The sequence below is a fragment of the Flavobacterium sp. genome (assembly GCF_024642105.1).
Taxonomy (GTDB): domain Bacteria; phylum Bacteroidota; class Bacteroidia; order Flavobacteriales; family Flavobacteriaceae; genus Flavobacterium.
Genome location: NZ_JAHEBT010000058.1, coordinates 1 through 51841 on the forward strand (window position 1 = coordinate 1; position 51841 = coordinate 51841).

Sequence of the window (51841 nt, forward strand, 5' to 3'; positions counted from 1 at the left end):
TCCAAAATAGAAGCCGCAATCATCGAACGGTAACCGCCTGCGCAGTGCAAGAAAAAATGTTCTTTTGGATTGATGTCTTTTACCCATTCGTTGATGTACGCCAAAGGTTTGCTATACGCCTCTTCCACATGCTCGGCTTCGTATTCACTTTCTTTGCGAATGTCGATGATTTTGCTTTCGCCAATAGTCACTTGATTGGCAAATTCCTCGGCTGAAATGCGGTTGATGGTATCTATTTCGTGACTTGCTTTTTTCCAAGCCTCGAAACCGCCTTCTAAATGTCCGATCAGGTTGTCAAAACCCACACGGCTCAAACGGGTTACCGTTTCCTCTTCGCGACCGTTGGGAGTCACTAAAATAATCGGTTGGTTCACATCGGCAATTAAAGCGCCTACCCAAGGTGCAAAATCGCCATCGATGCCAATATTAATTGCCTGCGGAATGAATCCTTGTGCGAACTCCCCATTGTTGCGAGTGTCTAGAATGAGTGCTTTGGTTTCCTCCACCATCATTTCAAATTGGTTGACAGGAATAGCGCGCATTCCGTTGTTCAAAACGGTTTCAAAACTTTCGTACCCTTTTTTGTTCATCGCTACATTCATCCCAAAATAAGCAGGTGGAGGCAATAAACCTTCGGTAACTTCTTTAATAAATTCTGCTTCGGTCATATTCGCTCTCAACGCATAATTGGTTGCTTTTTGGTTACCAATAGTAGATACCGTTTCTTTACTCATATTTTTTCCGCAAGCACTTCCGGCACCATGAGCAGGATAGACAATTACATCATCGGCTAGCGTCATGATTTTGTTGCGAAGCGAATGGTACAAAGTAGCAGCTAATTCTTCTTGTGTCATCGAAGCGGCTTTTTGAGCCAAGTCAGGACGACCCACATCGCCAATAAATAAGGTGTCTCCAGAGAAAATCGCGTGGTCTTTTCCGTTTTCGTCCATCAATAAGAAAGTGGTACTTTCCATGGTGTGACCTGGCGTGTGCAGTACTTTTATTTTGATGTTACCCACTTCAAACAGTTGATTGTCCTCGGCAACAATGGCTTCAAACTCTGGTTTAGCGGTTGGCCCATATACAATTTTGGCTTTGGTTGCTTTGCTCAAATCCACGTGACCCGAAACAAAATCAGCATGGAAATGGGTTTCAAAAATGTATTTTAATTTGACGTTATCGCGTTCCAAACGTTCTAAATACGGTTGTACTTCGCGCAATGGGTCAATAATGGCGGCTTCTCCGTTAGAAGTGATATAATACGCACCTTGTGCTAAACATCCGGTGTAAATTTGTTCTATTTGCATGATTGTAAATGTCTTTTTTTTGAACTACAAATGTAATTCTGAATTTTGATTTGTATGGTGACTTTAGTTACTTAACTAGTTATTTTAAGAAAATTTCTTTGGTGATAATATAGAGGCCCATAATGAGGATGAACCAACCAAAAATAGGTTTGAGTTTGCTGCCGTCAATTCGTTTTGAAATTTGGGTACCAACGAGCATTCCAATAAAGGCAATACTCGAAATAGTCAATAAAAAGGGATAATCAATGGGTGTATTAATGTATAAATCACCTGCGAAACCAATACTGGAATTGATAAAAATGATTAGTAATGACGTTCCTACGGCTTGTTTCATGGGAAGTTTAGCAAAAAACAACAAAGCAGGAATGATTAAAAATCCACCACCCGCACCTAGAAAACCCGTGATGATTCCGATGAAAAAACCAATAATGGCGAGTTGAGTATAATTAGTTGTAATACCTTGTATTTGGATGGTTTTAGTACGAATCATCGAGATGGATGCTAAAATCATGAGTATCGAAAAAACAATCATGATTAGGAAATTTTTCGACACTTTGTAGGAAGCTATCGAAAATAGCGTTTCGGCAATTTGCGGAAAAATAACTTCTCGAATAATTAAAATGGCGAATATAGACGGTACCGCAAAATAGAGCGCCGATTTAATTTTGAGGTTTCCCATTCTGTAATGGCTAATGCAACCTAAACCCGCCGTGATTCCCACAATAAACAAGGAATAGCTAGTAGCTAGTTCAGGGTCGATTTTGAATAAATACACCAATATAGGTATGGTCAAAATAGAACCACCACCGCCCACTAAGCCTAGTGAAAGTCCGATAATTATAGCAGCAAAGTAGCCTATGTATTCCATCTGTAATTTTTATTGCAAATGTTGGACTTTAGAATTAGTATTAGTGTAACATTTGTCACAATGGTACTATTTTTTCAACAATTCGATGTGGTTGCGGTGTAATTTCAATAAGTTGCGCTGTTCCATTTTTTTGAGTAATCGCGAAATTACTTCTCGGGATGTATTGAGTTCTGTAGCAATTTCTTGATGCGACAATTTTAAGTCTTGGCAACCACAAGCATCGGCGTGGCGTTTTAAATAGAATTCCAAACGCTCGTCCATCGCTCTAAAAGCGATGCTGTCAATGACTTCTAATACTTCTTCAAAACGACTACGGTAGGTGCCAATAACAAATTCGTACCAAGAACGGTGTTTCATCATCCATTGATCCATAAGGGATAGTGGCACCAAAATCAACTCTGCGTCTTCGACCACTTTAGCCATGATTTGGCTTTTTTCCGATTTGGTGGCACACACCATCGAGATAGCGCAAGCCTGACCAGGTTGGAGGTAATACATGAAAAACTCGCCGCCTTCTTCGCCTTCCCGATAGACTTTGATTTTGCCTTTGGTTACTAGAACGGTGTTCTTGATGTACTGACCTGTTCGCATAATGACGGTTCCGGTTTTGAAACTTTGCACCGAATCATTGGCCTCAATATCAGCGATTAAGTCGTTGGAGAAACTAGGAAATGTCTTTTTGATTACAGCGTCCATTTTTTGGATTGATTGTTTTTATTGAAAACGTAAAAATACAGCATTTTTTTGATTAAAAGTAATTGGATTGGTTGTTTAACCAATATTTTGTCCCTAAGGGACTAACTGAATAGAGGAGTTGTTTTTGTTACCGATATTTTGTCCCTACGGGACGGAGTGTATTGTTTTATTGGGTATCAAAATCTTGTTCGTATAGTCCAAAGTTGTACGATGCCCTCAAGTTTTGTTACCGTTATCTTGTCCCTACGGGACAGCGTTTATTCTATCATTGGTTACTAAAATCCTGTCACTATGAGACAAAGAGAGTGTCGCTATTAAGTTTTGTTATCGATATTTTGTTCTTACTTGTGTGTATTCCTTTATCGGTTATCAATATAAATTGTGACATGATAACTTAAAATTGAAACGTGCTCCGTTAGGAGCTACATCTTGGTAATCTCAAATGACTTTCCGATGAAAGTCCCGTAGGGACGGTATATTGGGATAATAATTTGTTTTGAAAAGGGATTGACTTTCTTTACTTTTATTTTCAGAGACTGAATGCTTGCAAATTATAAGGATTATTTGTAGATGTATTCATTTGAATGAATTTTCATTATATTTGGTTTGAGTTGGCTCAAAGTCAGGAGACTTTGCGCAGCGGGGGTGACTTGAAATAATTAATAGGCACGAGCAAGATGCTCGCGCCAGCAGGGGGAACTATTTTTTGGAAAATATCAAAAAAACAATAAAATGATAAAAAAAATAATAATTACAGTACTATTCATTTTTATTATCTCATGTAAAAATAACAATCTTATTTTTGTTCAAAATAAAGAGATGGTAAATGACACAATAAAGCCAAAATTTTTAAATAAAAATTCATCATGTTATTCTAAATCATTGAAATTTAGTAAAAAATATGGATTTGTGATTTCTGATTTTTATGATGTTTCTGAGGAACAAACTTATGACATAGACAGAGATTTAAAAAAAGATACAATTGCCATTTTATCTCCATTAACTCTTACTCCAGCAACGGATTGTGAATTAAACAACGACCAATTAATAGATAATAGAATTTTAATTATTTCTATGTCAAATGGAAAGAAATTTTTGTTTGATAATGTTATAACTAATGAGTTGGGAATAGGGGCACTTGGAGCTGAATTTATTAAGAAAAGTAAAAATGGATTTATATTAGAAAAGGAGATAGGGCAATCTTGCTTTTTTAGATATGAAATTCAAATTAAATATTCAGATAATAAATTTATAATTCAAAATATTTTTTTACATACTGGCGGATGTCCAGATAGTAAGACTAATAACATAAAATTCGACTTTTCTAATAAAAGATATTTATTAGAAAAATATAATAGACAAACAATAGATTCTTTAAAAAATAATGAGAAAATTTAAGGTAGTGTTTACTCTGTAAAAAACAAATTTAAATTAGATTTTTTTATAAATAAAAGTTAACCAATAAGGCATAGGTTTGTCATTATAGAGTAATTTTTATATTACTCTAGGCAATACAGCGTATATGTTTTTTTATTTGTTTATCTGTTTTTTAGGTTAATCTAGGGTCTTTAGTTATCAAGGCAACATCAAAGGCTTTTTTAGAGTTGATTACTGCGTAAACCATTCTTAATAGTTTATTTGCAACATTGTTCATGACCAGATAAAAATGTTTTCCTTCCATCATTTTTCTTTCTCTATAGAGTCGAAATTCTTTATTGTAAACACAAATTGTTTTAGCACAAATATGTAGTAATGACTTAAGCTTTTTGTTTGCCCTAAAATGTATTCTTGCTTTTTTTGCGATATTACCACTTTGATTCGGATAGGGGCATACACCGGCATAAGCAGCAGCTTTCCTAGCAGAATCTATTTTTTTAAAATTTCCTGTAGAAATGATTAATTCTAAAGCGGTAACTTTTCCGATACCAGTAATACTAGTGATAAGATTAAAGTTTTCAATAATTTCATTCGATTGTTCAATGATTTGAAAAATTTGATTTTCAGTATTCTTAATTTGATTTTGAAAGTACTTAAGAGTCTCTTCTCTCATTTCATGTTCGGCAATTGAATGATAAGGATTTTGTTTTAACATAGTTCCAGAGGTCGAAAAAGTTTTTAAAGCTTTCGCTAATTGATTTCGAAGATTGAAGAGGTTTTTGATTTCGGTCATTACCTCATCATCGGGTAAGTTAAATATTAATTTGTCTTGAAAACGAAACGCATACTCCCAAATTCTTTCGGCATCCAACTGATCTGATTTTCCTTTCCTATTACCAAGGCTATGTTTAATATCAAAACCTGAAGCTAGCGCTATCTTAATTTTGTATAGATAGGTTAAATGGAGGATTAAATTAGTGTAAACCCCTGTATATTCAGCACAAATTAGATCCTCTGATTTCATTTGTTCAAGAAATTTACAGATACTATTAAAACTGTTTTTAATTCTTTTTTGAAAAGAATTTCCATCATCTGATTTGGAGAAAATATCCAAATAATCTTTTGAAACATCAATTGCGTAAATTTGCATGGCTATAAATTTTAAAATAATGAAGTTCCCGTGTTTTGAGTTGCTAAAACCGTATGCTAATGGGTTTCTAACCCAGATTACTCTCAAGAATGCTCAAAATAAACATACTGTTCCTAAAACATTACTTAAGTTATGCTTGTATCAAAGTTTAGGTTAACGCAGTATGTGGGAATTTCATTTAAGATTAATAATATAAAATTATGTATATATTGTTAATATATTTTACAATACAAAGCTAACGGTATCAAAATTAGTGATGGTGCTGAAAAAGCTAGTTAATAAACTGAAAATCACACACGCTGGCGCGAGCATCTTGCTCGTGTCTACAAACAAATAAATAAAACCAATTTTTAAAAGATTAACTACGGTTGCTTTTTTTGTACTGAAAAATATACGGGTATTCTAGCCCCGATAGCAGTGGCATCCCCCGCTAGGGGATATAGCGAATAGCGGGACTGCACGAGTTACAAAGGCAAAAAAGAGTGCTTCCAAATAAAAGTATATCCGCTTGTGTGCTGCTCTTTTTTTGTAATCAATGTGTCAAAATTACGCGTGTTAATTGAAGGTTAATTCATTTTTAATTCTACTTTAAATCGAGTGTTTTTCTCGGTTTTTTTCGATAAAATCAGAATTTGAGCTATAGAATGATTATTCGCAAACGTTTTCTTGAAAATACTATTTAATTCACAAACCTTTGATTTATTGTTTCATAAAAACCTCGTATTTTTACCCAAAAATAATTTGCTATGAATTTAACACAAGAAGATTGGATTGCTCAATTTGAGTCAGACGAAAATGGTGTGATACTCGACGTGAGAACAGAAATGGAATTTGAAGAAGGATATATTGCGGGAGCAATTAATTATGATTTTCATCAAGGTGCCGCTTTTGTGACTGATTTAGAAACATTGGATAAATCCAAAAATTACTATGTATACTGTCGTTCAGGAGCTAGAAGCGCTAATGCGTGTGCGATTATGAACGAGCTTGGTTTTGAAAATACCTACAATTTATTAGGGGGTATTATCGAGTGGGACGGTGATATTGTTGAGCCTTAATTTAGACCAAAACCAACCCCAATTTAATAACAACACAACACCATATTATGAGTACAATTCCTCAAGAATTTCAAATTACTTCGACCTTAGCTCAAGATACCTATCTAGTTAATGGCGAATTAAAAAAATGGACTGGAGTAACCACACCGGTTTATTCGACTATATCTTCTACGGCAAATTATGCGCCTACTTTGTTAGGAACGATTCCGGCTATGGGAGAAAAAGAAGCGTTGGAAGCCGTTGAATCGGCTGATTTAGCGTTCAACAATGGTCAAGGTTTGTGGCCTACTATGAAAGTGGTCGATCGCATTAAGTGCATGGAAGATTTTGTGACCAAAATGAAAGAAACTCGTGCCGAAGTAGTCAAACTATTGATGTGGGAGATTGGAAAAGCCCTTGGCGATTCTGAAAAAGAATTTGACAGAACGGTGGAGTACATTTATGACACGATTGATAGTTTGAAAGAGCTAAACAGTAGAAGTGCTCATTTTAGTAAAGTACAAGGTATTCACGCGATGGTGCGTAGAGGGCCGTTAGGAGTAGTATTGTGTCTTGGACCGTACAACTATCCTTTGAATGAAACGTTTTCTTTGTTGATTCCGGCTTTGATTATGGGGAATCCGGTAGTTTTTAAACCTGCTAAACATGGCGTATTATTGTTATCTCCGCTATTGGAAGCGTTTAGAAGTAGTTTCCCAAAAGGGGCTATCAATATTATTTACGGTAGAGGTAGAGAGGTGGCTTCGCCAATTATGAAATCAGGTAAGGTAGGTGTTTTGGCTTTGATTGGAAACAGTAAGTCGGCCATTGCTTTGCAAGACCAACACCCAAATAAAAACAGATTGCGTTTGATTTTAGGATTAGAAGCAAAAAATCCAGCGATTATTTTGCCAGACGCTGATTTGGATTTGGCTATCCAAGAATGTATTACTGGTTCGTTGTCTTTCAACGGTCAGCGTTGTACAGCATTGAAGGTATTGTATGTTCACGAATCGATTGCGCAAGAGTTCAATACTCGTTTTGCGGCTAAAGTAGATGCTTTGGCTTTTGGTAATCCGTGGGAAAAAGGAGTGATGTTAACGCCACTTCCAGAGAAAGAAAAACCAGCGTATATTCAAGAATTAATTGACGATGCGAAAGCTAACGGCGCTCAAATTTTGAATGCCAAAGGAGGAGAACATAGCGATAACTTTATATTTCCAGCGGTTTTATATCCTGTAAACAAAAATATGCGTGTGTACCACGAGGAGCAGTTTGGTCCAGTAGTGCCAGTAATTTCGTTCAAAGATATTCAAGAGCCATTGAACGATATGGCTGAATCCAATTACGGACAACAAGTGAGTTTGTTTGGAAAAGACATCAAAACGATTGCACCACTAATTGATACTTTGGTGAATTTGGTGTGTCGAGTTAACTTGAACAGTTCGTGTCAAAGAGGACCAGACGTATTCCCATTTACAGGTCGTAAAGACTCTGCGGTAGGTACTTTGAGTATTCACGATGCGTTGCGTTCGTTTTCGATTAGAACCTTTGTTGCTTCCAAAGACAATGCATATAACAATGAAATCTTGCAAGAATTATTGAATAGCAAGGAGTCTAACTTCATCAATACAGACTATATTTTGTAGTCTGATTTTTTCATATTTAAAGCGTCTTATTTGTAAGAATAAGACGCTTTTTTTATTCAAAGTTATTAACAAAAAATTGTTAAAAACTTTAATTTATACGTACTATTTTTTTAATCAATGGTAAAAATAAGCATAGTGTCGTAGGTTGTAAGTAATTTAGTTTAATTATAGTGTTTGGAGTCTAGAGTTGAAGTGGTATTTAGTTCTGAAATCAGGGCTTGTGTTATTTTATATTTAGGTATTAAACATATAATTATAGAAGAAAAAATTAAGAATATTACTTTCTTCTTTAAAATTAAATTATGAAAAATAGTATGAAAAATTCCCACTTGTTTCAATCTGTTATAATTGCGCTATGTCTGTTAGTAGGTGTTTCTTCTTTTTCAAAGGAGTTAGATGTAAAAACAGATACTACCATAGGTGCTGCTATAGTTACTCCAACGGTTTCTTCTTTTTCTCCTTCAGAAGGGTATGCAGGAACTATAGTGACTGTTACAGGAACTGATTTTACATCTACTTCTATTGTTAAAATTGGTACGACAACTATTCCGAGTACTAACATAACATTTGTTTCGAATACAGAATTGCAAGTAGTTGTTCCTTGTAATATTAGTTCGGGAGTAATAGATGTTGATGGTGGGGTATCTACTTCTTTTTTTACTTATAAGACGGCTTCAATAACAACTTCTTTCCCTGATTTATCATATTGTGTAGGAACATCAGTTCCTGTAGTTAATGTATCGGGAAGTCCATCGGGGGGTGTTTTTTCTTGGACAAATACAAATTCAAATATAGGATTGGCTACAAGTGGGACAGGAGCTATTTCTACTTTTACAGCAACTAATACCACCTCAGAACCTATCTCAGGAACTATTGAAATAACTCCTTCTATCAATGGGTGTGTTGGAATTTCAAAAATATATACTATAACGATTAATCCTAAACCAGTTGCCAACTCCATTACTGATTTAGTGGTATGTGAAGGAACTAATGTAAGTGGTATTGTTTTGACTGCAGCTTCTCCTTTGAATGGCTCTGGGACTTCATTTACTTGGACTTCTTCTAATTCGAGTGCAATAGGATTAAGTCAATCTAGTGGAAATACGTCTCCAATACCTACTTTCACCGCAAATAATTTAACTAATAGTGTGGTTTCTTCTGTATTTACAGTGACGCCAACATATCAAGGTTGCGTGGGTAATTCAGTACAATTTACAGTAAGTGTTCAACCAGAGAGTGTTGCAGGAACAATTTCAGGGCCGAGCACGACTTGTTTTGGAACTGCCCCAGGAGTACTTACTTTAAATAACAGCGTTGGTTCAGTTGTTAAATGGCAATCGTCATCCAATAATTCAACCTGGACTGATATTAGTGTATCATCAAATACGTATACTCCAGGAATTTTGACCGCTAATACTTATTTTAGAGCGGTGGTAAAAAGCGGTAATTGTTCAGAAGTGTATACACCATCGGTGTTAATTACTGTCAATGCGTTGCCTGTAGTTAATGCAGGTTTGGATCAAACAATTTGCTCTGGTAGTTCCGTTACATTAGTAGGAAGTGGAGCTACTACTTACACTTGGAATAATGGAGTTGTAAACAATGTTACTTTTGTTCCTTCGTCTACGACTACGTATACACTAACAGGTGTGGGAACTAATGGTTGTTCAGCAACTGATCAAGTAGTAGTAACTGTAAATCCAATCCCGGCAGCACCTACAGCAAGTTCTCAAACTTTTTTAACTTCTCAAAATAAAACAGTTGTGGACTTGGTAATTACAAGTGCAGGAGCACCAGTTTGGTACAATTCAGCCTCAGGAGGGGCGCTTTATGCAAGTTCGGCATTATTGACTACAGGGACCTACTATGCTGCTCAAAAAGTCAATGGTTGTGAAAGTACAGCTAGAACTGCCGTTACTGTTTCAGTTTTTTCAGATTCAGTGGGTGGTAGTGTTTCGGGGTCAACTACAGTTTGTAGTGGTGCCAATTCTACTGTTTTAACAATTTCGGGCTACACAGGAAGTATAAAAAGATGGCAATCATCTACAGTAAGTGATTTTTCGGCTAATGTTACAGATATTACTGTTGTGAGTGCTAATTATACGGTAACAAATTTAACTAGCCCATTGTATTTTAGAGCCGTTGTACAAAGCGGGACTACAACAGAAGCTTTTTCTTCGCCTGCTTTTATAGACGTAACAGCACCATCAAATGGAGGAGTATTAACAGCAACTAACTCAAGTGTGTGTAAGGGAATTTCAGGAGGTTTGTTAACGCTTGGTAGCGAAGTAGGAAATGTTGTTAATTGGCAGCAATCCATTAATAACGGAGCTACTTGGGTTGATATTCCTAATACTTCAACCAATTATAATGCACCTGCACTTACTGATACTACTCAATATAGAGTAGAAGTTAAAAACGGAATTTGTTCTTCTTCGTTTTCTAATGTTGTTACTATTGTAGTAAAAGATACTCCAACGGTGACCGACATACCTAATCAATCTATTTGTTTAGGGAGTACCAAAACTTTTGGAGACGTATTTGTTGCAGGTAATACTTATTCTTTAACTTCTGATTTGGGTTTTTCTAGTGCTACGAATCAATCAACTATTTTATTTAATACACTAGGAACTCAAGTTTTTACCTACATCGTAACAAACACCGCCTCTGGTTGTACTACTCAAGATCAATTTGAGGTAACTACAAATCCGCTTCCTACTGCAACAGTTATTGCTAATACAACAATTTGTCAAGGTACTTCTATTGCAATTGGTGGTACTTCAGTACTTGGATCAACCTATTCTTGGAGTAGCAATCCGATAGGGTTTAGTTCAACAAATTCAAATCCAACAGTTTCTCCAACTGTAACCACTACTTATACTCTTGAAGAGACTATATCAGCTACATCATGTAGGAAAGTGAATGCTGTAGTGGTTACGGTTCAAACTCCACCAGTAGTAACTATTGTTGGAGCTCCACAATACCATGTGTGTGAAACGACTAATCAAATTCAGTTACAATCCTCAGTATCTAATTATACTACTTCATCAATAGTATGGTCAAAAGTGATAGGAACAGGAAGTTTTGATTTTACTAATATTTTAAATCCAAAATATACACCAAGTATTTCTGATATAGCAGCTGGTTCAGTAAAATTACGAATAACAGTAACAGGTTTAGGAGCTTGTACTCAAACGTACTCAGAAGATTTAGTGATTATTATTGATAAAAAGCCAATTGCAAATGCAGGTCTGGATGTAGCTACATGTGGAACAAGCCCAATTCAGTTAGATGGTTCAGTATCACAAAATGCATTCAATTATATTTGGACTTTGCCTACCAATGTAACAGGAACTTTAAATACTTCTGATCCAGCAAAACCTATTTATACCCCAAGCACAGCAGATGTTTCATATTCTGGGCCTATTACTATTACTTTAGAAGCCACCTCTAATTCAACTTGCGCAAGCACATTTGATACTGTAGATGTTTTAATCACTCCAGCACCTGTGGTCAATGCGGGACCGCCAACAACGAGTATTTGTGAAGGATCGAACTATATTGTTCCATCAGGTTCTGCTTCTGTTCAAAATGTAGATGCCAATACTATCATTTGGACCAAAGGAACAGGAGATGGTACTTTGGTTAGTGCAACTTCGTTAACGCCAACCTATATTCCGGGGCCTAATGATATTGCAACAGGTTCAGTAACGCTAAAGTTAAGTGCATCAGGAAATAATGCCTGTTCAACACCTGTATCAGATAATCTTATTTTGAATATTATCAAAGAGCCTGTTGTAAATGCAGGTGCTGATATTACGGTTTGTGAAGGTTCTATAAATGTAGCGGCTTCGATACAAAATCCAGGAACAATTCAATGGACCACTTCTGGAGGAGGATATTTTATTGATCCAACAGCAAGTAGCCCAATTTATATACCGAGTAATTCAGATTTAAATTCTACAGTTACTTTGACTGTAACAGTGACCCCATTAAGTCCTTGTGGGACAACTAAATCAGATAGTGTTTTGTATCGAATTAATGCTAAGCCTACTGTTGTAGCAGGTGGTGATGTAACAATTTGTCAAACAACTCCCACTTATCAATTACAATCTACAGTTACCAACTCTTCTTCTATAACTTGGACATCAACGGGTTCAGGTACTTTTGATAATATTCATAATGAAGACCCAGTTTATACTTTAAGTCCCAATGATATAGTGAATGGTTCGGTTACTTTTACCGTTACTACAACTCAAGCAGGATGTACCAATGCCCAAGATACAATGGTATTGACGATTCAAAAAAATCCAGTGGCTAATGCTGGCTTAGCTCAGGTGATTTGTCAAGGGGACTCAGTAGTATTACCAGGTTCTGCGACTAATGCAAGTTCAGTTAACTGGGTTAGAAGTGGAGGGACGGGTTCTTTTATCAATGATAATACGACTAACCCTACTTATACTTCTACAGGAAGTGAGTCAGGAGTTATTTATTTGACCCTTGAAGCTAATGCAATTGCGCCTTGTACTATTTCATCAAGTTCGGAAACTACTATTACCATAGTTCCTAAACCAACTGCCGATGCAGGAAGTAATGCACAAATTTGTGAAGGAGAAACGTATACAATTAATAATGCAAATGCAACTAATTATGTAGGTTTGCAATGGTCAACCAATGGAGATGGAACTTTTACAGGAGGGAATACATTGACGCCAACTTATACCCCTGGTGTAAGCGATAAAAGCAATGGTTCAGTGGTATTAACTTTAGTAGCTACTAAAAACTTCCCTTGCAATGCCAATGCTGTAGATCAAATGACTTTAGTAATCAATAAAATACCATCGATTACAGTTATTAATCCAGATGTGAATCTATGTGTGAATAGTGGACCATATACTATTACAGGAGTAGTTCCCGTTGATTATGATACATTATCATGGACTACAACTGGTACGGGGACATTTTCGTCAACTACTACAGCGACACCAATATATTCACCTTCAGCAGCAGATTATACTTTAGGAACAGTAAAATTAAAGTTAACAGCTTCTAGAAATCCGTTGAATTGTAATTCTTCGACATTCAAAGAAATTACACTCCATTTTATATCAAAACCTACTGTAGATGCGGGGCCTCTTACTGCTGAAATTTGTCAAGGATTTTCATATGTAACTAATAGTGCTACGGCTAGTAATTATTCTAATGTTACTTGGTCAACATCAGGAACAGGAACGTTCATTAATGCAACTACTTTATTAGCTAGTTATACTCCTTCAGCTTCTGATTATAATGCTGGATTTGTTATTTTGACTTTATCAGCAAATCCAATAGCACCTTGTTCAGGACCAATCACTGATACTATTCGATTAAATTTACAAAAAACACCGGTAATTACTGTTCCAGCCGACACATCAATTTGTGTGAATCAAAACACGTTTAGCATAGGAGGGGTTTCAATTTCTCCTGCAGATGCTTACGATACGAATTCAATTGTATGGACTACAACAGGTACTGGAACTTTCTCACCTTCGGGAGATGCTTTGAATCCAATTTATAATCCTTCTACGGATGATATAGCTGCTGGTTTTGTAAATTTAAAAATTACAGTAAATCCAATTGCTCCTTGCGTAACTTCGGTATCCAACACATTCAAATTGTCGTTCCAAAAACTACCAGTAGCAACTGCAGGAGCTAATTTAACAAGATGTGCCTTGCCTTTTCAAATTACTTCAGCTACAGCTGATTTGACTACCGTTAATAATTTAGTTTGGACAACAAATGGTACAGGAACTTTTGATTATTCTAATATTATCGATCCTATTTATACACCTAGTGCTGCCGATATTTTAAGTGGTTCGGTGATTTTAACATTAACAGCGAATCCAATTGCTCCTTGTGCAATACCATCGGTGAGCAATTTTACACTAACCTTAATCAAATCTCCAATTGTAAATGTAGTAACACCACAAGCTACTATTTGTGAAGATGCTAATAATATTTTGGTATCTGGAACAACAGTTGCTAATGTTGCTTCTTATAATTGGACTTCTACCACAGGAACCATAATATCCAATTCGACTTCGTTAACACCTTTAGTAACACCAAGTGCAATTGACATTAGTAACGGTTATATCGATGTAACTATTACTGCAATTCCGAATGCGCCTTGTAGTTCATCGGTTTCAAAAACAGTACGTATTCCTATTCAGAAGAAACCGATTTTGAGTGCAGGAGCTTCTCAAACTATTTGCGAGGGTAGCGTAATTACAACTTCGGATGCTGTGACTACTCAAGTAACCAATTTAAAATGGACTAAAAATGGGGGGGATGGAAGTTTTTCTACTTCGGATACAAGTCGTGTTGTAGAATATATTCCTGGACCAAATGAAATTGCAACAGGCAAAGTGGTATTGACTTTGACAGGAGATGCTATAGCTCCTTGTTCAGGAACTATTTCGAATACTGTTGAGCATTTGATAACTAAAAACCCTGTAATTACGGTAAACCCAACCGAGGTTACTATTTGCGAAACAGACACGTATCAAGTACCATTGAGTCAGATTAATGTGATTAATCCAACTTCAGTAGCTTCTGTTCAATGGACAACTACGAATCCAAGTTCTTTAACAGGAAGTACTACATTTACACCAACATACAGACCTACTCCTGCAGACGTTGTTGCGGGTTATGCCAATTTAGTATTGACAGTAACTCCTATTGCTCCTTGTGCTACACCTATTGTTAAGACTATTAAAGTGAATATCACTAAAAAAGCTACGATTGATGCTACTCAAGCCAATTATACTTTTTGTGAAAATACACCAAAACAGTTAACAGCTGATTTTGCTAATCACGATGCCGCTACAATTCAGTGGCGAATAGTTTCAGGATCGGGAACTTTATCGGGAACCAATACGGCTACTCCAATCTATACTCCTGATGCTTTAAGTACAACTGTTATAATTGAAGCCAGTGTAGCTAGTAATTCGCCATGCAGTGTGATTACCACTTCTCAATTTACTTTGAATGTGATTAAGAAGCCAATAGTAACTTTTGCAAAAACAACCGATACTATTTGTAACACTCAAACTTCGTATGCGCTAAATGGGAATTCTGTTGCTAATGTAACAACCAGTACCACTTATTTATGGACAACAACAGGAACGGGTACATTTGCTAACAATACAGCATTGGTAACCACTTATAATTTTTCGGCAGCTGATTTATTATCTAATTCAGTAACATTAAGATTATTAGCAAAATCAGATGTTTTATGTGCATTGACGGATTATAAAGAGATTGTTATAACTATTAAACCCGCTCCAACGGTAAGTACAGTTCCTACTGAAACCATTTGTGAGGGAGTAGTGTTTACAGCTACAGCTATTGCTACGAATGAAAGTTCTGTGCTGTGGACAACTGTTGGAACTTCCAATGGGACATTTACTAATGCAAATTCTGAAACAGCTTTATACACACCAGGCACTAATGATACCACTAGCTTTACATTACGATTCACAGCTATTGGCGACCCTGTTTGTGCTTCGGCTACCACTACAAAAACAGTTACTATTCAAAAACAACCAATAGTTGATGCAGGTATAGAAAATAGAAATAATTGTTCCAACGAACCGTTTCAAATAACAGGAGTGACTGGACAAAATACAGGAACTATAACTTGGAGTTCAAACTCAAGTAGTGGTGTTAATAAAGGTACTTTTAGTAATCCGTCTGTATTAAATCCAATATATACTCCTAGTGCTGCCGAAATTGCCGCAGGAACACCTATTACATTAACAGTTACAGTAGATGCTATTTCTCCTTGTACTAATTCTGTTTCTGATTTTATTATTCTAAATTTAAATCCAAAACAGGTAGTCAATGCAGGATTAGACCAAACTATTTGCGAAGGCGCTACTATAAGTTTGGTAGGAGCTGTAACACATACTTCGAGTGTAAATTGGACAAGTAGCTCGTCAGGAGCTTCTGGATTTGTTAATCCAAATTCGGCTACTACAACGTACCAACCCAATGCTACAGATATTTTGAATGGAACAGTAACTTTGACGCTTCATGGGCTAAGTGATTCAAATTGTCCAGAAGTTGTGGATACAATGGTAGTAACAATTGTTAAAAAACCAATTGCTAATGCTGGCGCCAATGTTACCATTTGCGAAGGAACATCTTATACGTTAGTTAATGGGGAAGCCTCAGCACAAAATTATACAACGATTACTTGGACAGCAACAGGACCGGGAACTTTAGATTCGAGTACCATACATGGTTTAACGCCTACCTATAATCCTGCTCCAGGTCAGGTGGGTACAGTCACTTTAACAATGACAGCCTCAGGTTACAGTCAGTGTGGAACAAATGCTGTTACTACCAAAACTGTAACTATTATAGCAAAACCTTCTGTATCAGTTCCGAGTACAAGAACGATTTGTCAAGGTCAGGCATTGACATTGACAACAGCAGAAGTAACAGCTTCTGATTATACCGCCTTAAACTGGACATCTTCAAACGGATTAGGAACGTTTGCTCCTAGTACTAGTTTGGCTACAGTCTATACACCTACAGCAACACAATCCGGGACCGTTAATTTAAGATTAACAGCGACTGCTTTGAATGCTGTTTGTGCCAATGCTTTTGCAGAAGTAGCTGTTACAGTTATTCCTAGTCCAATAGTTAACGCAGGAGTAGATGCTACTATTTGTCAAACAGCAACCCATACAATTTCAGGGGCTAGTGTACCACCGGGATCAGTATTTAATTGGACTATTAGTGGTCCAGCTAGTATTAGTCCAGGAACAGAAACTACCCTTAATCCTGTTTTGGTCCCTAATGCAGGAGCATCAGGAACAGTAACATTGACTTTGACAGTTCAAGGTGGTACACAGTGTCCAACTCCTGTTTCAGACACCGTAACGTTAACAATTTTCCCTTCTCCATCAGTAGATGCAGGAACAAATCAAACAGTTTGTGAAGGAGTAGCTTTTGTTACTTTGAATGGAACAGCAACGAATGGAATTAATTATACTTGGACAACTGATGGAGCAGGAACTATTCAAACAGGAACTAATCCATTACAAGCTAAATATATTCCAGATCCTATTGATTATGCTAATTCTTCGGGAGTTAATGTAATTACGATGTATTTGACTGCAGGAGGAACCAATGGTTGTTCTCAAGTTGTAGATTCTATGACAATTACTTTATACTCTAAACCCAAAGTTTTTGCTGGAATTGATCAAACAGTTTGTCAAGGAACTACCGTTTCTTTAGGAACAGCTACCGCAAGTAATTTTAGTACCGTAACTTGGACTACATCGGGGAATGGTACTTTTGACTATTCAGGTTCTAATGGAGGAATAAAACCATCTTATATTTTAGGCTCAAATGATCTATCAACAGTTACATTGACGATGTCTGCGATGCCAAATGCCAATTGCTCACAAGTTGCAGTTACAGATCAAGTTGTAATTACAGTTCATAAAAATCCTAGTATTGTAGCTTCTTCAACAGAAATTACAATGTGTGCCGAGACATTTACCTTACCAGATGTAATAACGGTAAATAATGCAAATTCTATTTTGTGGACAAATACCACAGGAATGAGTACTGTTGGTACTATTATAAACGGAACTTCGGAAACTCCAATAGTAACGCCTACAACTGCTGAAATAGCAAATGGGTTTGTATTATTAACTGTAACAGCTCAGCCATTAAGTGGTTGTTCCACATCTGATTCAAAAGTAATTAAGGTAAACTTAGTACCTAAAGCTACAGCTAATGCAGGAACAGATGCAGTCTTTTGTCAAGGAACTCCAATAGTAGTTAATAGTAATGCTAGTGTAGCAAATACTACGAATTTTTATTGGACTGAAAATGGATCTGGTACAATTAAAGCTTCAACATTAAATACATTATTCCCAGAATATCTACCAGGATCTAATGAAACGGGAATGATTACGCTTACATTACACGCTTTAAATACGAATCCATGTATTAGTGAAGTTACAGATACTATGGTTGTGACTATCAATCCGCAGCCAACAGTTACTGCAGGACCAGATGCTACAATTTGTGAAACATCAACCTATAATTTAGTAAATGCCACGGCAGCAAATTATGATAATTTGGCTACTAATTTGGAATGGGTAGCCTATCAGGATAGTAACGGAACTACCTTGGCAACTGGAACATTCTCAAATGTACATTCTGTGAATCCTACCTATGTGCCAAGTACTTCAGATATAGCTTCAGGGAAGGTATATTTGACTCTTAAAGTAGCTAGTACAAGTTGCGGAACATTAGTTGCAGATACAATGGAATTGACAATTGCTCAAGGAACAGGTGTAAATGCGGGTGTAAATGCTTCAATTTGCGAGGGCAGTACGTTTACATTGTCACAAGCAACAGCAGATAATGTTTCTGCCGTATCATGGACAAGTTCTCAAAATAGCAACGGAACTTCAAGCTCAACGTACCAATCGGGAGTATTCAGTGATTCGTCAATTTTAAAACCAGTATATACTCCAAGTACAGATGATAGTAATTTAGGGTATGTTTATTTGAATTTAACAGGATCGAGTAATTCAACTTGCCCTGCTAATTCGAGTGTAATTCGTTTGGATATCGTTAAAAAACCTACAATATCTGCAAGTGATGTACAAATGTGCGTTAACAGTCCGCAGATTACTTTGAATGGGACAGCTTCTAACTATCAATCGGTAAATTGGAGTGTTCAAAGCGGTCCAGGAAGTATTATTGCTAATTCTACAAATCCTTTGAATCCTACATATAGTTCGGGATTATCAGTAAATGAGCCTACGAGCAAAACGGCAGTTGTTCGACTTTATGTAACACCAAAAGCAGGATGTCCTTCCTCTGCTGCAGTTTATGAAGATGTCACAGTAAATATTCAAGCTTTGCCTACAGTTGAAGCAGGAGTAAGTGGATCAACTTGTTATATTGCAGGACAACCTATTGCAGCCTTCTCAATCACAGGAACGGATGTTACCAACGGAGGTACTCAAAATTGGACAACTTCTGGAGCAGGAACATTTACTATAGGAAATCCTGTATTGTATAACTCATTTAGTAATAGTTGTACCTCTGAAGTATTGACCTTAACAGTGAATGGAGTAGGAGCTTGTAGTACTAGCACAAAATCAGATTCAGTAACTTTGACAATCAATTGCTCTGCGCCTAATTTAGGAACTATTTCGTCGAGTAATGGAAATACAATTTGTCAAAGTGAAACAGCTACAGTTACTTATACGGTTCCTGTAAATCCTAATGTGTTGACATACAATTGGTCGATACCTTCTGGAGCTACTTTAGTTTCGGGACAAAATACAAACACGATAACTGTTCGTTATGGAATAGGTTCTTTGTCAGGAAATATTTCTGTGTATGGAGCAAATGGTTGTGGAAACGGATCAATTTCTACTTTCCCAATTACGGTGAATGCATTGCCAACAGCTACTTCAATTAGTGGACAACAGCAAGTTTGTGCGGGAACTTCGGGGATTGTGTATACAGCTTTGGCTGTGCCAAATGCGACAAGCTATACCTGGACTCTTCCAAACGGTAGTACTGTAACTACAGCTTCTAATACAATTACTATCAATTATCAAACGACTGATGTTTCAGGTAATTTAAGCGTAGTGGTTAATAATGCTTGTGGGGCAGGACCTATTTCGGCTAATTATACAATTACGGTTGTTCCTAAACCTACTTTTACGAGTAATTTAACACCTGCGGCTATTTGTAGTGAATCAATATTCAATTATGTACCTACTTCATCAACTTCTGGTGTAACATTTTCTTGGACCAGAGCTACTCAAAGTGGTATTTCAAATCCAGCAACAACGGCTAATGGAAATATTAGTGAAGTATTAGTGAATACGACATCAAATCCAATTAATGTAGTATATCAATATACAATTCAAGGAGCTGCGCCGAGTTCTTGCTCAAATGTGGCTACAGTAACGGTGGCAGTTAATCCTACACCTAACTTAACATCTTCTACTAATGTAGTGGCAATTTGTTCAGGAACTACATTTAGTTATACTCCAACAAGTACTGTTTCAGGAACAATATCTTGGACACGAGCTGCAGTTGCAGGAATTTCTGAAGCAGCTACTTCTGGTACGGGTTCAATTAGTGAGATTCTAACAAACACCTCTTCTTCAACTAAAACGGTGGTTTATAAAATCACTTTACCAGTTAATAGTTCGGGATGTTCTAAAACATTCGATTTATCTGTTGTTATAAATTCGTTGCCAACAGCTACTATTTCGGGTTCAACAGCAGTGTGTAGCAATAGTACAAATCCAACGGTTACTTTTACAGGTGCCAATGGAATTCCTCCTTATACATTTACATACACCATTAATGGAGGAGCAAACCAAACCATTACAACCGCTACTGGAAACAGTGTTTCATTAAATGTTTCTTCAGCAAATGTAGGTTCATTTGTTTATAGCTTGGTTAATGTTCAAGATGCGAGCAGTTCAAGCTGTTCACAGCAGCAATCAGGTTCAGCTACTGTAACAATTAATGCTTTACCTGTATTAGTTGTCAATCCACCAGCTCCAGTTTGCGCGCCAAATACAGTAGATCTAACAGCGGTTACTACAGGATCAGATGCGGGATTGAATTTTACGTATTGGAGAGACAGTTTGGCAACTATTCCTTACACTACTCCAAGTTTAGCTACAGCAGGAACGTATTATATTAAAGCGACAAATTCAAATGGATGTTCTGATATTAAATCAGTAACGGTTTATGTTAATCCATTACCAACAGCTTCTATATCAGGAACGACTACAGTATGTAAAAATAGCGCTAGTCCTGTAGTGACATTTACTGCAGCTAATGGAACTGCACCTTATACATTTACATATACCATAAATGGAGGAGCAAATCAAACGATCACCACCTCTACGGGAAGTAGTGTGACTATTTTAGCATCTACTTCAACGGTAGGAACTTTTAATTATAGTTTGGTTAGTGTTCGTGATTCGAGTACTTCTGCTTGTACACAATCGCAATCAGGGACGGCAACTATTACTATTAATTCATTACCAACAGCGACTATCTCAGGTACAGTTTCGACTTGTGCTAATGCGGTAAATCCGATTGTGACATTTTCAGGAGCTAATGGAGTTGCACCTTATACATTTACGTATTCTGTCAATGGAGGTGTTAACCAAACAATTACTTCTATCTCAAATAGTGTGACGTTACCTGTATCTACCAATACGGTTGGTATATATACTTATAATTTGGTTAGTGTAAGCGATAGTAGTTCAACAGCTTGTTCACAATCTCAAACAGGAAGTGCAACAATAACCATAAATCCTTTACCAACACTTATTATTACGAATCCAGCTGAAGCTTGTGTACCTAATACAGTAGATTTAACCTCTACCACAACCGGTTCAAGCTCTGGATTGACTTACAGTTATTGGAATGATAATGCGACAACAGTTGCTGTTAGCAGTCCAAATACCATTTCGGTTTCGGGTACTTATTTTATTAAGGGAACAGATGCTAATGGATGTTATAATGTTAAACCAGTAGTTGTAAAAATTAATCCAGTACCAACAGCAACGATTTCAGGAACGACTAGTTTTACTGTTTGTCAAAATGCAACTCAACCTTTGATAACTTTTACAGGTGCTAATGCAACTCCTCCTTATGTATTCCAATACAAAATTAATTCAGGAGCGGTTCAAACGGTATCTACGACAGCTACAAGTAATACGGTATCAGTTGCAATACCTACATCGGTTGTAGGGAATTATGTAGTTACTTTAATCAGTGTGCAAGAATCGAGTGTATCGACTTGTAGTAATTCGTCAATAACTCTACCAAATCAAGCATTTATTAATGTTGAACAGGGAGGAACTATTACTCCTCAGAATGCGATGACGGTTAGTCAAACAATTTGTCAAGGTTCGTCAATGAGTCCAGCAGTCTTCACTATTGGAGGTACGGCATCGAGTGCTTTTGTTACGAATTTACCAGCAGGAATTAATGGTGTTTATAATTCAGTAGCTAAAACATTGACTTTGTCAGGTAATCCAACCGTAGCAGGAATATTTAATTATGTAATTCATACAGCAGGGTCCGTAAATGGATGTGATTCCTCTTACAATGGAACCTTGACGATTAATGCAGATGATATCATAAATGTTTTAACTCCAACTACAGTTAATCAAAAAGTATGTGCTTGTACTTCAATTCAGCCAATTGCTTACAACTTAGGAGGAGGAGCTACAGGTGGAGATGTAGTCTTTTCACCTCACGCCCCTGCAGGATTAATTTGGTCTATCGCTTCAAACACACTAACTATTTCAGGTAATTCTTGTGAGGTAGGAACATTTACATACACAGTACAATCGTATGGAATTTGTGATCAAACAACCTATTCGGGTACTATACAAATTGCACAGAATGCAACAGTTAACGTAGTTTCAGGAAATCCAAACACTACCGTTTGTATAGGAACTTCATTTGCTGTTCCTGTTACGTTTGCAATAACCCCTTCAACAGAGACACTGGTTCTTACAGGTGTGTTGCCTTCTGGAGTAACTTTTAACTCTGCAACGGGAATACTTTCTGGAACACCAACTCAAAGTGGTTCATTTCCTTATGTTGTTGCCTCATCAACAGCTTGTGGAACTAGTTCGGCTGGTACAATTATAGTAAATCCTGTACAGTCAATAAGCTTACTTTCAGGAACGGCTAGTCAGACCGTTTGTATCAATAGTACAATCAACCCAATTACTTTTACAGTAGCTTCTGGGGTAACGGGTGTAAATGTGAATCCAGCTATGCCAAATGGGATAACAGCTTCATTAAATAGTACAACAGGAATAGTAACTATTTCGGGTGTACCAACAGTAGCTACGAGCTTCCCTCAGAATTACAATATTACTACACAAGGAGGTTGTGGTTCGGCTGCAACAACAAGTATTAGTTTTGATATTAAGCCAGCTGCGAGTATTACTTTCTTGAGTAATTCGTCTTCTCTGAATCAAGCAGTTTGTCAAAATGGACCTATTGTACCTATCCGATTTACATTAGGAGGAGGAGCTACAGGTATTGTCAATCCAACATTACCAACAGGTTTGGCTATTTCATTGGATGCTTCAACAGGAGTCTATACAATCTCAGGAAATCCAACAGTTAATGGAACTTTTACCATTCCGATAACTACGACAGGTTGTTCAATAACAGAAAATATTGTAATATCTAATGTAAATTCTGCAGTATCAATTAATTTGATTTCTGCTGCAGGTACAGATAATCAAACTCTGTGTCAAACTAATTTTAATACTGCCATTGTTTCTGTACGTTACACTATAGCAGGGGCTACAGGTGTTTCTGTAACGGGATTGCCAACAGGAGTTAGTTCGTCATTCAATTCGACAACAGGTGAGTTGTTAATTAGTGGAATTCCAACCCAAGCGGGAATCTTTAACTATGCTATTACTACATTACCTTGTAGCAGTGTTAAAACAGGTGTATTAAAAGTATCGACCCCAATGGCCATTACCAATGAGTCAGTTACTAATGTAACTTGTAGTACTGCTCAAAATGGAGCTATATCAGTGACCATCATTGGAGGTGTAACCTCAGGTGGATTGTATGCGGTACATTGGTCAGGACCAAATGGTTTTCAACAAAATCAAACCAATATCACTGGTTTAGAAGCTGGAAATTATACCCTTAGCGGAACAGATGCTATTGGTTGTCCATTACCAACTAAAACCTATACAGTACAACCTGCCCAACCGATAGTAATTTCTTTAGTATCAACAACTAATGTAACTTGTAATGGAGCATTGGGATGTGCTAATTTCAATTATACAGGGGGAAGTGGTATTTATACGCAATTTGTTTTGAAGTATTTGGATCCATCTTCTCAAGCATTGAATACGGTTGTTCCTTTGAATAATAATTATTTCAATATTTGTAATTTGAAAGCTGGTCTTTATTATTTATCGGTTACGGATAGTAATAACTGTACTACAGATCCTTATTTGTTTACAATATATGACTACAGTACACTTAAAATTAATTCGGTTAGTTTAGACGAAACGTTATGTGCTAATACAGCGGGTAAAGTTAGAGTGTCAGTATCTAGTTTAGATAGTAATCTTACATTCTATTACAATAATTCATTAGTTTCTAGTGTTGATTTAGGTAATAATGTGTATGAAATATCAATTGCAAATCCAACAACTCCTGCCGGAATTATAAAGGTGATGAATAGTCAAAATTGTTGGGATACAAAAACAATAAATACAACGATTGTTAACCCACAGTTGAGTTATACATCATTAAATTTAACAACGTATGGCAATGTTTCAGTAAATGAAAGTGTTAAGTTTACTAACGGATTAACTGCGTCAAATATACCAGCAGAATACGATTATATCGTTTGGGATTTTGGGGATAATAGTCCACCAAAAGTGTTTTATAATCCAGAAGATATTAATCCAAATAGCTTAGGTGAAAGCATAACAACAGTGTATCATACTTATGCTATAGATGGATTATATCCAGTGACATTAACAGTCTATAATCAGTTTGGTTGTTCTCGTTCTATCACTGAAATTGTGACTGTAGGTCAAGGAGCTGGTATTATGTTACCAACGGCCTTTTCACCAAATAATGATGGTATCAATGATTTATTTAGACCTTCATTATTAGGGTTGAAAGAAGTAAGCATGAATATTTATGATAATTGGGGTAATCTTGTTTATGAAATTAGTTCTGATACAGCCTCACTTCCAGTCGATTGGGGTTGGAATGGTATAGAAAAAGTAAATTCAGAACCAGTTAATGGCACCTATCGTTATTATATTATGGCTAAAACTATTAATGATAAAATAATTGAAAAAGAAGGACACTTTATCCTTATTAAATAGTAAATATTATGACTACTAAATATATATACATTTTTCTTGTTTCTATTTTCTGTCTTCCTATTTTCGGACAAGATTTTGCATTGAAAAATCAAAATAAGGTAATGGGAATTGTTAATCCTAGTTTTTACGGTTTTGGAGATTCTTCAAAAGCAGGGGTAATTTATAGTACAGAAGGGTACAATGAGGGTAGCAAAATTGAATCTCGATTTGGATTTGCGACACATTATTTTGATAATAATGAGTTTTCATTGGCCTTAGATGTTAATTCAACAAAAATTAGTCAATTAGGATATTCTACCACTCAGGCGAATATTCATTATATCTATAAGGCACAATTAACCCATGATTGGACATTTAATCCTTCTATAACTGTTGGTTATGGAAATAATAGATTGGATTATTCGTCTTTAATTTTTGAAGATCAGATTAATGTTCTTACTGGGTACATAGCTGGAATAACTAGGGATCCAGTAACAATAGATAATAAAATTAATTATGTTGATATTGGTGCTGGAGCAGTTGTTCATAATAATAGAAACTTATTTTTTGGATTAAATATAAAACATATCAATCGTCCTGAAACTTCATTTAATAGTGATGCAAGTAATAAAAAAGATTTACTGATGTCTTTGCAATCTGGGTATGAAAGAGATTTAAATCCCTATGGACAAAGTGCTTTTTTACCTGAAAACTCGTATTTGTATTTGTATAATTCCTTTGCAAAACAAGGAGTTAAAACAAGAATCGATTTGTATCAAGAAGCTATTTTAGGGAATGTCTCTTTTGGTTTAAATGAACATTTTAATAAATACGATGGATTTTCGGTTTCACAAGTAGGAACTTCATTTAGTATTTTTATTGAAGAAATAGAAGTTGGGGCTAATTATTCATTTGATATTGGTAGTAAAAAGATAGCAGGGACAACGTATAATTCATTTGAGATTTATGTTACGTTTGACTTTAATCCGTTTAAGAAAAACCGAAGAGGAAACAACAGTCGCTTTTATGATATGCAATAAAAGATAATTAAAAAGGCTACCACTGGTAGCCTTTTTAATTATAAATATATATCAATATAAATCTGGAAATTGAGAAGGATTTACTTCACTTATCATAGCATAAATTTTCTCAAAGATATCATCTGCGGATGGTTTTGAGAAATAATCACCATCTGTACCATAAGCCGGTCGATGTGCTTTGGAAGTCAAGGTTTGTGGTTTACTGTCTAAATAAGAATATCCATCTTGTTCTTCTACAATTTGTTGTAAGATATACGCCGAAGCTCCTCCAGGAACGTCTTCGTCAATCACTAGTAAACGATTGGTTTTAGCTATGCTTTTTACAATATCCTTATTAATGTCAAAGGGTAATAAAGATTGAACGTCGATTATTTCACAATCAATGCCTATTTCGGCTAATTCATTAGCAGCTTGTTCCACTAATTTCAAGGTAGAACCATAAGAAACCAAAGTGATATCTTTACCTTCACGAAGTGTTTCTACAATTCCAATAGGGGTTTTAAATTCGCCATAATTCAAAGGAGCTTTCTCTTTTAATCGGTACCCATTTAAGCATTCTATTACTAAAGCAGGTTCATCAGCTTCTAAAAGTGTATTATAAAATCCAGCTGCTTGGGTCATATTTCTAGGAACCAAAACGTGAATTCCTCGGATGGCGTTAATAATCATTCCCATTGGAGAACCCGAATGCCAAATACCTTCTAATCGGTGACCTCGGGTACGAATGATTAATGGTGCTTTTTGTCTTCCAAGAGTTCTGTATTGTAAAGTAGCTAAATCGTCACTTAAAATTTGAATGGCATACAATAAATAATCCAAGTATTGAATTTCAGCAATTGGGCGAAGTCCTCTTAAAGCTAGTCCAATTCCTTGTCCTATAATAGTTGCTTCTCGTATTCCAGCATCAGTAACACGTAATTCGCCGTATTTCTCTTGCATGCCTTCTAAACCTTGGTTCACATCGCCAATATTTCCTGCATCTTCTCCAAAAACTAAAGCTTCAGGGTATTTGGTAAACAAGGCATCAAAGTTATCTCGTATTATCATACGGCCATCGGTATCAGCAATGGTATTCTCGTTGTACTTAGGTGCTATTGGCTGAACAGAGTATATATTAGAATTGGATTCAGAATGCAAATGGCTGCTGAATTTTTTCTGAGTCCCTTCAGTATAATTCTGAATCCATTTTGAGACTTCTGCTTTTCCACTTTCGTTAATTAACAAACGTAATACTTTACGTGCAGTACCTAAAATCTCCTTTTTTAAAGGATCTTTGATGTTTTTTAAAACAGCAGCGTATTGAAGAATTTTGGTTTTATTTTGACTAGTTTCAGCTACTCGTTCAAGTAGCGATAGTAGTTCTTTTTGTTCGTTTAAAATGGGATTGATAAATTCATTCCAAGCCTCTTTTTTTCCTTCAAGAACTTCTTTTTTAGCGATTGCGTCTATTTCGTCTAATTCTTCGGGTGATGCAATATTAATAGCAATCATCCATAGTCTCATTTGGCGAATGCAATCAAAATCTTTTTCCCAAGTCAATCGTTCGGCACTTTTGTATCGCTCATGAGAACCAGAACTCGAATGACCTTGTGGTTGTGTTAATTGAGATACATGAACCAATACAGGAACATGTTCGGTTCTAGCTAAATCTTCTGCTTTTTGATACGTTGCTATTAAGTCGGCATAATCCCAACCTTTTACTTTTAAGATTTCAAATCCGTTTGTTCCTTCTTCTCTTTGGTATCCTTTTAAAATTTCAGAAATACTTTCTTTAGTAGTTTGGTGTTTTGCATGGACAGAAATTCCATATTCATCGTCCCAAACACTGATGACCATTGGCACTTGTAAAACTCCAGCGGCATTTATAGTTTCAAAGAAAACACCCTCAGAAGTACTGGCATTGCCAATAGTACCCCAAGCAATTTCATTTCCTTCATTAGAAAAATTAGGGGCATTAGTTATTCCTGAAACTTGTCGGTATATTTTTGAAGCATAAGCTAATCCCAAAAGGCGAGGCATTTGTGCTGCCGTTGGGGAAATATCGGAACTCGAATTTTTTTGTTCGGCTAAATTTTTCCAAGATCCATCTTCATTTAAACTATGGGTTACAAAGTGGCCTCCCATTTGTCTTCCTGCTGACATAGGCTCGTAATCCAAATCGGTATGTCCGTATAAACCAGCAAAGAATTGTTTGATTGTCAATTTTCCAATGGCCATCATGAACGTTTGGTCACGATAGTAACCAGAACGGAAGTCACCTTCTTTGAAAGACTTAGCCATAGCTAATTGAGGCAATTCTTTTCCGTCTCCAAAAATGCCAAATTTTGCCTTTCCAGTTAGTACCTCTTTACGTCCAAGTAAACTACATTCTCTACTTGTTGTAGCAATTTTGTAGTCATTCAAGACCTCTGTTTTGAAGTCTTCAAACGTTAATGTTGTATTCGTTTTTTCTTTTATCATAATTGAAAAGGATGACATAATGTACAAATCTAATTAAAAACTACTTATTTTCATAGTATGTCTAAAAATTAAATTTAGCTTTTTGTAATCATTTTGGTTATTTTTGGCTTTTTGTTGAATTATTATTTGTAAAAATATAATTTGTTAAATAAATATGTAATTTAATTCAAATAAATTGTATATCCTTAAAACCACTTTCTATTGAAAAGATTGATTAACGTTTTAGGTGAAAAAGTGACCACAAAACGTATTTTTTCATTGTAGTTTTTTTGATTTATTTCTAGGCCGTTATTAGAGTAGATGGGTAAATACAATTCAAAATAATCAGTAACAAAGTTCAATCGGATTCCACTATCGTAAACGAAATGGCCATTTTTAGATTTGTTTTTAATAAGACCAAGGTCGCCATATAACTCAATCCAATTCCAAATATTTACGCTTCCGTTTAATGTAACCATCCATTGATTTGCAAAGGGAATATTTAATTTTGATTTAAATCCACCTTCTGCTTGAATATATTGTTGGCTAAAAAAACCGGTACTTTCAGATCTTCCATAAAAATTATAATCAAACAAATAGTCTGTAGGTCGATCTAAGGCAAAACTAAAATAGTCAGAATTAGATTTGTTATATAAAAAAGTACCTGCAAATAAGCGTAAATTAATTTGTCGATTACTTTCAAATAACTTTCTATATTCAATTTCTGCCGCAATTTTTCCGAATTTTTTTGAGAATTGAATATCACTACTTGAACTAATGTGATTGGTTATTTCGGTCTTTGTATTAAAATACCGAGCATTTAAAACAGAATAATTTTCACCAAAATTAGTAGAAATCAATTCACTCTTTTCTCTATTTACTATAACTTGTCGAATAGCAATCCCCTGTTTTCTATTGTCTCTAAAATTAGTTTCACGTATTCTAAATTCGATAGAAGGAGAAATCTTAGTGTAAGTAGCATCTGGAGCGTAATGAAAATAAGCTCCACTAAGAGTATATCTTATATTAAACAATTTACTATCTCTGTAATTTTCATTAATAATAAGTGCGCCATTTCCTGAAACATTTTTAGATTTTGTAGAAAATGCTGGAGCTATATCAAATATAAATGGCTTGTCTAAAACAGTTTTATTATGCAAGCGCAATCCAGGAGAAATTCCATCATAAAAATTATAGGTTACTGAGGGAACATATAAAATTTGATTGTAATAAGGATCTTCTAAATCTTTCATAAAAACAAATTTTATTGGTCGATTATTCGGAAAAAAACCTTCTAATTTTTTCCAATTATTTCTCAAATTGTATTCAGGAACTTCATTTCTATAGTTCAATATAATTTTATCTGCATGATTTCTTTTTAAAGTAAAAGTACTGTCGCATTCCTTTAAATCTAACCATTCTTTAAATACAATATCCCCTTTTTTAATTCCATAAATTGGTATTGGGATAGGAATTTCGGTTTTGTTTTTTACAGAAAAGGTGACACTGTTTTTGGTTTGTGAAACTTTAGAGAATTTATAATCGATCAACTCCCTAGAATTTACAATAGTGGTAAAAAACCAATCAATATTTTTATTGGTATTGGATTTTAATATATTCTCAAAGTCTGTATTGGAAGTTTGTTGTGCCTTATTTTTTATATAAAATTCACGAATGCTATTTTTAACGATATCGTTTTGCAAGTAATTATCTAAAAATCGAATACTTAAACCAGCTCTGTACTTACTGGCAATTTGTTCATTGAATTTGATTAAATCAGTTTTTGTACTGCCAAGTGTTTGGTCTAGATTTTTACGAGCCATCAGCATATAGAAGTAACTGTATTGCTCGTTGAATTTTAGATTGGCTAAATTATAGCTTTTTAAAAGTTTGTAACTCGAAGCTTTACCTAACATTTTGGTGTCTGGATGATATTGTTCTATATATTTAATCATAGCATCCATTTGTAATGCATCATAAATCCAGTTGTCTTTTCTTGGGTCTAAATGCAAACTGTTTTTTAAATAAGTTTCCAAATAAGTTTTTAAAAACTTGATTTCAAATAAAAAATCTTCTTCAAACGGATTTAAAAATGAAGGTAATTGGTTTAGACCGTAAAATGGATTTCGGTCATAATTAGTTTGTGAAACAACAATTTTTTGATGAGGATAAATACCAATGAAATCATTAGTGAAATTAGCGATTCGATTAATAATTATGATTTTTTGTATCTCATCTAGCTTCTCATTACTGATATTAGAAATGACCTCATTTAAGTCGTTGTAATAACTTTTAAAACCGGATTTAGATTCGATGAACAAACTGAAATCAGTTCTGTTTTCTCCTTCTAATAAGTAATCAGAATGGGTTTTATCTCCAGTTTGTTCTGCAACATTTAAATCGGTAGTTAAAGTAAGTCCTTTCGGAATTTTGAAGTGAATGGTATAGTCACAAATTCCGTTAGCAATATCATCTAAATTACTATTGCTATATTTAACAAAGGTTTTGTTCTCGTATCGAGCAGTGGTGAGGAACCAGTTTTTAAGATTCAAATCACCATTTTCGGCATAACCGTATTTGGTGAATTTATTACTCGGTATTTTAGAAAAATAAGTAAGATATAAAGTGACTTTTTGATTTGGAGCTAGTTTATTTCTTAAGTCTACAGTGATATAGTCAGGATTGTTTTTTGTTCTAAACCAAGAAAGGAATAATTTATCTTCATTAAGAATTGTTAGGTTGGTTGTACTGCCACGTTCTTCTTCTTTAGCAAGATGAAAACCTCGATAAAATTCGTCCGAAAATCGTTTACCTAAAGGAGTGTTCTTGTCGGAGTAGGCATTGTTCCAATCGTTTAATACAATAGCACTGATGCTATCATTTGACTGATTAAAAAAAGTAATTTCTTGTTGAATACTAAGCGTTTTATTTTCAGCATTCAACTCAACATTCATTTTGGAACGATGCTGAGCCATCAGATTATTTGATGCTAATGCCATCAGTATACAAAACGCTATTTTTAGAAATGATTTCAATGGTCAAATTTTAGGTACAATATACAAGCTGTTAACCGAAAACAGTTCAGGTAATTTTGAAAAGAACTTCTTTTAAAAGTTAGGACTCAAATCGTATTTTTTGTAGAATGCGTCTAAAACAGCAACTACTTCGTCTTCGGTATCTACAATTTTGAACAAATCCAAATCGCTGGCACTTACCGTTTTTTCTCGCTCTATTAAAACCGTTTTAATCCATTCAATTAAACCTGACCAAAATGAGGTGCCTACCAGAATAATTGGAAAACGTGCTATTTTTTTAGTCTGAATCAAAGTCATCGCTTCAAATAGTTCGTCCATAGTGCCAAAACCTCCTGGCATTACAACAAACCCTTGAGAGTATTTTACAAACATCACTTTGCGAACAAAGAAGTAATCAAAATTCAGGTTTTTATCTCGGTCAATGTACGGATTGTAGTGTTGCTCAAAAGGCAATTCAATATTCAATCCTACAGAGGTACCTCCGCCTAAATGCGCACCTTTATTTCCGGCTTCCATAATTCCAGGGCCACCACCAGTAATAACGCCATAACCAGCTTTACTGATTTTATAAGCAATTTTTTCTGCAAGTAAATAATAAGGATCTTCGGGCTGAATCCTAGCAGAACCAAAAATAGTTACACAAGGACCAATACGCCCCATAGTTTCATACCCATTTACAAATTCTGACATGATCTTGAAAATCGCCCAACTGTCATTAGTACGAATTTCATTCCATGTTTTTTGCTTCAGTTTATCCTGAATTACTTTGTCTTCGTCATTATCAAAATCTTGTAGTCTCATTTTTTTTTTTTTTTGGTTTAATGCTTCCAGCCTTCTAAAGGCTGGAAGCCTTAAAAAAATACAGTGAACAGCAGGGCTATAGTTTTGTTATACTAAACTAATTCTTTTTTCAAAAACTGCGCAGTATATTTTTACTAATTTTTAATCTGTATTTATTTTTTTGTTATCCCCTCCACTGGAGGGGTGCCCGTAGGGAGGGGTGGTTTAAGTTTTCTTGCCAAATTCTTTTGTGATATATTTTTCCAACTCTATCATTACGTTATTTAAATCATGCTTTACTCTTAAGTCTGAAATTTTATAAATTTTTAGTCCTAATGATATAAAATAGTCGTCTCTTTTTTGATCGTATTTTTCTTTTTCATTATGACTTGACCCATCAATCTCAATAATTAATCCTAATGTTTTTATATAAAAATCGACAATATAGTTACCTATAATTCTTTGTCTATCAAAGTCAATTTTCCAAAACATTCCTTTGTGAACTTGCAACCAGAAAATAACTTCTGATAAAACACCTGCTTTACGCAATGCTCTGGCTCTAGATTTTAGTTGGATGTTACAAGGTAAATTTTCTATATAATTGCTAAATATGGGTTGATTATTTATAAAAGCTATTATTTCCCTATTGTTTTCCATAGTATAGTTTTTATATAGGTTGAATATAATAAAATAACCACCCCGCCTTTCAGGCACCCCTCCAGTGGAGGGGAATTACATCAATTCTTTTTTCAAAAACTGCGCAGTATAACTATTTTTATTTTTACTAATTTCTTCAGGAGTTCCTTTAGCAACGAGTTGACCACCGCCTTTTCCACCTTCAGGGCCAATGTCAATGATATAATCCGCTAGTTTGATTACGTCCATATTATGTTCAATAATCAGAATGGTATTGCCTTTGTCAACCAGTTTATTGATAACATCCATCAATACCCGAATGTCTTCAAAATGAAGTCCTGTTGTAGGTTCGTCTAAAATGTAAAAAGTGTTTCCAGTATCTTTTTTAGACAATTCGCCTGCTAGTTTGATGCGTTGTGCTTCGCCTCCAGAGAGTGTTGTACTTTGTTGTCCCAAGGTAATGTAGCCCAATCCTACTTCTTGAATGGTTTTTACTTTTCTGTAAATCTTCGGTATGTTTTCAAAGAAAGGTACTGCCTCATCTACCGTCATATTCAGTACATCCGAAATGGATTTTCCTTTGTAACGAATTTCCAAGGTTTCTCTGTTAAAACGTTTGCCCTGACAAGTTTCACACTCTACATACACATCGGGTAAAAAATTCATTTCAATGGTTCGAACCCCTGATCCTTCACAAGTTTCGCAACGACCGCCTTTCACATTAAAACTAAAACGACCTGCTTTATAACCTCGAATCATACTTTCTGAAGTCATGGTAAACAGATTTCGAATCTCCGAGAATACTTCGGTATAGGTAGCAGGGTTTGACCTTGGTGTTCGCCCAATCGGACTTTGGTCAATATCGATTACTTTGTCAATATGCTCTAAACCTTCAATTTTTTTATACGGCTGCGGTTTTTTAACTCCGTTGAAATAATAGGCATTCAAAATAGGGTAGAGGGTCTCGTTAATCAAAGTCGATTTTCCACTTCCTGAAACTCCCGTCACGCAAATGAGTTGACCTAAAGGCAATTCAACAGAAACATTTTTTAAATTATTTCCGGTGGCGCCTGTTAGTTTCAAAAATTTACCATTGCCTTCGCGACGCTTTTTAGGAACTTCGATTTTCATATCCCCATTCAAAAACTGAGCAGTAATTGTATTGCTTTTTAAAATCTCAGCAGGTGTTCCCTGACTGATGATTTCGCCGCCAAATTTCCCTGCTTTCGGACCAATGTCAATCACATAATCCGCACGTTCAATCATGTCTTTGTCGTGTTCTACTACTAAAACCGAATTGCCAATATCACGCAATTGTTCCAAAGAATGAATTAGTTTTTCATTGTCTCTTTGGTGCAAACCAATACTCGGCTCGTCCAAAATATACAACACACCCACTAATTGAGAACCAATTTGTGTCGCCAATCGGATGCGCTGTGCTTCACCTCCCGAAAGGGATTTTGAACTTCGGCTTAACGCCAAATAATTCAATCCCACATTCATCAAGAAAGCCAATCGGTCTTTGATTTCTTTAATGACTTCAGAGGCAATCGCTTTTTGTTTGTCAGATAAATGACTTTCTAACTCTTGAAACCAAGCCGTCAAATCCGAAATATCTAAATCGCTTAATTCAGCAATGTTTTTATCGTTTACTTTAAAGAATAAAGCTTCTTTTTTCAATCGCGAACCTTCACATTCAGGACATTTTACTTCGTCCATGAATTCTTTAGCCCAACGTTTAATTGTGCTTGAACCACTCTCGTCGTGTTGGTTTTTGATAAAATGAGTAATTCCTTCAAAGTCAATTTTGTATTCTCTGGCTACGCCTAAATCTTTTGAATTGATGGTAAACTTCTCTTTTCCGCCGTTCAAAATCATTTCCATCGCTTCTTCTGAAATGGTTTCCACCGCATCGGTCAATTTGAAACCGTATTTTTCGCCAATGATTTCCAATTGCTTGAAAATCCAAGACGATTTGTATTCGCCCAAAGGCGCAAAACCTCCATTTTTAATCGATAATTTCGGATTCGGGATGATTTTTTTACGATTGATTTCATTTACAGTTCCCAATCCGTTACAATGCGCACAAGCACCTTTTGGCGAATTGAAAGAAAATAAATTAGGTTCTGGATTTTGATACGAAATTCCCGTCGTCGGACACATTAAATTCCGACTGAAATAACGCACTTCGTTGGAGTCTTGGTCTAAAACCATCAACACATTTTCGCCGTGGTGCATGGCGGTATTGATACTTTCTGATAGTCGTTTTTGGTTGTCTTCGCTGCTATCCACAACGAGTCTGTCCACCACGATTTCAATATCGTGGGTTTTGTAACGGTCTAGTTTCATGCCGCTAACCAAATCCTGAATTTCTCCGTTCACACGAACTTTTAAAAACCCTTGTTTGGTTATTTGTTGGAAAAGTTCAGCATAATGCCCTTTCCTAGCACGAATAATAGGTGCTAAAATATTGATTCGTTTTCCTGTAAAATCCTGAATAATCAACTCTTTGATTTGCTCGTCAGAGTACGAAACCATTTTTTCTCCCGTATTGTAACTGTAAGCATCAGCGCCACGGGCATACAACAAACGCAAAAAGTCATAGATTTCAGTAATGGTTCCCACAGTCGAGCGCGGACTCTTGCTGGTTGTTTTTTGCTCAATGGCAATTACGGGTGAAAGGCCGTCAATTTTATCTACATCCGGGCGTTCTAAACCTCCTAAAAACTGTCGTGCATACGCAGAGAAGGTTTCGATATAACGACGTTGTCCTTCGGCATAAATAGTATCAAAAGCTAAAGATGATTTTCCGGAACCCGAAAGCCCAGTGATCACGACTAATTGCTCCCGAGGGATAGCAATATCAATGTTTTTTAGATTGTGAACGCGTGCGCCTTGAACGTCGATAGTATTGTTTGTGTCTAACATAATTTTTGCAAAAAAACAAAGTTACCATTTTGATTGATTCTTTTGGTACAACACAAGCGAAGTTTATGTTAAAATAGGGAGTAAAACAGAGAATTAAAATCCGAATTGATTCTTAATTTCCAATGTACTACTCAATCGTCATCGATTTTAGTTTGGTACGATAAGCCTCTAAGGCGAGTGATTTAGAAATGAATCCGTAGTATTTACCGTTTTTGAGTACGGGTAAGAAGGCCATTTTAGTTTGCTCAAATTTATTCATAACCACTTCCATACTATCTTCTGGAGTGATGATTTGTTTGGGAGCAGTCATGATTTCTTTAATTTGGGTGTACTTCACTCGGTAGGTATTGAAAATAATTTCTTTGATGTCATTGAAATAGACTACACCAACCAATTCATTTTCCAAATTCACCACTGCGAAAACAACTTGAGTAGAATTAGAAATTAAGTCGACTAATTTGTCCAAATTTTCATTAGGTGAAACGGTTAAATAATCCGTTTGAATGATGGAATTAGTATCCAAAGTAGATAATACATTAGCGTCTTTGTTGCTAGTAAAGGCGTGACCTTTCTTGGCTAAATTCTTCACATCCATAGAGTGTTTTTCGAAACGTTTTGAAATAGCAAAGCTAATCGAGGAAACAATCATCAAAGGAATCATTAGGTTATAACCACCCGTAATTTCAGCAATCAAGAAAATAGCGGTTAAAGGGGCATGAAACAAACCACTTAATATACCAGCCATTCCTACTAAAGTGAAATTGCTGATGGGTAATTTGGCTAGCCCAATAAGGTTAATGAACTTAGAAAAGAAAAAACCAACATACGACCCTAAAAATAGTGATGGGGCAAAGTTCCCTCCATTACCTCCACTACCGATAGTTAAGCCCGAAGCAAAAGCCTTAAGCATCATGGTGCAGCCAACAAAGAGTAAAAGTACCCAGCTATTGTTTCTGAATCCACTAAACAGAGTGTCTTCTAATAATTGTCCAGGATCGCTTTCAGATAAAATTCGGATGCTTTCATACCCTTCGCCAAAAAGAGTAGGGAATACGTAAATCAAAATAGCCAAAAGGGTAGAACCAAAAAGGGCTTTTTTGTAAGGGCCTAATTTTAGACGACTGAAAAAATGTTCTACTCGTTGAAAATTTCGAGAATAATAAATAGAAATCAAACCTGTAAAAACGCCTAAAAACGCATAAAACGGAATGTTATGATAGTTAAAATCTTCTTGTTGTTTGAAGGAAAGTAAAATGCTTTCGTCTAACACAATTACAGAAACTAAAGCTCCCGTAGCCGCAGCAATCATAATGGGGGTGAAAGCCGAAATACTTACGTCTACCAAAAGAACTTCAATGGCAAATAAAACTCCGGCAATAGGCGCGTTAAAAGCGGCTGCGATACCAGCAGCAACGCCACATCCAATAAGTAAGGTTCTATCTTTATAACTTAATCGGTATTTCTGGGCAAAATTAGAGCCAAAAGCAGCACCCGTAATTACAATGGGACTTTCTAGCCCGGCAGAACCACCCATACCAACGGTTAACGAGCTGGTGATGATTTGTGCATACATTTGTTTTCTTGGGATAATACTGGCTTTTTTGGCCACCGCATACAGGATTTGGGAAGTCCCTTTTTGGATAGTGCCGCTTAAGAATTTTTTGATTACAAAAACGGTTAATAGAATCCCGATAATAGGTAAAATACTGTTGAAAAAACCTAATTTTAGAATCCGACTGACATACGTAGCAAAGGTAAATACCCAGTGAGCAAAAGCTTTTAGCACAATTACAGCAAACGCTGCCGATATACCAACAAGAACAGCCGATAGAAAGATGAATTGCTTATCGCCTAATTTTGATCTTGACCAAGCGATAGTTTGTTCTATTTTATGTAAAGCTTTCTTGAGCATTAGAGTTTTTTTCAGTGCGCTAAATTACAATTAAATATTTTTTAAAGCTTCTTTTTTACTCAAAGGCTTTAAGTTCGATTGTAATACAAATTTTCGAACTGCTTCTGAATCGGTCTTAGCATATTCTCGCAGCGCCCAACCAATTGCTTTCCGAATAAAAAATTCATTGGAATGACTGTGTTTTAAGCATAATGATTGCAGTAACTTGAAATCAGTTTTTGATTTGTAGCCTAGTTGGAATAAGATCACACTTCGGTTCAACCACCTATTTTCCGCATTTGAAAATCGTTCTACAACAGTGGGGATTTCAGATGGAAATTGTTGCAAATAAGCACCAAGCATGAATTTTGAAATCGTATCTACACTATCCCACCAAGAATTGGTAATCAATAATTTTTCAATCCAAATGATATCTTCAACTACATATTTGTTTTTTAGAGTCTTAATAATGATTTCAATACCGCAATATTGAAGTTCACGTTCTTTTTTCAAAAAAAGTTCCCAACCAATTGCTCTTACATTGTTATTAATTTCAGTTGAGTATTTTTTACAAACAGATTTAAAAATGGCTCTTCTTTCGTCTGTTTTGATTCCAAAAAACGGAAATAAATCCTTCATGTATTTTGCCATGGGCAAAGCATTTTCTGGATGTTGCTTGGTCTTGAATTCGTTTTCTAATTCGGTAATAAAGTTCATTATATTGGATTAAGGAAATAGTAGCTTGATTTCAATTAATTTATCTTTTGAAAATAGTTGTATTTCTTTATAAAAAAGTGAAAATTCTGTTTCAAATTCATCATAGTAAGTAATAAGTTCTTCGGTTGCAAATCGCATCAAAGATTGATTTTTGGTGCGGTGATCCATTTGACTCAAAATACGTTCTAAACCCGATATGGATTGGTAACTTACTAGCCAATTGTATTCCATCATATAAGGCAAAATGTTTTGTGTTTTAGTAGTCAAAAGTGTATGATTGTCTAATAAGGATTGGTAAAAGGTATTGGCATAAAGGTCTAAATTTTCAGGGTGGTAATTGGACCAGTTTTTGGCTAAAAAATGGTCGTAATACATATCAACGATAACTCCAGCATAGTGATGGTAACGTGCATGCAGCCTTTTAGTACTTTGTCTGAAAATCGGATGCGCATCAGTAAAAGTATCAATGGCTCGATGCAACAAAATTCCTTTTTGAATTGCTGGAGGAAAATGTTCATATTGTTTTCCTCGAACTCCATCGGCCATAAAATTGCCAATTTTGATGAATTCGTTTTCTCCAGAAAGATGAATATGAGCAAGGAAATTCATAGTTTTTTCAAGTTGTTGCTTTCCAAATATACAAAGTTCAGTTTATAAAAGAATTTCATTTTTGATAAAAACTTAAGAAATATCTCGTTTAGCTAAACGCGAACTTTTATATTTGTATTTCTAAACAAAATTTTAATTCAGATACAGATGACTTTAATAAAATCAATCTCAGGAATTCGAGGAACAATCGGAGGTAAAGTAGGAGATAACCTGACTCCAGTTGATGCAGTGAAATTTGCTTCGGCCTATGGAACTTGGTTGAAAAATTATTCGGGCAAAGATAAATTATCAGTAGTGATTGGTCGTGATGCTAGAATTTCGGGGCCAATGATTCATAATTTAGTAGTGAATACTTTGGTTGGACTTGGAATTGATGTCATTGATTTGGGACTATCCACTACGCCAACGGTTGAAGTAGCCGTGCCTTTAGAAAAAGCAGACGGAGGGATTATTTTGACCGCCTCTCATAATCCAAAACAATGGAACGCTTTGAAGTTATTAAACGAAAAAGGGGAATTTTTAAATGGAGGGGAAGGAGAAAAAATCTTAGAAATTGCTGAAGCAGAAGCTTTTGATTTTTCAGATGTAGATTCGCTAGGAACTATTGTAGAAAATGATGCTTATATGGACATTCATATTGATGAGGTATTGAATTTGCCTTTAGTAGATGTAGCTGCTGTAAAAGAGGCTCAATTCAAAGTAGTAGTCGACGGTGTAAATTCTTCAGGAGGTATTATTATTCCAAAATTATTAGAATTAATGGGTGTTGAAGTAGTCAAATTATACTGCGAGCCTAACGGACATTTTCCACACAATCCAGAACCGTTGAAAGAGCATTTGACTGATATTTCAGAATTGGTTGTCAAAGAAAAAGCGCACCTTGGGATTGTAGTAGATCCCGATGTAGATCGTTTGGCTTTCATTTCTGAAGATGGCGAAATGTTTGGTGAAGAATATACTTTGGTGGCTTGCGCCGATTATGTATTGAGCAAAACTCCTGGTAACACCGTTTCGAATATGTCTTCGTCTCGTGCTTTGCGTGATGTGACCAATGCTCACAAGGGAAGCTATGAAGCCAGTGCCGTGGGCGAAGTGAATGTAGTGGAGTTAATGAAAAAGAATAACGCGGTTATTGGAGGTGAAGGAAATGGCGGAATTATTTATCCTGAATTGCATTATGGACGCGATAGTTTGGTTGGAGTCGCTTTGTTTTTAACACATTTGGCTAACAAAAAAATGACAGTTTCGGCTTTACGTGCGTCGTATCCAGAATACTATATGAGCAAAAATAAAATTGAGTTGACTCCTCAAATTGATGTAGATGCTATTTTGGTTGCTATGACTGATAAATATAAAAATGAAGACATTACGACGATTGATGGAGTAAAAATTGATTTTGCTACCGAATGGGTGCATTTGAGAAAATCGAATACAGAACCTATCATCAGAATCTATACCGAAGCTCCTTCACAACAAGAAGCCGATGTATTAGCATTGCGAATCATTGATGAGATAAAAATAATCGCAGGAATTTAATTGGATTACTATTGTAAATAAAAATCCCCTTTCTGAAAAGAAAGGGGATTTTTTTATCTATCCCCTACGATGTTTCCATCTTTTGTGTGTCCAAAAATAATATTCGGGTGCTTCTAGAATTTGTTGCTCTACTTCTTTTAGATAAGTATCTGTAATTTTATAATCAGGAATGGATTTTGGGTTGTCACATATTGGAATAAATGTAGCCTCATAATAGCCTCTTTTTACTTTTTTTACCTTTGCAAAAACCACTTCTAAATCGTAGCGTTTAGCCAACATTTCGGCACCAGTATGAGCAGGAACTTCTATTCCCATAAATTTTTGCCAATGAAACGTTCGATGTACTTGAGGAGATTGATCGCTTGCCAACCCATACATTCCCATAATCCCTTTTTCTTGGTTTTCGGCGATTAAAGCAATTGTTTTATTAGTAGTAACTAACTCAGAATTGAATTTCGATCTAATTCTTCGAACAAGTGCGTCAAAGTAGCGATTATTAATTTTTTTATAAACTCCTATACATTTGAATTTGGTTCTTTCGTTAATAGATAGTAGCCATTCCCAACTGGCATAATGAGAGGCTAATAATATTATACTTTTCTCTTTCTGTTCGTATTCTTTAATTAAATCAATATTCGTAATTACAAAACGTTTATTCATTTCTGCCGATGAAATAGACATGGTTTTAATCATTTCTAAAAACATGTCACACATGTGTTGGTAGAATTTTTTCTCTATAATTAAACGCTTCTCCTCAGTCAGATGGGGTAGTGCGATGGATAAATTATAACGAACTATTTTTTTTCGATATCCAATAATATAATACACTACGAAATAAATACAATCAGAAAACCAATAGAATAGCCGAAATGGGAGTATTGAAATAATCCAAAGCAAGGGAAAACTTAGTATAAAAATCAGAAATTGCATGCGGTAATTTTTGACAAATATAATTCAAAATAAATGAGAATTTAAATTTGAAATAGAACAACGTCAATTTAGCTGAATCACTATCTTTACCATTCACTATAAATAAAGTGATATGAATATGATATTACTAATACTCATTGCAGTTACAGTTTTGATAAGTTATAAAGGATTTAATGACCTTTCTTTTTTTAGAAAATACGAATTCCATATTGGAAGTATTCATAAAGGAGAACAAATCAGGATGCTATCTTCTGGTTTTTTGCATGTGGATATGATGCATCTACTATTCAATATGATGACGCTCTGGTTTTTTGCGCCTTTGGTTTTAGCTTATTTAGGGAATTGGACTTTTGTTCTTATTTATATGGGAAGTTTAGTTTTTGGAAATTTATTGACCTATATTTTTAATAAAAATAACTATAGTTACCGTGCTGTTGGAGCTTCAGGAGCAGTTACGGGAGTTTTGTATTCGGCTATATTGCTGCAACCTGATATGATGTTAGGGCTGTTCTTTGTTGTTCCCATTCCAGCATATCTTTTTGGTATTTTGTACTTGCTGTATTCAATTTACGGAATGAAATCTCAAAACGACAACATTGGACATTCAGCCCATTTTGGAGGAGCTGTCGGTGGTTATGTAATTACGCTCATTGAACAACCTCAATTATTAGTAGAACACACCTTAATGGTTATTTTATTGACCATTCCAATTATAGTGCTTTTTATCATGCAGCGATTAGGAAAGTTATAATTTGAGTTATAAATAAAAAAGTCCCGATATTATCGGGACTTTTTTGTGGGGAGAGCAGGATTCGAACCTGCGAAGTTTTCACAGCAGATTTACAGTCTGCCCTCGTTGGCCGCTTGAGTATCTCCCCATTTCCTAGACTAGGCCGTTTTGTTTGTCTAAGCGGTTGCAAATATATAAACTGTTTTGATGTTTGCAAATTAAAATAGCACTTAATTTTGCTATTATTTTTAATGTGTTGGTATTGAATAAAATAAAAAAATCTCCCATTGGGAGATTTTTTTATTTTCAATTGTTGCTGACTTTATTTAGCTAAAAGTGCTGCGATTTTATTGCGTAAATCGGTTCCTCTTAAATCTTTTGCAATTACTTTTCCAGAAGCATCTAAAATGAATGTTGCTGGAATAGATTCAACGTTATATTGTCTTGCAATAGGCTCTGCCCAATGTTTGAGGTGAGAAACCTGAGTCCAATTCAAATGATCTTTGGCAATTGCTTCTTTCCAAGCCTTAGCTTCTTTGTCTAAAGAAACGCCAACGATGTTAAGCCCTTTGGAGTGAAACTCCTTATAAATGGCTACCATATTTGGATTTTCCTTACGACAAGGGCCACACCAAGAAGCCCAAAAATCAACAATAGTAACTTTGCCTAAACTTTCTTTTAAAGTAATTGCTTTACCGTCTGGATTAGGTGCTGAAAAATCAGCTCTTCATTTAGCTCCTCCCAAAGATGGTGCTGCAACAGGACCTGCTTTTAACTTCCCTAAAGCTTCTTTTACTGCTTTACCAGGTTTTGTATTTTGTAATGATTCTTCTAAGCTGTTGAACATGGCCTCTGCTTTTTTGATATCAGTACTAGGATCGTTTAAAATACCTTGTAAGATTAGTACAGAGATGAAAGATTTTGGGTGAGACTCAGCATACGTTAAGTATTTTGCTTTTGAAGTTTCTCCCACCTCTTGTTGAATTCTACCAAATTCTTGCATTAATTTGTTGATAGCAACAGTATCTTTTGCTTGTTGAGCAGCTTGCATGGCAGGCGTATTTTTAGTTTGAAAATCAACTAGTTTCTTTTGAACCTTAGTGATTTCTTCGTTGAATTTAGCATATTCATCATTGTTATATGTTCCAGAAACTTTTGATTTTTGGATGCTATCTTTATTGATTTCAATAGTTACCTCTTCTCCATTTTCCAAGATGAATGGAATTGGAGCAGGGATACCTTCTAATTTGATAGTGTAGAAAGCAGGTTCAGAAATTTTACCTTTCATTTCAAATTTACCATTCTCTACTTTTACAGTATCTTTTGCTACTAATCCTGTTTCATCTTGTGTTTCAAGAATAATAGTTTTCCCGTTTTCAACTCCTTTTGCAGTACCAGAAATGATGTACTCATCTTTACCAGCTTTGCTACAAGCAACTAATACTACAGTAGCAGAAAGTAATACAATTATTTTTTTCATTATAAGTTTGTTAAATGATTTAAGTTGGCAAAAGTATCTAAAATTATAAATTATTACCACTTTTTGAACTTAAATTTTTGTTATAGTTTTTGTTTTATGTTAAATAAAGAGCTTCTTTATTCCAATGAAGTGTTTGAATATGAGTTCCAATAAAAAAAGCACCCTAAAATAGAGTGCTTTTGTACTGTAATTTTGAATAGATTTTATTCTTGGTTGATGGTTTTTCTCCAAGTAAAGTTATTCAAGATATGTCTTTTAGCAAAACGTCCTGGAGAATCAGCATTCACCATTTTTACGTAAGTTGCTTTAGGTACACTAATGTATTCGTAAACACTTCCGTTTGAGAAATTGATGATTAATCGTCCGTCTACAAATTTGTAATCTGTGATAGTAGAAGTAGCGATAGTTTCAGTATACTCAGGTAAGTTTTGTTTAATCGTTTCAGGATTAATACTTACTAAGAAATGGTAAGCTTCAATAATTTGTTTACTATTTTCTTCTGCCGCTTTTAAACCTGCTTCATCACCTTGAAATTTATCAGGATGTGCATCTTTCATCGCATTACGATAAATGGTTTTTAAATCTTTAAGTTCGACAGTTTTGTCTACATTTAATAACTTACGGTATTCAACTATTTTTTTCATAAATAAAGATAACTATTTGTCTTTTAGTTTGTTTGTAATGGATTGTTTATCCGAAAACGACAAATTTTTTGCAAAGGTACACTTTTTTTTAAGTTTTTGGTTTTCGACCAAAGAATATTATTAAAAAGGGCGCTTAGTACGATTTAATATTGTGACTTGTTATTGGCCTTGTCAAAGTTTTTAGACTTTTTAGGGTATTGATTGTAGCTGATGTCACTCGGATTTTCAATGATAGATTTTATCGTTATCCAATCGCCAACTGCATGATTGGCATGCGCCAATTTATAGTCTAGAAGGTATTCTCCGCAAAAGTAGTTGCCATTTTCATCCTGTTCCATTATTCCTGTAAAAACTCCTTTTTGAAGCATTTTATCGTGTGAAGATTTAGACATAATCTCGAATTTTATAATTTTTAGACTGCAAACTTAATCAATTATTGTTTGTTTAGGCTGAAAAGGAGATTCTACTTACTTTTGTACTATGGTAAAACAATTTCGTCCCAGTCCTAATGCGTTTAAAAATACTTTTTGTGTTTTTAACGAATTGCCAATCGCTGCTATTGAAGGATTGTCGGTTCAATATGAAAGTAAGGCGGGGAGTTCGTATTATTATACAAAAGAAGGCATGTACCGATTGTCAAACCATTGGGGTAGGCTCGCTAATAGCAAGTGGAGATTAGAACCAATGGAAATAGAGTCGCCCACAAAACACAAATTAGGGTTTGCACTTTGGACCAGTTTTTATCCCGATAACGCTACGGATAAATTGTATTATTTAGAAGCTAATTTTGAAAAAAAAACGGTAAATTACCAACACAAAAACAATCCTACTTACAATCAAAAGGCAGTGATTCGAACGAGTTTTGAAACGGCCAAGAGAATCAAACAAATTCGAAATTTATTTGAATTGACTTCTTGGGCAAAGTATTTTGAGTACGATGATTTAGACGATTTAAGAATGAAGATTATTAACGGACTTATCCATACTGAGAAGTCATTGGAAGAAATTAAACGAGAACAACTCTAAATTATGGGCAGAAATAACGAAAAGAATATCAAAAAGCATAACGACAAATTGCACAAAGAGCAAGATAAAGCTAAAAAAGCAGCGATGGCTCGTAAAGAAAAACTAAAACAAATTACCAAACAATTCAATGCTAATAAGCAGGATGAAATAAATAAATAATTACGATATGGAACACCACGATTTCAATTTATTACAACAAGAAGTACAAAAAATAATTGATTTAATTGCAGCTAAAAAGGGCAAAGAAGCCAATAATAAATTGGTAGAAATAAGTCAACAACTGGATGATTTTCTTGATTTTTCAGATGATGATGCCGACTTAATCGAAATCAGTAAATACCAAGTGTTATTGAATCAATTGCATCAAAAAATTAACGAGCTGAATTAATGGCAATTCAACGTTGTTTTTGTGGCTCAGCTATTTCTTTTGACAAATGTTGTCAGCCAATAGTATTGGGATTACAAAAAGCAACAACCGCCGAGGCTTTAATGCGTTCACGGTATGTCGCTTATGTAGTTCAGGATGCAGATTATTTAATTGCAACTACAGCTCCTTCTCATAGAAGATATTATGCAAGGGAGGATATTTTAAGTTGGGCTACTCAAAATCAATGGCAGCGACTGAAAATAGTTAATGTTACACCAACCACTGTAGCGTTTAAAGCGTATTATTTAGACTCTGATAAGCAATTACAAGTGCATCACGAGCATTCTCGATTTGTATTTGAAAATGGAGAATGGTTTTATCTTGATGGTGATTATTTTGAAACCTAGATTTATTTAATTTTATCCAATTCTAAATTCAATCGATTTTGTTCAGCTTCTAAATCTTCCAATTCTTTTTCTAAATCTGCAATCTCTTGTTTTAGTTTTTTTAGCTCTTCGCTTTTTTCAGCCGAAGTTCGCAATACTTTGAAATCATTGGCTTTAGCCAATTTTTCTTTAGCAGTATCTAAATCATCTTTGGTTACAGCCATTTCGTTTTCTATGGCAGAGATGCGGTCAGTGATAGTTTGTTTTTTCTCTCTGGCTGTACGTTCAGCTTCAGCTTTTTCTTGTTCTTCAATTAGTTTGTCTTTGGCTTCAATTTCTTTTTGTTGTAGCAAAAATTGTCTATTTTCAAGTAATGTCTTTTTGTTTTTTGCTTCTAATTCTTCGCTTCGGTTGTTTTGGATGATATTAAAAACAACAGTAGAGATGATTAGAATAACGACTACTACACCAATGAAACCATTTTTTGAAAGTCCTAAAAAAGCTGCGTTAGAAACTCTTCTTGGAGGTTGTGGAGCGGGTACTTCTTCTACTTGAAAAGGCGGCGGAGTAATGGCAACTAATTCGTAAAGTTCTGCTATATCTCCTGCATATTTCCATTTTTCCATACCTTCGAACCAAACGGGGGTCGTTTTAGTGATTTTCAGAGTTTTTAATTCGTCAAAGCTAAAAGGACCTGAGCTTTCGGTTCCGTTATGTAAAAAATATTTTTTCATATAATCGTTTCTGTAAATGCTTTATATTTAGCGTTAATTCTTAGTTTTAAGAAAAACTATACTCTCCGTTCAAATTTACAATCAATAATTGATTAATGCAAAATTTAATATTTACGATGTGATTATTAATTGGAAAATAAGATTTGGTTACTAATTTTTTAAATAATACTTTTAGTAACGTTTTTATATTTAAGTATATCAATTTAAAGCTATTTTTTTATGACTTATACACCGATGTCAAATCGCTATGAAACTATGGAATATCGTCGTTGTGGTAATTCCGGAATCAAATTATCAGCTTTATCATTAGGATTATGGCATAATTTTGGCAATGTGAATGATTTTGAAAATAGTAAAAATCTTATTAGAACAGCTTTCGATAATGGCATTACCCATTTTGATTTAGCAAACAATTACGGTCCACCCCCAGGTTCTGCCGAAAAGAATTTTGGGGTAATATTGAATCAAGATTTTAAGAGTTATAGAGATGAAATGATTATTTCTACTAAAGCTGGGTATACAATGTGGGATGGACCTTATGGAGATTGGGGGTCTAAAAAATATTTAGTTTCCAGTCTTAATCAAAGTCTCAAAAGAATGAATCTAGATTATGTGGATATTTTTTATCATCATAGGCCAGATAATGAAACACCATTAGAAGAAACTATGTCTGCACTTGATTTGATTGTTCGTCAAGGAAAGGCATTGTACGTAGGAATATCTAATTATAATGCACAAGACACATTAAAAGCGGTAAACATTCTAAAACAACTTGGTACTCCTTGCTTAATTCATCAACCTAAATATTCAATGTTTGTTCGTGATGTAGAAAACGGACTATTGGATGTTTTAGAAAAGGAAAATGTCGGCTGTATTGCTTTTTCTCCTCTAGCTCAAGGATTGCTTACGGATAAATATTTGAATGGAATTCCTAAAGATTCTAGAATAGCTGTAAGCGGTATTTTCTTAAATGAGAACCATATTACTTCTGAGAAAATTATTAAGATTTCAAAACTTAATGAATTAGCAAAACAGCGTGGACAAAAATTAGCACATATGGCACTTGCATGGTTATTGCGTGATTCTAAAATTACATCAGTATTGATTGGTTCAAGCAAGAAAGAACAAATTTTAGATTCAATTCTATCATTAAAAAACACACATTTTTCCGAAGAAGAATTAATCTTAATAAACGATATTTTAAAGGATTAATATTAAATTAAGCTAATAATATTATTTTCCAATACAAAAATTAGCAAAAATATTACCAAGTAACTCATCGTTAGTGACTTGTCCTGTAATTAGTCCAAAATGATACAAGGCTTCTTTAATATCCAAAGCCATTAAATCGCTAGATAAATTGGATTCCAAACCAAATTTCACTTTTTGAATTTCGTCTAACGCTTTAAGTAAGGAATCGTAGTGACGTGTATTAGTTACTATAGTTTCGTTATTACGCAAAGCACCTGTATTGACAAAAGATAGCAAAGTATTTTTTAGTTCGTCTATGCCCGTTTTTTGTTTGGCAGAAATTTCAATTGACAATTGATAATTGATAATTGATAATTGATGCTCTAATTTAATTCGATCTTCTGGATTTAATGTATCAACTTTATTGATTACAACAATTATAGGCTTTAGTGGAAACTGATTTCGTATTTTTTCAATTTCAATTTTTACCTTGTTTTCATTATCAATTATCAATTGTAAACTATCAATTATAAATAAAACTACCTGAGCTTGTTCAATTTTTTCAAATGTTTTTTGGATACCAATGCTTTCTACCACATCTTTGGTTTCGCGAATTCCAGCTGTATCTATAAATCGGAAACCAACTCCTCCAATGACTAACTCATCTTCAATAGTATCACGAGTTGTTCCTGCAATATCCGATACAATAGCACGTTCTTCATTCAATAAAGCGTTCAATAAAGTAGATTTTCCCACGTTGGGTTCGCCCACAATAGCAACGGGAATTCCGTTTTTAATTACATTTCCCACGGCAAAAGAATCGATTAATCTTTTGAGAACAAATTCAATTCGGTTTAATAATTCGTGAAATTGAGTTCGGTCGGCAAACTCAACATCTTCCTCTGCAAAGTCTAGCTCCAATTCGATAAGCGAAGCAAAATTTAACAATTCTTCACGCAGTTTGGCAATTTCGTTAGAGAATCCGCCACGCATTTGTTGCATTGCAATTTGGTGAGAAGCTTCGTTGTCTGACGAAATCAAATCTGCAACGGCTTCGGCTTGTGACAAATCTAATTTGCCGTTTAAGAAGGCTCTTAGAGTAAATTCACCCGCATTGGCCATACGACAGCCTTTTCTAAGCAATAATTGGATAATTTGTTGCTGAATGTAAGTGGAACCGTGACAAGAAATTTCGATGGTATTTTCGCCTGTATACGAATTAGGTCCTTTGAAAATAGAAATCAAAACTTCATCCAAAGTTTTACCCTCATCAATAATATGTCCTAAATGTAAGGTATGGGTTTTTTGTTGTGTTAAATCTTTGTTTTTGATAGATTTAAAAACACTAGCGCCAATCTCGATGGCATTTTGACCCGAAATTCTAATTATTGAAATTGCTCCAGCCCCCGAAGGGGTTGCTAAGGCTACGATGGAATCGTTATACATCATTTTGATTATTCTAAAGCACAAAGATAATAAAACTCTGTCGGTATATATTATTATTGTTGGGTAAGCTTTTTTATATGTTAAATAAATGTAAATTACTGATAATTATCATGTTGTAAAATATTTATTATCGTTAACTTAGAGGTAGTAAATTGTAAAAACATTATAAAAATGAAAAAGATTCTATTTCCCACAGATTTTTCTGAAGCTGCTAATAATGCTTTTGTTCATGCTTTAGAATTTGCAAAAATAGTTCATGGCGAACTTGTTTTATTGCACACTTTTGATTTACCCGTATTCGACAATCAATTTTTCCCAGAGAATTATGCTGCAATTTATGATTCGGTAGAATTGAGTGAATTTGATTTATTTAAAGATGAAATTCCAAAATTAAGAGCAATTGCAGAGGCTCATCATCTAGACAAAATTAAGTTGTCTCACCGACTGAAAGATGGTGATTTAGTTTCCAATATAAAAGGATCAATTAAGGAAGATAAAATTGATTATGTTGTTATGGGAACTTCTGGAGCTACTGGTTGGGATAGTTTTTTTATTGGGACAAATACCGCTTCGGTTGTTACAGAAGTTGACGTTCCTGTCTTTTGTGTTCCTTCCGACGCTAAATTTAATAAAATAAAAACAATTGGTTTTACCACCCGATTTAGAGCCAAAGACAAAAAAGCGTTACAATCTATTTTAGAATTGGCACATAAAGCGAAAGCTAGAGTAAAATGTTTGTATGTTAAAACTTCGGATTCAGATGTTTCAAAAGCAACGATTGCTAAATGGGAAGAGGAATTCAAATCAGAACCAATTGAGTTTTTTGTAATAGAAAACGATGATGTTCAGGCTACTATTTTAGATTTTATCATGTACAAAGATATTGATGTGCTGACTTTATTGCCTTACAAACGAGGATTCTTTGAAGGGCTGTTTAAACCAAGTTTGACTAAAAAATTAACAACCGATTTTGAAATTCCAATTTTATCCATTCCGATGGAATGATATTTATAAAAAAGAAAAACCGCTATCCTAAAAAGAATAGCGGTTTTTTATTTCAATTTTGGTTGTTAGTTCTAAGCGTTTAACATAACAGGCATTACTAACATCGTAACGGTTTCTCCTTCTTCTAAACCATCCACTGGAGTTAAGATTCCGGCACGGTTAGGCAATGACATTTCTAACATAATCATGTCTGATTGTAGATTAGTCAACATTTCAGTTAAGAAACGAGAGTTAAACCCAATTTGCATATCGTCTCCTTGATAATCACAAGTCAATCTTTCTTCCGCCTTGTTAGAGTAATCGATGTCTTCAGCAGAAACGTTCAACTCAGCACCCGCAATTTTTAAACGGATTTGATGGGTGGTTTTGTTAGAGAAAATTGCCACACGACGAACTGAACTCAAGAATTGAGAACGGTCAATCATCAATTTGTTTGGATTTTCTTTAGGGATAACCGCTTCGTAGTTTGGATATTTTCCGTCGATTAAACGACACATCAACAAATAATTATCAAATGAGAAAGTGGCGTTAGAATCGTTGTATTCAATTTTTACTTCAGCATCTGAAGCCCCTAAAATACTTTTTAAAATATTCAAAGGTTTTTTTGGCATGATGAAATCAGCTACTTGAGAAGCCGTTACATCAGTACGCGCATATTTGACTAATTTATGAGCATCAGTAGCAACAAAAGTCAACCCTTGCGGAGAAAATTGAAAGAATACTCCAGACATTACTGGTCGTAAATCATCGTTTCCAGCAGCAAAAATAGTTTTGCTAATAGCAGTTGCTAAAACATCAGCAGGTACTAAAGTTACAGAAGGCTCGTCTAAGTTAACTGATTTAGGGAATTCTTCACCTGGAGCATACGCTAAAGCATATTTCCCAGAATTAGAACTAATTTCGATGGTACTGTTTTCTTCAACGGTAAAAGTCAACGGTTGTTCAGGAAAAGTTTTAAGGATTTCCAAAAGCAATTTAGCAGGAACAGCAACACTTCCCTGACTGGTAGAATCAATATCCAAAGTAGCCGACATGGTAGTCTCTAAATCAGAAGCTGAAACCGTCAAAAGATTGTTGTTCAATTCAAATAGGAAATTATCTAAAATAGGTAAGGTATTATTACTATTGATAACGCTCCCTAGAACTTGTAATTGCTTTAATAAGTACGAACTCGATACTATAAATTTCATCTGTTATATTTTATATTTTTTGGGATATACTTTTTTACAAATATATCGTAAACTAGTTTAGTATGGAAAATTTTTTATTAACATCT

Annotated in this window: 32 protein-coding genes, 1 tRNA gene and 1 pseudogene; 13 read left to right on the top strand and 21 right to left on the bottom strand. The window is 35.0% G+C overall.

Translation table 11 applies throughout. From position 1 onward, the window contains the following. The 3 genes from Q0L65_RS13790 to Q0L65_RS13800 all read right to left on the bottom strand — a co-directional run. A partial coding sequence (locus tag Q0L65_RS13790; RefSeq protein ID WP_296687417.1) for an MBL fold metallo-hydrolase occupies positions 1-1307 on the bottom strand: 1307 nt, incomplete at its 3' end. A 79-nt stretch (positions 1308-1386) separates the two neighbouring features. Continuing rightward, positions 1387-2175 carry a sulfite exporter TauE/SafE family protein gene (locus Q0L65_RS13795; RefSeq protein ID WP_296687419.1) on the bottom strand — a complete coding sequence of 263 codons (789 nt, stop codon included), beginning with the start codon at positions 2173-2175 and terminating at the stop codon, positions 1387-1389. 66 nt (positions 2176-2241) lie between these two features. Further along, positions 2242-2871 carry a Crp/Fnr family transcriptional regulator gene (locus Q0L65_RS13800; protein ID WP_264532855.1) on the bottom strand — a complete coding sequence of 210 codons (630 nt, stop codon included), beginning with the start codon at positions 2869-2871 and terminating at the stop codon, positions 2242-2244. A gap of 732 nt (positions 2872-3603) precedes the next feature. Between Q0L65_RS13800 and Q0L65_RS13805 the strand changes: the two genes are divergently transcribed. Further along, positions 3604-4269, top strand: a complete 666-nt coding sequence (locus tag Q0L65_RS13805) for a hypothetical protein (protein ID WP_296687422.1) — start codon at positions 3604-3606, stop codon at positions 4267-4269. A 151-nt stretch (positions 4270-4420) separates the two neighbouring features. Here Q0L65_RS13805 and Q0L65_RS13810 read toward each other — a convergent pair whose 3' ends face one another. Next, positions 4421-5398 carry an IS110 family transposase gene (locus Q0L65_RS13810; RefSeq protein ID WP_296687423.1) on the bottom strand — a complete coding sequence of 326 codons (978 nt, stop codon included), beginning with the start codon at positions 5396-5398 and terminating at the stop codon, positions 4421-4423. Between the two features lie 746 nt (positions 5399-6144). Between Q0L65_RS13810 and Q0L65_RS13815 the strand changes: the two genes are divergently transcribed. From Q0L65_RS13815 to Q0L65_RS13830, 4 genes are all read left to right on the top strand, one after another. Further along, positions 6145-6456 carry a rhodanese-like domain-containing protein gene (locus Q0L65_RS13815; protein ID WP_296687426.1) on the top strand — a complete coding sequence of 104 codons (312 nt, stop codon included), beginning with the start codon at positions 6145-6147 and terminating at the stop codon, positions 6454-6456. 47 nt (positions 6457-6503) lie between these two features. Next, positions 6504-8084, top strand: coding sequence for an NADP-dependent glyceraldehyde-3-phosphate dehydrogenase (locus Q0L65_RS13820; protein ID WP_296687428.1), 1581 nt, complete (start codon positions 6504-6506; stop codon positions 8082-8084). A gap of 314 nt (positions 8085-8398) precedes the next feature. Beyond that, positions 8399-25036: a PKD-like domain-containing protein gene (locus tag Q0L65_RS13825; protein WP_296687430.1), complete on the top strand. Its 16638-nt coding sequence runs from the start codon at positions 8399-8401 to the stop codon at positions 25034-25036. Positions 25037-25044: 8 nt separating this feature from the next. Continuing rightward, entirely contained in the window at positions 25045-26055 is a 1011-nt protein-coding gene (locus Q0L65_RS13830; protein ID WP_296687432.1) for a type IX secretion system membrane protein PorP/SprF, read from the top strand. 51 nt (positions 26056-26106) lie between these two features. Here the strand turns inward: Q0L65_RS13830 and Q0L65_RS13835 are convergent, their stop codons facing one another. The 8 genes from Q0L65_RS13835 to Q0L65_RS13870 all read right to left on the bottom strand — a co-directional run bounded on the left by Q0L65_RS13835 (position 26107) and on the right by Q0L65_RS13870 (position 39090). Continuing rightward, positions 26107-28515, bottom strand: a complete 2409-nt coding sequence (locus Q0L65_RS13835; RefSeq protein WP_296687435.1) for an alpha-ketoacid dehydrogenase subunit alpha/beta — start codon at positions 28513-28515, stop codon at positions 26107-26109. A gap of 185 nt (positions 28516-28700) precedes the next feature. Beyond that, entirely contained in the window at positions 28701-31493 is a 2793-nt protein-coding gene (locus tag Q0L65_RS13840; RefSeq protein ID WP_296687437.1) for an aminopeptidase, read from the bottom strand. A 108-nt stretch (positions 31494-31601) separates the two neighbouring features. Then, a complete protein-coding gene (locus Q0L65_RS13845) occupies positions 31602-32330 on the bottom strand; it encodes a TIGR00730 family Rossman fold protein (RefSeq protein ID WP_296687439.1) in 729 nt (242 codons plus the stop codon). A gap of 204 nt (positions 32331-32534) precedes the next feature. Then, entirely contained in the window at positions 32535-32966 is a 432-nt protein-coding gene (locus Q0L65_RS13850) for a DUF559 domain-containing protein (protein ID WP_296687440.1), read from the bottom strand. A gap of 75 nt (positions 32967-33041) precedes the next feature. Further along, entirely contained in the window at positions 33042-35873 is a 2832-nt protein-coding gene (gene uvrA, locus Q0L65_RS13855) for an excinuclease ABC subunit UvrA (RefSeq protein WP_296687441.1), read from the bottom strand. Positions 35874-36000: 127 nt separating this feature from the next. Continuing rightward, positions 36001-37785: a chloride channel protein gene (locus tag Q0L65_RS13860; RefSeq protein WP_296687443.1), complete on the bottom strand. Its 1785-nt coding sequence runs from the start codon at positions 37783-37785 to the stop codon at positions 36001-36003. 30 nt (positions 37786-37815) lie between these two features. Then, the gene (locus tag Q0L65_RS13865) at positions 37816-38481 is read right to left on the bottom strand and encodes a DNA alkylation repair protein (RefSeq protein ID WP_296687446.1); all 666 of its coding nucleotides are present in this window, start codon (positions 38479-38481) and stop codon (positions 37816-37818) included. A 9-nt stretch (positions 38482-38490) separates the two neighbouring features. Continuing rightward, positions 38491-39090 (bottom strand): ACP phosphodiesterase, encoded by a 600-nt coding sequence (locus tag Q0L65_RS13870; RefSeq protein ID WP_296687449.1) that lies wholly within the window; start codon positions 39088-39090, stop codon positions 38491-38493. Between the two features lie 147 nt (positions 39091-39237). Here Q0L65_RS13870 and glmM point away from each other — a divergent pair, with 147 nt between their 5' ends. Continuing rightward, positions 39238-40626, top strand: coding sequence for a phosphoglucosamine mutase (gene glmM, locus Q0L65_RS13875; RefSeq protein WP_296687452.1), 1389 nt, complete (start codon positions 39238-39240; stop codon positions 40624-40626). Positions 40627-40683: 57 nt separating this feature from the next. Here the strand turns inward: glmM and Q0L65_RS13880 are convergent, their stop codons facing one another. After that, positions 40684-41556: a lysophospholipid acyltransferase family protein gene (locus Q0L65_RS13880; protein WP_296687454.1), complete on the bottom strand. Its 873-nt coding sequence runs from the start codon at positions 41554-41556 to the stop codon at positions 40684-40686. A gap of 112 nt (positions 41557-41668) precedes the next feature. On the opposite strand from Q0L65_RS13880, the gene Q0L65_RS13885 reads away from it, so the two are divergent. Beyond that, positions 41669-42307: a rhomboid family intramembrane serine protease gene (locus Q0L65_RS13885; RefSeq protein WP_296687456.1), complete on the top strand. Its 639-nt coding sequence runs from the start codon at positions 41669-41671 to the stop codon at positions 42305-42307. Between the two features lie 46 nt (positions 42308-42353). Here the strand turns inward: Q0L65_RS13885 and Q0L65_RS13890 are convergent. The 5 genes and pseudogenes from Q0L65_RS13890 to Q0L65_RS13910 all read right to left on the bottom strand — a co-directional run bounded on the left by Q0L65_RS13890 (position 42354) and on the right by Q0L65_RS13910 (position 44802). Beyond that, positions 42354-42434, bottom strand: a tRNA-Tyr gene (locus tag Q0L65_RS13890). A gap of 174 nt (positions 42435-42608) precedes the next feature. Beyond that, a pseudogene (locus Q0L65_RS13895) lies at positions 42609-42995 on the bottom strand (TlpA disulfide reductase family protein); the annotation flags it as partial. Between the two features lie 18 nt (positions 42996-43013). Next, complete coding sequence (locus Q0L65_RS13900; RefSeq protein ID WP_296687458.1) at positions 43014-43766, bottom strand: DUF4369 domain-containing protein; 753 nt, start codon at positions 43764-43766, stop codon at positions 43014-43016. 203 nt (positions 43767-43969) lie between these two features. After that, positions 43970-44410 (bottom strand): KTSC domain-containing protein, encoded by a 441-nt coding sequence (locus tag Q0L65_RS13905; RefSeq protein WP_296687460.1) that lies wholly within the window; start codon positions 44408-44410, stop codon positions 43970-43972. A gap of 143 nt (positions 44411-44553) precedes the next feature. Then, complete coding sequence (locus Q0L65_RS13910) at positions 44554-44802, bottom strand: hypothetical protein (protein WP_296687462.1); 249 nt, start codon at positions 44800-44802, stop codon at positions 44554-44556. 88 nt (positions 44803-44890) lie between these two features. Here Q0L65_RS13910 and Q0L65_RS13915 point away from each other — a divergent pair, with 88 nt between their 5' ends. The 4 genes from Q0L65_RS13915 to Q0L65_RS13930 are packed head-to-tail and all read left to right on the top strand — an operon-like array spanning position 44891 to position 46210. Beyond that, positions 44891-45436: a hypothetical protein gene (locus Q0L65_RS13915; protein ID WP_296687463.1), complete on the top strand. Its 546-nt coding sequence runs from the start codon at positions 44891-44893 to the stop codon at positions 45434-45436. Between the two features lie 3 nt (positions 45437-45439). Further along, a complete protein-coding gene (locus Q0L65_RS13920; protein ID WP_296687465.1) occupies positions 45440-45595 on the top strand; it encodes a hypothetical protein in 156 nt (51 codons plus the stop codon). Between the two features lie 7 nt (positions 45596-45602). After that, positions 45603-45824, top strand: coding sequence for a hypothetical protein (locus Q0L65_RS13925; RefSeq protein WP_296687468.1), 222 nt, complete (start codon positions 45603-45605; stop codon positions 45822-45824). Beyond that, positions 45824-46210, top strand: coding sequence for a YchJ family metal-binding protein (locus Q0L65_RS13930; RefSeq protein WP_296687470.1), 387 nt, complete (start codon positions 45824-45826; stop codon positions 46208-46210). The genes Q0L65_RS13925 and Q0L65_RS13930 overlap by 1 nt, the downstream gene beginning before the upstream one ends. 2 nt (positions 46211-46212) lie before the next feature. Here the strand turns inward: Q0L65_RS13930 and Q0L65_RS13935 are convergent, their stop codons facing one another. Next, on the bottom strand, positions 46213-46923 hold the full coding sequence (locus tag Q0L65_RS13935) for a GYF domain-containing protein (protein ID WP_296687473.1): 711 nt from the start codon (positions 46921-46923) through the stop codon (positions 46213-46215). 219 nt (positions 46924-47142) lie between these two features. Between Q0L65_RS13935 and mgrA the strand changes: the two genes are divergently transcribed. Further along, positions 47143-48135, top strand: a complete 993-nt coding sequence (mgrA, locus tag Q0L65_RS13940) for an L-glyceraldehyde 3-phosphate reductase (protein WP_296687476.1) — start codon at positions 47143-47145, stop codon at positions 48133-48135. 21 nt (positions 48136-48156) lie between these two features. Here mgrA and mnmE read toward each other — a convergent pair whose 3' ends face one another. Beyond that, positions 48157-49563 (bottom strand): tRNA uridine-5-carboxymethylaminomethyl(34) synthesis GTPase MnmE, encoded by a 1407-nt coding sequence (gene mnmE / locus Q0L65_RS13945; RefSeq protein ID WP_296687479.1) that lies wholly within the window; start codon positions 49561-49563, stop codon positions 48157-48159. Positions 49564-49731: 168 nt separating this feature from the next. Here mnmE and Q0L65_RS13950 point away from each other — a divergent pair, with 168 nt between their 5' ends. Beyond that, a complete protein-coding gene (locus Q0L65_RS13950; protein WP_296687482.1) occupies positions 49732-50565 on the top strand; it encodes a universal stress protein in 834 nt (277 codons plus the stop codon). A gap of 71 nt (positions 50566-50636) precedes the next feature. Here the strand turns inward: Q0L65_RS13950 and dnaN are convergent, their stop codons facing one another. Continuing rightward, on the bottom strand, positions 50637-51755 hold the full coding sequence (gene dnaN / locus Q0L65_RS13955; RefSeq protein ID WP_229324745.1) for a DNA polymerase III subunit beta: 1119 nt from the start codon (positions 51753-51755) through the stop codon (positions 50637-50639). Between the last annotated feature and the right edge of the window lie 86 nt (positions 51756-51841).

What these genes read in the sequence shown, in the direction of transcription:
- dnaN (WP_229324745.1), bottom strand. Translation starts at nt 51,755, where the DNA reads ATGAAATTTATAGTATCGAGTTCGTACTTATTAAAGCAATTACAAGTT.
- Q0L65_RS13870 (WP_296687449.1), bottom strand. Translation starts at nt 39,090, where the DNA reads ATGAATTTCCTTGCTCATATTCATCTTTCTGGAGAAAACGAATTCATC.
- Q0L65_RS13850 (WP_296687440.1), bottom strand. Translation starts at nt 32,966, where the DNA reads ATGGAAAACAATAGGGAAATAATAGCTTTTATAAATAATCAACCCATA.
- Q0L65_RS13880 (WP_296687454.1), bottom strand. Translation starts at nt 41,556, where the DNA reads ATGCAATTTCTGATTTTTATACTAAGTTTTCCCTTGCTTTGGATTATT.
- glmM (WP_296687452.1), top strand. Translation starts at nt 39,238, where the DNA reads ATGACTTTAATAAAATCAATCTCAGGAATTCGAGGAACAATCGGAGGT.
- Q0L65_RS13885 (WP_296687456.1), top strand. Translation starts at nt 41,669, where the DNA reads ATGAATATGATATTACTAATACTCATTGCAGTTACAGTTTTGATAAGT.
- Q0L65_RS13830 (WP_296687432.1), top strand. Translation starts at nt 25,045, where the DNA reads ATGACTACTAAATATATATACATTTTTCTTGTTTCTATTTTCTGTCTT.
- Q0L65_RS13840 (WP_296687437.1), bottom strand. Translation starts at nt 31,493, where the DNA reads ATGGCATTAGCATCAAATAATCTGATGGCTCAGCATCGTTCCAAAATG.
- Q0L65_RS13950 (WP_296687482.1), top strand. Translation starts at nt 49,732, where the DNA reads ATGAAAAAGATTCTATTTCCCACAGATTTTTCTGAAGCTGCTAATAAT.
- Q0L65_RS13825 (WP_296687430.1), top strand. Translation starts at nt 8,399, where the DNA reads ATGAAAAATTCCCACTTGTTTCAATCTGTTATAATTGCGCTATGTCTG.
- Q0L65_RS13925 (WP_296687468.1), top strand. Translation starts at nt 45,603, where the DNA reads ATGGAACACCACGATTTCAATTTATTACAACAAGAAGTACAAAAAATA.
- Q0L65_RS13835 (WP_296687435.1), bottom strand. Translation starts at nt 28,515, where the DNA reads ATGATAAAAGAAAAAACGAATACAACATTAACGTTTGAAGACTTCAAA.
- Q0L65_RS13860 (WP_296687443.1), bottom strand. Translation starts at nt 37,785, where the DNA reads ATGCTCAAGAAAGCTTTACATAAAATAGAACAAACTATCGCTTGGTCA.
- Q0L65_RS13910 (WP_296687462.1), bottom strand. Translation starts at nt 44,802, where the DNA reads ATGTCTAAATCTTCACACGATAAAATGCTTCAAAAAGGAGTTTTTACA.
- Q0L65_RS13900 (WP_296687458.1), bottom strand. Translation starts at nt 43,766, where the DNA reads ATGAAAAAAATAATTGTATTACTTTCTGCTACTGTAGTATTAGTTGCT.
- Q0L65_RS13845 (WP_296687439.1), bottom strand. Translation starts at nt 32,330, where the DNA reads ATGAGACTACAAGATTTTGATAATGACGAAGACAAAGTAATTCAGGAT.
- Q0L65_RS13930 (WP_296687470.1), top strand. Translation starts at nt 45,824, where the DNA reads ATGGCAATTCAACGTTGTTTTTGTGGCTCAGCTATTTCTTTTGACAAA.
- Q0L65_RS13915 (WP_296687463.1), top strand. Translation starts at nt 44,891, where the DNA reads ATGGTAAAACAATTTCGTCCCAGTCCTAATGCGTTTAAAAATACTTTT.
- mgrA (WP_296687476.1), top strand. Translation starts at nt 47,143, where the DNA reads ATGACTTATACACCGATGTCAAATCGCTATGAAACTATGGAATATCGT.
- Q0L65_RS13905 (WP_296687460.1), bottom strand. Translation starts at nt 44,410, where the DNA reads ATGAAAAAAATAGTTGAATACCGTAAGTTATTAAATGTAGACAAAACT.
- Q0L65_RS13820 (WP_296687428.1), top strand. Translation starts at nt 6,504, where the DNA reads ATGAGTACAATTCCTCAAGAATTTCAAATTACTTCGACCTTAGCTCAA.
- Q0L65_RS13800 (WP_264532855.1), bottom strand. Translation starts at nt 2,871, where the DNA reads ATGGACGCTGTAATCAAAAAGACATTTCCTAGTTTCTCCAACGACTTA.
- Q0L65_RS13795 (WP_296687419.1), bottom strand. Translation starts at nt 2,175, where the DNA reads ATGGAATACATAGGCTACTTTGCTGCTATAATTATCGGACTTTCACTA.
- Q0L65_RS13865 (WP_296687446.1), bottom strand. Translation starts at nt 38,481, where the DNA reads ATGAACTTTATTACCGAATTAGAAAACGAATTCAAGACCAAGCAACAT.
- Q0L65_RS13920 (WP_296687465.1), top strand. Translation starts at nt 45,440, where the DNA reads ATGGGCAGAAATAACGAAAAGAATATCAAAAAGCATAACGACAAATTG.
- Q0L65_RS13805 (WP_296687422.1), top strand. Translation starts at nt 3,604, where the DNA reads ATGATAAAAAAAATAATAATTACAGTACTATTCATTTTTATTATCTCA.
- uvrA (WP_296687441.1), bottom strand. Translation starts at nt 35,873, where the DNA reads ATGTTAGACACAAACAATACTATCGACGTTCAAGGCGCACGCGTTCAC.
- Q0L65_RS13815 (WP_296687426.1), top strand. Translation starts at nt 6,145, where the DNA reads ATGAATTTAACACAAGAAGATTGGATTGCTCAATTTGAGTCAGACGAA.
- mnmE (WP_296687479.1), bottom strand. Translation starts at nt 49,563, where the DNA reads ATGATGTATAACGATTCCATCGTAGCCTTAGCAACCCCTTCGGGGGCT.
- Q0L65_RS13935 (WP_296687473.1), bottom strand. Translation starts at nt 46,923, where the DNA reads ATGAAAAAATATTTTTTACATAACGGAACCGAAAGCTCAGGTCCTTTT.
- Q0L65_RS13810 (WP_296687423.1), bottom strand. Translation starts at nt 5,398, where the DNA reads ATGCAAATTTACGCAATTGATGTTTCAAAAGATTATTTGGATATTTTC.